Origin of the sequence: Spirosoma oryzae (assembly GCF_003002825.1) — a bacterium.
Classification (GTDB): Bacteria; Bacteroidota; Bacteroidia; order Cytophagales; family Spirosomataceae; genus Spirosoma; species Spirosoma oryzae.
Window position 1 is genome coordinate 1 of sequence record NZ_PVTE01000021.1, and the last position, 57,671, is coordinate 57,671.

The following is a 57,671-nucleotide window of genomic DNA, read 5'->3' on the forward strand; positions in this document are numbered from 1 at the left end:
TGGTATTGCTACCCGCTCGACTTGCATGTATTAGGCCTGCCGCTAGCGTTCATCCTGAGCCAGGATCAAACTCTCCATCGTAAATATTGTGTGATAGAATAAATTCTATCGTTGTCATTAGCCTTAATCGGTGCTAACCTATTGATGTCAACATGTCAAAGAACGGTCTCTCTTTCGAGATGGAGGCCAACCGTTGTCGGCCTTTCTTATATTTGGGAGTGCAAAGGTACAACACTCATTCTTTCTTGTCAAGGAAAAGTTGAAAAATATTTTTGTCAACTTTTAAACTTGTCCCCAGTAACTTATTGATAAAAAGGCAATTGAGTTGCTTTCGTCTGCCTTTCTTTCGATTTGGGAGTGCAAAGGTACTCAGCTATTCTGCTCGATGCAAGCTTTGTTCAGAAAAAACTTAAAAATTATTTCCCCTGCATAAATGGATAGTCGATAGAACGGGGCGATACGTAGGTTTCCTTGATCGTACGCGCTGACACCCAGCGATATAGGTTCAACGCTGATCCAGCTTTATCGTTCGTACCCGATGCACGCGCTCCGCCGAATGGTTGTTGCCCCACCACCGCTCCCGTCGGTTTGTCGTTTATGTAGAAGTTTCCAGCCGACTCACGCAGTCGGTTTGTCACGTGTTCCACAACAGTCCGGTCCTTCGAGAAGATGGAACCAGTCAGTGCATAGGGCGATGTTGAATCAACAAGATCAAGAATAGCGTCGAACTGCTCCGGCTCATAAACATAGACTGACAGTACAGGGCCGAATATCTCTTCGCACATGGTACGGTAAGTAGGATCGTTGACGCGGAGCACGGTTGGCTCAACGAAGTACCCGATCGTATCATCGCAGATCCCCCCCGCCACCACAGTAACGCCAGCTGCCGTCTTAGCCGTTTCGATGTATTCGCTTATCTTCTCAAATGAACGTTTGTCAATGACAGCGTTGACGAAGTTGGTGAAGTCTTCCACACCGCCCATCTTAACTTTACTAAGCGTCGCTTTTAGGCCTTCCTCGACAGCTGGCCACAGTGTGGTTGGAATGTAGGCTCTGGAAGCTGCGGAGCATTTCTGGCCCTGATACTCGAATGCACCCCGAACCAGGCCAGTTACGACTTCATCCACATGGGCTGACTCATGCACGACGACGAAGTCTTTCCCTCCTGTCTCACCGACAATACGGGGGTAAGACCGGTATTTGTGGATGTTTGCTCCTATCGTTGCCCAGATTGTCTGGAAAACTTTGGTGCTGCCTGTAAAGTGAATACCTGCAAAATCACGGTGGTTGAAGATAATATCGCCGGCAACAGGCCCATCTACGAATATCAGGTTGATGACACCATCTGGTAAGCCAGCTTCATTAAAGACATCCATAATCACCTTGGCCGATAGTGCCTGCGTATAGGCAGGTTTCCACACGATGGTGTTGCCCATCAGCGCGGCAGACGCAGGTAGGTTTCCGGCAATGGCGGTAAAGTTGAATGGCGTCAATGCGAAAACAAACCCTTCCAGTGGCCGGTATTCCAGTCGGTTCCAGATGCCCGGTGATGAGTTAGGCTGCTGCCGGTAGATTTCGTCGGCATAATGAACATTGAATCGCAGGAAATCGATCAGTTCACAGGCAGCGTCGATTTCAGCCTGATACGCATTTTTCGATTGCCCCAGCATGGTTGCCGCATTGATCCGTGCCCGGTATGGACCCGCAATCAGATCAGCGGCTTTCAGGAAAATACTGGCCCGGTTTTCCCAGCTAAGCGAAGCCCATTCTGCTTTTGCACTGAGCGCAGCCGAAATTGCCTGGTTTACGTGGTCTCCATTTCCCTCATAGAAGTAGCCCAGTGTATGCTTATGATCGTGGGGAGGGCTTATACGCAGTTTATGATTGGTACGAACAGCCTGTCCATTGATAATCATCGGAACATCGGTTTCGACTGAACGGTAGGCTGCTAACGCTTCTTTGACAGCTGCCTTCTCAGGAGAGCCGGGGGCGTACCCTTTTACTGGCTCATTTACAGGAGCCGGAATAGTGAAATTACCAAATGACATAACGACGTGTGTTTACGGTAGCTGATATGCTGCCGGATCGGATGAAGTGATCAGACCGCAAAAGTATAACGTTACCCGTACAGAATGTTATCCCGACAGGCTGGTATTGTCGGCTGCATTGCTGCGTAGATGCTTAATTTTCCGAACTTTGTCTCAATATCAGCTACTAACACATGCGGTTTTATAGTACAAACAGTCCTACCAGTACCGTTTCGGCGGAGGAGGCTCTCTTCCATAGTATGCCGGCAGATAAGGGGTTATACATGCCCACTCCCCTCCCCAAACCGGGTCGGGCCTTTTTCGATGCATTAGCCGACAAATCTTTAGCCGACATTGGCTTTGCCATCAGTCAATTATTCTTCGGTGACGAAATCAGCGAGCAGGATTTGTATGCGATCAACCAACGCGCTTTTTCATTCGACACCCCTGTTATCAACTTACGTGACGAGCTGGGTATACTGGAGCTTTTTCATGGCCCTTCGTTAGCTTTCAAAGACGTTGGTGCTCGGTACATGGCGGCTATGATGTCGCACTTTTCAAAACGTAACGACAAAGAAGTACACATTTTGGTCGCTACCTCCGGCGATACGGGTGGAGCGGTAGCCATGGGTTTTCATAATGTACCCGGCGTTCGTGTGTCGATTCTGTATCCCACCGGGCGGGTTAGTGATTTGCAGGAAAAGCAGCTGACTACGCTGGGGGGCAACATACAGGCGTTTGAAGTGGCCGGCTCGTTCGATGATTGTCAGGCTATTGTAAAACAGGCCTTTCTCGACAAAGAACTGAATAGTCAGCTAGCGCTATCATCGGCTAATTCTATCAACATCTTCCGGCTTATTCCACAGGGCTTTTATTACGTTCGGGCGTACGGACAGGTTCGGGATGCGGGCAAGCCGGTTGTCTTTTCAACACCCAGCGGCAATTTCGGTAATCTGAGCGCCGGAGTTCTGGTTCAGCAGATGGGTTTACCCGTGCACCACTTTGTGGCAGCTACTAACCTCAATCAGGTTGTCCCGTCCTACATCAAGTCTGGTGTTTATGCGCCGATGACTACGGTTGCAACGATCTCCAATGCGATGGATGTTGGCGCACCCAGCAACTTCGTACGGCTTGCTCACCTACACGGCGATCAGCACGACGCATTCCGAACGAATATATCTGGCTACTACTTCGACGATGAGCAGACCCGGCAGGAGATGAAGCGTTTGCACGATCAATATAATTATGTAGCCTGTCCCCATACGGCAATAGGTGTACTTGGGCTTGAGCAATACCGTAAGGAATCAGGCGAATCGTTTACAGGTGTAGCCCTGGCTACGGCGCATCCGGCGAAGTTTAAACCACTCGTTGAGGAAGTAATCGGTAGGCCGGTCGCCGTACCGGAGCGGCTCGCTGTTATGGCTGATCAGACCAAACGCAGCATTCAGATCGACAACGATTACGAGTCGTTTAAAGAGGCCTTTCTTCAGGCCGTATAATCAGCAAAAAGGGGCCGGATTTTGAATCCGGCCCCTTTTTGTTAATTCACAGTATCGCCCCTTAGCGCCCGGAATCGTTTTCGCGACTCGGCGCCGTGTATACTTCCCGGATATTGGGCCAGTACCTTCTGGTAAGCCTCCATAGCAGCGGACTTGTCTTTAAGTTGTTCTTCGTAAATTTTACCCGTTAGAAACTGCGCATCATCACCCAAGATATCAGTGGCATATTTAGTCGTTACCACCTTCAGGTCGTCCAGTGCTTCCGTTGTTTTACCTTGTCGGAGATAGGTATTTGCGCGTAACCAGAGTATCTCGTCCGCCAGGCTATGGTCACCGTATTTTTTCCACAGCTGGTTGAGTTTATCCACAGCCTCGTCGGTTTTATTCTGGAAAAGTAGCAAATCGACAGCCGCATACTCACGCATCGCAGCTTCCGTGCTATCCATACCCGTGTTGTCCACAATTAGCAGACTCAACTGTTCAGCATCGTTGGCAATTTCGCGGGAGGTGGCCAGCTTGAGCACGTCCAGAATGTCTTTCGATACGGTAAAGTCGCCTTTGTAATAGTGAAGCTTCGCATTTTTCAGCTTGGCTTCATAACCAAGCAGCTCTTCTTTCTCCGACTTTTCCACTTGTGCGTATAACAATGTGGATTCCCAGGGCTCTCCTTTCAACAGAAAGATATCGCCCTTGTCAAGTTTGCACTTATCCACAAAACTACGGTCAGTTTTCCCCAGCCCAATGGCCATATCGAGAACTGTTATCGCTGTGTCTTTGCTGTCAAGGTAATTAGCGTACAAATTAGCCGTGCTTCGGAGGGCTTCCAGCGTCTTACCGTTTAACCCCAATTCCTGAACCATCTTCTGGTAGTCGGCGATCAGCTTCCGAATTTCAACCTTATCAACAGGGTACGTATTTTTCACCTGTTCCTCCCGGGCGTTGATCACCAACCGCCGAGCAAATGGATACAGCTGCCCTTGTGGATAAGTTGTGCATATATAGTCAAATGCATCAGATGCCGTTTTGTATTCTTTGTTGTTAAACGCTAAAGCACCCAGTTCATACACACGGTTGCCTGCCAGCTTAAGACGTTTATCCGTGGCTTTCTCCAGTAATAGTGCCCGGCTGAACTTCTGCTTCTGGGTATAGAACCAGATAAGCATGTCATTGTAAGCTAACTCGCTGGGCTCTTTCTGTATTCGCTCGTACAGCACCTTCTCAATGAGTGGCTCGTCCTTCGTATTGATATAACTCTGGAGATTAGCAAACGCAGCTTCTTTCTTATCCGATTGCTTGGCCGTATTAATGCTTTCATCGATAGCCTTTACTGTTTGGCCCGTGGCTTTGTATAAAGCCATCAGCTCGTCGCTAAACGCCATCGGCGACTGACTCACCTCCCGACCTGTCTCAAAGCTTACAATCGCCCATTTCGATTCACCGACGTCCCGGAAGGCGCTCGCCAGTTGTTCGAGCTTCACTGTCGATACCCGCGCCGATTTAACAGCCGCCATAAATTCTTTACTGGCTAGCGTGGTATCTCCTTTTTGCTGGGCCAGCTGCCCTAGTAGTAATTCACAAAATGGTTTACTGGCTTCGTTACCGCGCACCTGCTGCCGCAGAAACTTTTCGGCCTGCTCCGTTCGACTACTCCGCTGTAAGCTTTGTACGTACTGATTGAGCCGAGGCCACGTCGGTTCCGTCTTAACCAACTTTGCGTATTCATCAGCGGCCTTTCCAAATTCACCACTCTTAAAGTACTCATCGGCCAGGGCTCCCCCCGTTCCCGATTGCCCGGCAACCTGACATTCACCAGATAGCCACACCGCGCACAGGCAAAGCGTCAACAACGTTTTTACCAACATTACTTTATTAGTTTATCTTTTTAAAAAAACGTTATTGTAGTTATTAGCTGTGTGGATATGTGCATAAAAAGATTATGCACAGGGTAATCAAGATTATGTGGATAAAACAGGTGCTTATTCACCACTCACATATAAAGTTATCCACTTTTAACAATCTATCTCTCAGCTAATTAACATTTTATCCACAAAGAGGGCCGTTTTTCAGTGTGGATTCGTTGATAAATTTTATCCACGAAAGGCGTTGCGGAAAACTTTTGGATACCGCGTCTACATCTTGTGGATTGTCCACAGAATCGTGGTGGATATCGGTAAATCGGAAAGCTATCCACATTCATCCACATTTCATGTCAGACTTTCTAACATGCTATCCACAGAATTTGGCAGTTATTCACATGATTATCCACAGAAAAACTGGCTTTTTTTTAGTTAGAATAGACCTGTCTATCGGAACGGGAAAAGCAGGAGCTACTATAGCCAGCTAAGGGAAGAGTGCTGTGTATTACGCTTTCTGGAAGATATAGATCAGGCTGGACCAGTCGCCTGTTCGCCTGGCTTGCCTGTTTGATGCTAAGCCTGTCAGAAAACTTTTCACGTAATCAGTACGACCGATCTGATAACGCGTACTGAGCATACTGATATAAAAAGCGTCGAATGGCATCGGCTTCTGAGCCATCAGCGTGAACCCGTTCTTCGCAAACAGCGGCTTGATGGTAGTTGGCGTGAAATGATGCAAGTGACGGGGAACGTCGTAAGCGGCCCAATATTGGCCAAAGACCTTTGCATCGTAAGAATCGGAATTCGGAACGGCGATTAACAAAGAACCTGAATCGCTCAGTAACTGATGAAATCGAGTTATCGTCGACTCCAGATCAGCAATATGTTCCAACACATGCCACAAGGTGATGACATCGTACTTGTTGGCTGATACATCGGTCAGCCGTTCTGCAATGGGCGTTTTTAATTTTTCGCTCGCAATACGACGGGCGTCGTCATCAGGTTCCATTCCGGATATGGTCCAGCCAGTTGCCTGACATGTTTCCAGGAATGAGCCGGTACCGCAGCCGACGTCCAACAAGTTGCCCGGCCGCTTGGCCAGCGAATTTATCAAGGCAAGTTTTGAGCGCAGTGTATACGAACGGACTCCTTTGTAAACCGTATCGATTATCCCTCCCCCACTATCGTTGTGAGAAATGTACGCGTCGGACTTGTAATACTGTCCGATTGATGCTGCATCAGGACGCGGATTCGTCATCCGAAAACCGCACTGATCACAGGATTGAATCGCGAAGGTTTTGTCGCTCACTAAGTAATCCTTGCAGGATAGAAATGGGGAAAAGCTTGTCCCGGCGCAAACGGGACAAGCGATAATCGTTTCAAGCGAAGCCATTACACTATGTTTAGAAAATGCAGAAATCGTACAGGCACGGGTTTGTTTACCGACCCATGTAGACGAGCAATATAGAAATATCAGATGGACTGACGCCACTGATTCTGGAAGCCTGACCGATGGTCGATGGGCGCAAACGCTTCAACTTATCGCGTCCTTCAAACGAAAGTGCCTTCAACTTATCGTAATCAAAATCGATGTGAATAGCCAGACTTTCCCAACGATCTATTTTAGCTGCGTTCTGCTTTTCGCGCAGCAAGTAGTCCTCGTATTTCAGTTCGACAACTGTCTGCTCGATCACCTCATCATTGTAGACATCGGCGTTGGGCAACGTCAAATTCAGTAGTTGAGAGACATTCTCAGCCGTAGTCTCGGGACGTTTGATAATGGTTTGTAGGCTCGACGTTTCGCGCAGCGGAGCGCTATTTTTGTCGACAAGCCAGGCATTCACCTCGTCAGGTTTGACCTTTTTGGTTTGAATTGCTTTCGTCAGTTCCGCAATCTTTGCCTGCTTTTCGACTAGTGCGTTGTACCGTTGCGACGAGGCAAGACCCAATTGATAACCCTTCTCGGTGAGCCGGATGTCGGCGTTATCTTGTCTGAGAAGGGTGCGGTATTCGGCCCGCGACGTAAACATGCGATACGGTTCCTCGGTGCCTTTCGTAATCAAATCGTCGATCAATACGCCAATGTACCCTTCCGATCGTTTGACGGTGAATGGTTCTTTTTCATGAACAGATTGATGCGCATTGATCCCCGCAATCAGGCCCTGACACGCAGCTTCTTCATAACCGGTCGTACCATTTATCTGTCCGGCAAAAAACAGATTAGCGACCTGATGGGTCTCTAGCGTATGCTTCAACTGGGTTGGCGGAAAGAAATCGTACTCTACCGCATAGCCTGGCCGAAACATTTTAGCCTGTTCAAAACCCGGTATTTTTTGCAAGGCTCTTAACTGTACGTCTTCCGGCAACGACGTCGAAAAGCCGTTGACGTATATTTCGACGGTATCACGACCCTCGGGTTCTACGAAAATCTGGTGACGATCTTTATCGGCAAATCGGTTGATTTTGTCTTCCACCGATGGGCAGTAGCGCGGTCCCAATCCTTTGATGCGGCCGGTAAACATGGGTGATTTCTCGAAGCCCGTCTTCAATTCATCGTGCACCGCCTGATTGGTATACGTGATCCAGCAGCTTTTTTGCTCCGTCAGCGCCGGAGTATCTGTGTACGAGAATTTACCGGGTATGGCGTCGCCGAGCTGTTCTTCCATGGCAGCATAGTTCAAACTACGGCCATCAACCCTGGGTGGCGTTCCGGTTTTCATACGGCCACTTTCGAAGCCAAGCTCGATCAGTTGTTCGGTTAAGCCGCTCGATGCTGCTTCTCCCGTACGGCCCCCGCCAAATGTTTTCTCGCCGATAAACATGCGTCCATTCAGGAATGTACCGTTGGTAAGTACAACGCTTTTGCTGTAAAAGAGCATACCCATTGTGGTTTTTACCCCGCAGACGGTACCGTCTTTCACAAGTAGTTCGCGCACGGAATCCTGCCAGAAGCTTACGTTAAGATTACTTTCCAACGTTTTACGCCATTCCCAGGCAAAGGCATGGCGGTCGCTCTGGCAGCGTGGACTCCACATTGCTGGACCTTTCGACCGATTCAGCATCCGGAACTGAATCATTGTCTTGTCGGAAATTATGCCGGACATACCACCGAGTGCATCGACCTCGCGGACGATTTGGCCTTTGGCCACACCACCCATGGCCGGATTGCAGGACATCTGGGCGATTGTCTGCATGTTCATGGTGATGAGCAATACTTGCGAACCCATGGTCGCAGCCGCGTGCGCTGCTTCACAACCGGCGTGTCCACCACCCACCACGATCACATCATAGCTTGACGTCATTTCAACAGTTTTTGTAAAATGTTTCACGTGGAAACTTTTCACGTGATTACACTATTTATGAAGCGACAACAAAAAACCGCTCGCCTTTGTGCCAGACGAACGGTTGTAAAAATTGAGTGTAACGGCTTATTTACTAAGCTTCTGTAAATACTGGTTTGCCTGATTCTTGTAAAAGATATTGTAGTTAGGCGTCACGGATCTGAGTACTTCCGTCTGCTTGGTGAACTGCCTGTTCGTTAGCGAATCGAAGAAAGCCGGGGTCTTGGCTCTTTGCGAACGGGCTGCTTCGGCTTGCCGCTTCGGATCTTCCTCCTGCTGTTTAAGCGCCTTTTCTGATTCCAGCAAGCGGGTTAGAATCTGATTCTGCCGATCAATCGTGTTTTGGTTGATGCGTTTATTGACCAGATCAGTTTCACTCTGATCCATCTTGTCCATCAAATCTTTCACCTGATCGCCCTGCTGTTTGCCCGCTTCAGTGCCCTTTGCACCCTCTTCCAATTTCTTGAGCATCTCCCGAATCATCGCCTGTTGCGACGCTAACCGCGATAATTCTTCTGATAACCCCTGCCCCGATTTCCCACTCTTCTGAAGCTGTTTCATCTCAGCATTCAGCTTCTCCTGCATTTCTCCCAGACCCGGGCTTTGCCCTTTCTTTCCTGGCTTACCTTTCCCCGGCATAGCCATGGCGTTCATCTGCTGCTGCATGTTTTTCAGCACGTCACTAAGCATCAGGGACAGATTGTTAATGGAAGTCATCGCAAATTGCTGTTTCGACGAAGCCATACTAAGGCGTCGATCTTTAAGCTGCTGTACGCTCTCGTCCATGTAAAACTTCATGTTCGTAAGTTCACGCGTAACAAACGGCTGAATCTGGGCGACCCGACTTGCCAGTGCGTTGAGGCTATCCTCAATAATTTTAGCATCGTCCTGGAGCTTTAACTGTTCCTGCGACAGCTTGGTCACGCGAGGATCTTGCAGGCTCATACCACGAAACTCTTTCATGATTTTTTCCTGCCCAAATGACAAAGTAATGAGATTGTCCAGAATGCTGCGCAGGTCATCCATGTTCTCCTGCATCTCACTCATCTGGCTGGATTGCATCGATTCACGCATTGACTTACTCATCGAGCGCATTGCTTTGGATGCCTTGCTTTGGGAGCCTGAAGCTTGCTTGTTTTTCTTTTGCTTGAGCTGCTTCATGGCCTGATCCATCTGCTGCTCGATGTCTCTTTGCTGCTCGTCGGTGGATTCAGGCTTGGTCAATTCATCTTTTTCAGCCTGCTTCTCTAACTCCTCGATCATCTTTTTCAAGGCGTCAAACTCTTCTTTAGACAGCTGTTGCTTTTGTTCCTGCTGTTCCTGCGAGCCCGCGTTATTTTCATTTTCCTCTGCCTGCTTGTCTAATTTATCCGCTTGCTTCTCCAACTGATCAGCCACATTATTGACCTTCTGTTCGAGCTGCATCTGTTTAAAAAGTTTAAGCGCTCGGTCCAGATCGCGCTCCATATTACGCTCTTTACGCGATAAGCGATCCAACATATCCGACGCTTTCTCATCCTGTCGCTTCTCCAGCAACTGCTTGAGTTGTTCGTAGAGTTGCTTGGATTCAGGATCAAGTAGCTCGTTAAAGAGCTTCTGTAGCTGCTTCAATTTTTCCTGAACCGCGTTATCTTTCTCCGCAAAACGTTGTTGCAAGTCGTTAGTCTTCTGGAACTGCTCCTGGAGTTTCTGTACTTCCCGCATCAATTCCTCTCGCTTCTGAAGAATATCCTGTAGCTGTTTTTTATCCTGAAAATCCGACGACTTTTTGGTGCGCATGCGCTCTTCAAGCTGACTCAGTTCTTTCTTGATAGCCTGTGTCTTGCTTAGCGCCTTGTCTATATCTTCCTGCGTCTTGTCTGCTGATTGATCGACTTGCTTCTGCACATCAGCGTTGGATGGAATGGCGAAAACGAACGGCGTGGACTTGGCTGATTTTGGTCCGTGGACGCCATCATTATCCCATACCGTTACGGTGTATTCCAGCTTATCCCGTTGCCCAAGACGTAAACTATCCAGCGACCAATTGTAGACGAAGTTCTGAGAAGTGGTCGTGCGATTGAACGCAATGTCTTTCGTGTACACAGGCGATTTCTTCCCCTCCCGCTCGATAGTATACGACAGTCGAAGTTTTGAGAATCCGTAATCATCGTTAATCAGACCAGACAAAGCGACATAGTTGTAGGTCGTTGAGTCCTCAATACGGTTGACCGAAATCTGCGGGTAGCGATCAGGAATAACCTGAATGTTATAGCTGACCAACGATGGTTTGTTGACATTCGCGTTGGCGAGTGAGATGCCGTATTGCGTATTCTGTACCAGTCGCTTCGACGCTACGAACTTATCCCCATCGGCTAATTGCGCTTTGATCTGGGAACGGTCGGCGTCGAATTTAAGCACGAGCGAATCCGTATGATCGGCTGCAAACGACCAGTTCGCTACGGTACCTTCGGGAATCAGTAGGTTGCCCGCATTGGCCAGTTGCTCAGCGGGTTTGTTCAGATAAGCCGGAAATGTTAGCCGAACATCGAAGGCCAAAATTGAGGGCCTATCGATCAGCGACACCGTGTACGTTTTCGATTTGAATCCTGCTGCTTCGAGATGAAAGTCCAAATCGCGCTGTATGTTGTCGAACGTATACTTGTACTCCGATCCCGACGGCGATAGCTTCAGCCTGGTTCCATCAGTTACGAGATAGACCGATTCGGGAATAGTGTTACCCGTCAGGCTTACTGTCAACGGAAAATCTTCGTTGCGAAAGCCCTTCATCGATTTATTCCGTACGACAAACTGGAAGGGTGCTTCTTCAACAAACTCCTCGTTGTAGTTGACAAGCCGCGTCGATGACTGCGTCAGAAAATCAGGCTTGATTAATAGCAATAACAGAATGAGCGCTAACGGTGGAATAGCGTATTTTAGAAACTGACGATTGCCACTAAGTTCTATCGCATTGGCAAATCGGTTGATAAGTAATTGCTGTGACCGCTGGTCGAGACTGGCTCGAAGCAGATCACTTTGCTCCGAACTGATGCGTTGCAGCTGAAGTGTATTCAGCAGCTTGTCCGAAATGTCGGGAAAGTACGTGCCGATCTGCCGGGCCGCTTCATCCGTCGATAGTGGTTTGCTCAACCCGTAAAGACCCAGCAAAGGTCGAATGATGAACTGGTAAAGACCAATCACTACGGCGACCAGAAAGCCAAAGAAAAGCACGGCGCGTCCGCCTGAGCTAAAGCGGCCAATAAATTCAGCCGTGTTAATCAACAGATAGGCCGTACCCAGCAGGGCCACGAAAAACAGACTTCCTTTAACGAGTTGATTTTGGAAGTAGCGCCGTTTGTATTCGTCGATGCGCTCGAGTAGCGTTGAGTAAGCTGCGGATGATTGCATAAGGGTCGGAAAGGAAATCAGGCGGCAAACACAGATTGGAAATAAGTAATAACGTGGCTTTTCAGCAGCGTTTCCTGAGCCAGCAAATCGCCGTGTGGCAATGGTTTGATCAGTGTCCAGTGCGGCCAGCCATCTTTGTCAGGACCCGCAAAATCGTAGTAGCTGGACTCGCTCAACACGCGGCAAACGCCAATGTGCATCAAGTCCTGTTTCTGTTCTTTCGAGAATCGGATGGGCCCCCTACCCAATTCCTGAACGCCGATTAAAAAGAGGACGGCATTTAGATCAGCGGGTCGTTTACCAAGCAGCTGCTGTAACTGATCGAGCAAGTTTTCCCAAGCTGATTCGGTATGTGATTTTTCGGAATCTGTCACGTCAAAAAAGTATATACTCCCTAAATTACAATTAATTACGCATAAGTAACGATGCGTCTTCCGGTTTCGGTTTATGAAAAGTCTACTAACTGACCTGATTAATCTGCTGTTCCCGACATTGTGCGTGGGCTGTGATCAAACCCTGCATCAAGCCGATCAGTTTCTGTGCACGGCATGTCGGCTGGCGTTGCCGGAAACAAACGACCATCAGTCGCCTGACCACAATGAATCACACAACAAGTTTGCCGGGAAGGTACCCATACGGTATGTAACCTCGTACGCTCGCTTCGTAAAAGGCGGTGTTATGCAACGAGCCATCCATCGGATAAAGTACGAGGGAAACAAAGATGCTGCCACGGGATTCGGCCGATGGTACGGAGCGATTCTGAACGAGCATAGTTCGTTGGCTGACGATATCGATTTGCTGGTGGGCGTGCCGCTTCACAAACAGCGGCTCAGACAACGAGGCTACAACCAGGCCGATCAGCTGGCGATAGGATTGAGTGAAACAATGCAGCTTCCAGCACGTACGGACGTACTAGTCCGAACGGAATTCAAGTCGTCGCAAACGAAAAAGAATCGGCTGGAACGATGGGCGAATGTTGAAACCGTATTTGGCGTAGCTGATGCGTTAGCTGTGAAAGATAAGCATATCGCCATTGTCGACGATGTATTGACTACAGGCGCTACAATTGAAGCCTGCGCGGCTGAATTACTCCGGGCGGGCTGTAGGGAGGTCAGCGTCATCACGTTGGCTGTGACGCAATAAAAAAGGCGCTCCCCGTAGGAAGCGCCTTTCATTGTAAAAGCTTGTGCTTACTTATTACGACCTACACCAATCATAGCGCAGCGGAAACCAATCATGGCCGTTGCCGAATCCTGATCGAGGAAACGACGGGTACCCGGTGATAACCAATACGCTACGTCGTTCCAGGAGCCACCTTTGTAGACGCGCAGCTTGTCGTTGATAAGCGACTGATTGTTCTTCGCATCATAGTTCTTCGCGTCATCCATGTAACCGTTCCGACGAATCGGGTTGAGGTCGCTCACATCTTGGTACGACAGCGGACGGTATACGTCATATACCCATTCGTTTACGTTACCAGCCATGTTGTACAGGCCAAAGTCGTTGGCAGGATACGCGTAGATTTCAGCGGTGATGATCGCGCCGTCATTCGAGCGGCCAGCGATACCAGCGTAGTCACCACGGCCGCGTTTGAAGTTAGCCAGCATCTGCCCCTGTTTCCGACCCTTCTTCGGATTCCGTACAGAAGAACCGTCCCACGGATAAATCCGTTGGTTGATCTGGTTTTCGTCCATGTACTGTGTCCCGATAAGGGCTTTCGCTGCGTATTCCCATTCGGCTTCCGTTGGTAGCCGGTAGTCAGGCAGGATTGTACCGCTTTCCAGACTTGGTTTACCGGCTGGTGCTGCCGATGCCTCAGCCAGAGCCGGGTCTTCCGCCTGCTTCGACTTACGCTTCAACGAGAAGCCTCCTTTCTTCTTTGGACCACCCCCTTTTGCCAGTTCGCTATTTACTGCGTCTGACCGCCAGCGGGCATAGTCACTAGCCTGCACCCACGATACACCGACGACCGGGTAATATCGGAAAGCCGGGTAGCGAAGGTACTGGGTAACGTATGAGTCGTTGAACGACAGTGGGTTAGACCATACTGTCGTATCGGGAAGGGCAGCTCTGACGACCTCTTCCGATGAGTCACGCGTGATGGCGTTCAGGTATTCGAGATAGTGGACGTTTGCCATTTCGGTTTCGTCCATATAGAATGACTGAATCGAAACGGTGCGTTCGCGGTTGTCGCGGCTGTTCATTACGTCCTCTTCCAGCGCGCCCATCGTAAACCGACCGCCTTCAATAAAGACGAGGTTTGGGCCCGCTTTCTGACCGGCGAATTTCTTTACCTGGAAACCATCTTTCTGGTTGTAAGCAATACCGGTCGCCGTGCTTTTCTTGCCCGGCTGTACGCTCGTTGGGTGCTTTGACTTACAGGCCGAAAGAGCCGCCGTTGCCAGCAGCACATAGGCAGCTTGTTTCAGGTGATACTTTTGAATCATTGCTGTATTTTGTGTAAGATACGCTGGTGCTAAATTAGTGCTTAACTCGTCATTTCGGCCAGAACGTTATTCAACTGCTCCACCGAATCGATACCCGAATGCGTGAAAATCGGTCTTCCTTTCGACTCTTTGAGTGAGCATTTCGACGGGTTCCGCTTGATGTACTCAATTACTTTGCCAAATTGGTCGGACGTGAAGAACGCGTCATTCCCGTTAGAAACGAAGTAGCCTTTCAGAATAGTATTCTTAAGCGTCAGTTTTTCAAGGTATAAGCGTTCGGCTTTCCAGCGCACGTTGACCATGTCAATCAGGTTGATAACCTCTTCAGGGATCGGTCCGAACCGGTCCAGAATTTCCTGACGGAAGGCTTCCAGTTCCGTCGAATTTTCGATGCTGTCCAGGCGGGTATATAGTGCCAGACGTTCCGAAATATTGTGTACGTACCGCTCCGGAATAACAACCGGAAGGTCCGTTTCAATAACTGTGTCGGGCAGCTTCAGTTTCAAATCACCGGGTTTCGTCTCGAACAGGTCTTTGAACTCATTTTCCCGCAACTCCTGTACGGCTTCATCCAGGACCTTGTGGTACATCTCGAAGCCCAGGTCGTTGACGAAGCCACTTTGTTCCGCACCCAACAGGTTCCCCGCGCCCCGAATGTCGAGGTCGCGCATGGCAATCTTGAATCCTTCGCCCAGATCCGAGAAATCTTCCAGCGTCTGTAGCCGTTTGCGGGCATCCGCCGTCAGTACCGATGGCGGTGGCGTGAGCAGGTAACAGAACGCCTTGCGGTTCGATCGGCCAACCCGGCCCCGCATCTGATGCAGGTCCGATAAGCCGAAATAGTGCGCGTTGTTGATCAAAATTGTATTGGCATTCGGAATGTCCAGCCCCGATTCGATGATGTTGGTCGAGATCAGCACATCGTACTCACCATCGATAAAGCGGGTCATCATCCGTTCCAGCCGCTCCCCTTCCATCTGCCCGTGGGCAACACCGACCCGCGCTTCAGGAACTAACCGCATAATCATGTTGCCAATGGATTCGATATCGCCGATTCGGTTATGCACAAAGAAAGCCTGACCACCTCGTTTGATTTCTGTACTGATGGCGTCGCGGATAACGGTCTCGCTAAACGCGTGAACTTCCGTCGTAACCGGTTGCCGGTTGGGCGGTGGCGTAGCGATGACCGACAGGTCACGGGCACCCATCAGCGAGAAGTGCAGCGTACGGGGAATGGGTGTAGCGGTGAGCGTCAGGACATCGACTTCCACACGCAGTTCTTTAAGCCGATCTTTCGTTTTAACGCCGAATTTCTGCTCTTCGTCGATAATCAGCAAACCAAGGTCTTTGAACTTGATGTCCTTGTTGACAATGCGATGCGTACCGATCAGGATGTTGATTTCACCCGACGCAACGCCTTTCAAGATCTCCTTGATTTGTGCAGCCGTACGAAACCGATTGATGTATTCGACCTTGACCGGAAAGTCAGCCATACGGTCGGAAAACGTCTTGAAATGCTGCATCGCCAGGATCGTCGTCGGGACTAGCACGGCGACTTGTTTGTTGTCGCTGACGGCCTTGAACGCGGCCCGAATCGCGATTTCGGTCTTACCGAAACCGACGTCTCCGCAAACCAGCCGGTCCATGGGGTTGGGCCGCTCCATGTCGTCTTTAACGTCGTTGGTGGCCTTTGCCTGATCGGGGGTGTCTTCGTACAGAAACGACGATTCAAGTTCGGTTTGTAGGAACGTGTCGCGGCTGAACGCGTAACCCGGCGCGTTTCGGCGCTTGGCGTAGAGCGCAATCAGTTCGCGGGCAATGTCTTTGACCTGTTTGCGAATGCGCGATTTCTTCTGCTCCCACTCCTGCGAGCCTAGCTTGCTCATCGGCGGAGGACTCCCCTCCCGGCCCGTGTACTTGGCAATCTTGTGCAGACTGTGGATGCTGACGAGCAGAATGTCGTTGTCGCGGTAGATCAGCCGAATGGCTTCCTGCTGATTACCAGCGTTATCGACCTTTTCTAAACCCGCAAACCGACCAATGCCGTGGTCGATATGGGTGACGTAATCGCCCGGTTGCAGCGTTTTCAGTTCACGCAGTGTCAGCGCCTTCGACTTCGTGAATTTATCCTGAACCTTGAAGCGGTAGTAGCGGTCGAAGAGCTGGTGATCGGTAAAGCAAACGATCTTCAGCGAGTCGTCGATGTAGCCTTCCCGCAGACCGATGTTAAGCGGCTGAAAGGTAAGGTGCGGATCGAGTTCTTCGAAGATGGTACGGAGCCGGTCGAGCTGTTTGAACGACTCGGCTGCGATAACGTTAGTATAGCCCTTCGCCTGATTGTCGCCCAGCGTATCAACAAGGCGTTTGAAATCCTTATTGAACGACGGCTGCGGTTTCGATTGGTACTGCTGTCGACCATCCGTTTTGAAATAGAATTTCCGACCAAACTCGACCGTCCGAAACTCTTTAATCTGATTCAGAAACGTACGCCGGGTTTCGAACAGGTCGCCGGGGTTCGATACGACCTGAATGCCACCACTGCTAGCCAGCACCGTCTCAAAACTCTGCTCGGCTTTTTCGTAGCACTTCTCGATGATCTCCAGCGTGAACTCAACGTCTTTTGCCCAGATCGTCGTGGTAGCCGGTAGGAAGCTGAAAAACGGGTCCCGCGTTTCCTCGATCAGTTTGGTCTGAATGTTCGGGATAACGTTGATAAAGTCAACAGGGTCTGTGGATAACTGTGTTTCCGGGTTGAATTGGCGGATGCTTTCTACTTCATCGCCGAACAGATCAATGCGGAACGGGTACTCGCTGGCGAATGAAAAAACGTCGATGATACCACCCCGAACGGAAAACTGACCGGCTTCGTAGACAAAGTCCGTTTTCTCGAACTCATACGTCAGCAGCAGGTCGGCAACGAAATTTGTGTCGATCTTCTCCCCTACCCGAATCGTCAGCGTGTTGGCCTGTAGCGAGCGCTTGTTGATCACTTTCTCCGACAACGCTTCGGGATACGTAACGACGAGTAAGCCGTCTTTCGGGGCTGGGTTCAACTTGTTGAGTACCTCAGCCCGCATCAGCACGTTGGCGTTTTCTACCTCTTCGTACTGATACGGCTTTTTGTACGACATGGGAAATAGCAGAATTTCCCGTTCCAGCAGATGCTGTAAGTCATTGTAAAAGTAGGCGGCTTCATCGCGATCAGTCATCACAAACAGATGATTGCCACCTACCGATTTGACGATAGCCGACGCAAAGACCGCGTCCAGACTACCCGCCAAACCCTTGATCTGAAGTCGTTGCGGATCGCCGGTATGCTTACGACCAAACGGTTCAGATAGTATCTGGATAAAACTATCGTTGGCGTAAAGGCCAACTAATTCGGCTGGTTTCAAGCAAATTCAGGTTGTGATATACAAACAGGAAAAGCCGCTGGAAGCGTATTCCGGCGGCACGTAGTTGTAACAGCACGCGAAAGCGATTTGTTGCAGGTACGGTGGGCTATAAACTGGCCATTGACTGAAAGTCAATCTGCTCCTTTTCCAGGATCGACTGAATGCGCGGACTATCCTCAAATACAACGACCAGTTCCTTCTTATCCGTGATCTCGTCATCGTCGAGCCACTTCCAATCTTCGGCTGTTGCGTCCAGCATGTTGAATACGCTGGCTAGTTTAGCCGGGTCCCGTTCTTTACTGATTAGATCGGCTGTATTGGTGAAATACAGCACAATACGCTCATCTTCCAGCCATTGCAAATCGTTGAGAGCGTCGTTGAGGGCATCTATGTTGTAGCCAAACGAGTCTGGAAATTCGAGTACGTCGGCCATGGATTCATAAAACGAACGAAGTGTCGTCGCGTCTTTGCCATCGACGTGCGCAATAAACCAATCGGCGAAGTGAGCTTCCAGTTCGCGTTCTGACTGGCAGATAAGTATGTTCGGTGTCATTCGATTTCGGTAAATGAGCGATAGTGATCGCGGGTGTAGTAAGCGTGATCGTCGGAACTGGTAACAAGTCGCTCAGCGCCCCGGTTCTGTCCCTGAATTTTTGGTTTTACGTCCCATTCCTGATAACGCAGTCGCTGACCAGTGCTGTTCTGAATCGGTAGCTGCCGCTCGTAATTGCCGAACGTACGGCCACCAACGTAGCCTTTAGGTGCTCGGTGATTCGTACGAACATACGCCAGTACGGTACGCACGTAGTCAGGGATCGCCAGTGCTGAAGTGGTAGCCTGATTATCAGTACTCTGCTCCGACTGATGACGATGATGGCGTTTGTGGCGGGCCGGCTGCTGCTGAACGTCAGCGGTTGGTTGCTGACTGGTACGCTGTTCGTTTCCACGACAGGCGACGGTGGAAAACAGCAGGCTCAGTAGAAGACTGAATCGAATCAATGTGGAAAACGGGTGGGATTTCATGCGACAAACTTACTGGTAAGAAGGATACCACCATAGCGCACAAAAAAGCCCGCTACGGAGAGCAGGCTTTCTGTTAATTCAGCGAAAAAAGCGGAATGCGTGCCGCAACCATATTGTGAAACATCAGCTCTGTTACGAACGGTGTCATGTATTTGATCAGCGGAAATTCCGATATCGACTCCATGACCTCCAACTCGGAATCAGCTTTGAAAATGCACCACAGCTTCTGCCGGTCTACCGACAAAGAATATGATAGTAATTGGCCTCGCTCCATCAACTCGTCGACTTTAACCCGCTGGGCCGGAATTTGATTGGCAAACTCATCATCCATCACGGTGGGAAGGTCGAATTCGACCATGTACTGGCTCATAAGCAGTGTCGTTTTGCATCGAGCCGGCTTTCATTATGTCAGCTTACCTGACCACCGGCTATCAGCAAATTAACGATCTTTAGCTCATCTTCGTTGATCGTATGCGGGAAATTTGGGTACAAACGCGCCGTAACGGCCGCATTCATGCCACTCAAAATCCGCTCTGTTTCCAGTACGCGCTCTTTCGGTACGTGGCTATCACGGTCGCTGCAACCGAGGAAAATGGGCGTGCCGTCGAAATCACCGGTATAGTCACGATTCGTCCCATCAGGACCAACCAGTCCTCCACTTAAAGCGAATACACCACCATAGCGCATGGCGTTTCTGGCGACATACTCCGACAACAAACAGGCACCCTGCGAAAACCCAAACCAGTATAGCTGCGACGGATTGACGTTGTGGTCGGATTGCAAACGTGCCCGTAAACCTGACAGCACCGCCAGCGCCGACGACAGGTACGGCTCGTTCTCGTCTGTTGGTCGCAGAAACGAATACGGATACCAGGTATTTCCGGTGGCTTCCGGTGCCACAAAGGCGAAATCATCGGCGTCGATGTACTGCGACAGCGACAGTATATCGCGGGCTGAACCGCCCCGGCCATGAACCATAATCATCACCTTACTCGCTTCTTCGAGCGGCTTACCGGCGGTTATGTATGCGTTTGGATCGTGGATCATATCAGTACTGTTTTACCTGAATGGGTGGCAATTCAGCTTCTACTTTAGCCCGACGTGCTTCATACTGCGCGGGTAATTTCAAGGCCGTACCTAACTCAGCGACCGACTCATCGACAGAAAAGCCCGGCGGATTGGTCGCTACTTCAAACAGCACACCACCCGGTTCGCGGAAATAAATACTGTTGAAGTAATTGCGGTCCTGTACGGGCGTAACCTGGTAGCCCGCCGACAGCAGCTGCTCCTGAATAGTCAACTGGGTATCGTCGGAATCGGTTGAAAACGCGACATGGTGTACCGAGCCGCCCCCCTGTAAGGCCCGAACCGCGTCTGGTGACTGTAATACGTCGACAAAATTGCCCGAGCCGCCTTTACCCGCCTGAAACCGATACAAACCGTTTTCTTCGGCTACCAGCGTGTGCTGCATTGAATCGGTCAGTAATCGAATGGTGCGATCTGGATTCTGCTCGTTCAGCGTCACGGTATGAAAACCCCGCACGGCATACTCGGCCGGAACCGATCCGTTTTTCCAGCCTGTGCGGCTATCTTCGTCGGTGAAGACCAGTTCGATACCCATGCCGTCGAAATCTTCGAAGCGCACATACGTCTCGTTAAAGCGTTTGTTTGGCCCCGAATACGGAATGTTGGATTGATGCAGCCGGTCCAGCCAGTACTGCATGCCCGCTACCGGTACCGAAAACGCCGTGTAGGTGAGCTGACCAATCCCTTTCCGACCGCGTGGGATGCCGTCGTACGGAAAGAACGTCATGATCGTGCCCGGCGAGCCGGTTTCGTCGCCGTAATACAGGTGATACACGTCGGGTGCGTCGAAGTTTACCGTCTTCTTGACCAGTCGCAGACCCAGTATGCCGGTGTAGTAATCGACGTTACGTTGCGTATTCCCAGCCAGGGCTGTTACGTGGTGCAAACCATTGATGAGCGTTTCCATAGTATAAGCTTGGTTAGAATCTGAACTGTGCTGCAAATAAAAACAATTGCAATTAATGTATGTACAATTAATGCCTAAAATTTGTTCCACAAAAAAAGCCCGGTCTTCAGACCGGGCTTCATAACGCTGTAAATCAGCTGTCTATTCTTTCAGGAACGGATAGTCCGACTGAACATATACGTCTTTGTACGCTTCTTCGGGTGATGGGTACGGCGACTCTTCGGCAAACTTCACCGATTCATCAACGATGCCTTTGATCTTCTTGTCGATTGCGTTCAGATCGTCTTCCGAAGCCAGGCCTTTTTCCAGAATGCGGGTACGAACCATTTCGATCGGGTCACGCTGCTTGTATTGCTCAACCTCTTCTTTGGTACGGTACTTCTGCGGGTCCGACATTGAGTGACCCCGGTAACGGTACGTCCGGAACTCAAGGAAGGTCGGTCCTTCACCCGAGCGAGCCCGGTCAGCAGCCCGGCTTACGGCTTCGTGAACGGCTTCGACGTCCATCGCGTCGACTGGTTCCGATGGCATATCGTACGATTCGCCGATGGTGTACAGTTCCGTTACGTTCGACGTACGGGCAACCGACGTTCCCATGGCGTAACCATTGTTTTCAACGACGAAGATGACCGGTAGTTTCCAGAGCATCGCCATGTTGAAGGCCTCGTGCAGCGCACCCTGCCGAACAGCACCGTCGCCGAAGAAACAGATGCAAAGGTTTTTGGTTTTGTTGTACTTCTCGGCGAAGGCGATACCCGCTCCCATCGGAATCTGAGCACCAACGATACCGTGGCCACCGACGAAATTGACCGACTTGTCGAAGATGTGCATCGACCCGCCTTTGCCTTTCGATGAGCCAGTTTGTTTGGCAAACAGCTCGGCCATTACGGCCTTCGGATCGGAGCCGAGGGCGAGTGGGATACCGTGGTCACGATAGGCGGTAATCCATTTATCGTCTTTGGTCAGCGCCGTGTACGCGCCCGACGAGCCTGCTTCCTGACCGATATACAGGTGACAGAAGCCACGAATTTTCTGCTGACCGTACAGTTGACCGGCTTTCTCTTCGAATTTCCGTTGCAACTGCATCGACTCGTACCAGTACATGTACTGTTCTTTCGAGAATTCTGTCTTCACAGGTTCAGGGGCTTTGCCGTTCTGCTGGGTACTCTCCGACGAAGATGCCGGTGCTTTTTCTTTGACGCTTGCCATATGAATGAGTTCGCTAAATCGGTCGCGGCTGCGGTCGACGAACGGTAATCGGAGCGATTTCCCCGCTACCCACGAACCGAACAAACCAGCCGTATCTTTGTTGCCAATACCAAATCAGCGCGTGTAAAACGGCACTGGTTTAGGTAACTGACAGCCGCGAAATTACGCATTCTCGCGTTACGAGCCATACGTATGCATCTCGAAAAACTGAGCCTGACCAATTTTAAAAATTACGAGGATGGCCGGTATCTGTTCGGGCAGCAGGTTAACGTACTCGTCGGGCCAAATGGTAGCGGAAAAACGAATCTGCTCGATGCCGTTTACTTCCTGTCGCTCAGCAAAAGTGCGTTCCACAGTCAGGACGCCCTGAGCATTCTGCACGATGCCGATTATTTCATTCTCGACGGTGTTTTTCAGGAAGATACGGGCGACACGCCGACCGAACACCAGATCAGTCACCGGATGGTGCAGATTACGATTAGTCTGCAACGGGGACAGCGGAAAGTGTTGATGGCCGACAAAAAGCCGTACGAGCGTATCAGTGAGCATATCGGTCGGTTTCCGGTAGTGCTGGTAGCCCCCAACGATACGGACCTTGTTCGTGAGCATAGTGAAGACCGGCGGCATTTCTTCGACGGTGTACTGTCGCAGCTCGACCCCGACTACCTGCGCGATTACCTGACGTATCAGCAGGTGCTGAAGCAGCGAAACAGCCTACTCAAGCTGTTTGCTGAGCGAAACCAGGTCGACAATGATATGCTCGATACATATGATGAGCCGCTGCTCATGCTAAGTCAGCGCATTCACGACGCCCGCCAACAGTTTGTGAAAGACTTTCTGCCGGGCTTTCGCGATCATTACGCGTACCTGAGCGACGAGCGCGAGGTTGTCGACATTGTCTATGAATCGGAGGTCAGCAAGCCCGACTTCGCCACCGAGTTTCGGCATTTCCGCCGGCGTGATACGGTGCTACAGCGCACGACGATGGGTATCCACAAAGACGACTACAGCTTTCTGATCGGTGGAGTACCGCTGAAAAAATTTGGGTCGCAGGGGCAGCAGAAGACGTTCGTCATCGCCCTCAAACTGGCTCAGTTCGATCAGATTCAGACCGAAAAAGGTATTCGGCCCATTCTGCTGCTCGACGATATTTTCGACAAGCTCGATGACAAGCGAATCGGTAAGCTCATTCAGCGCATCGATGAACGCGCCTTCGGTCAGGTATTCATTACCGACGCCCGGCCCGAACGGACGCGCGAATTGCTGGCGTCTGTACAAACCGACGTGCGTTTCTTCGAAGTAGGTGGCTGAGTTATCTCACGAAAGTAAGAACGGTTGACGCCTTCCTTTCTGCGGGTAACCAACGCTGTTCCCAATGTTCCCACGCCAGCTACTTGTCTTGCTACTGTTCTCCATCTGTAGTCAGGCTCAGTCAACGCTTCCCAAGCCGTTCGATTTTGCCGGGCCATTACGGGTATCTGATAATCATCGTTATCTGGTGCAGGCCAATGGAAAGCCGTTTTTCTATCTGGGTGATACGGCCTGGGAGTTGTTTCATCGACTAAATCGGGACGAGACGGAGCGCTACCTGAGCAAACGGGCTGAGCAGGGCTTCACGGTTATTCAGGCGGTAGCCTTGGCGGAACTCGACGGGCTGAATACACCGAACGCCAACGGCGACAAGCCATTACTGGACAACGATCCGACCAAACCCAACGAAGCTTATTTTCGGCACATCGACTTTGTCATCGATAAGGCAGCGGAACTGGGCCTAGTCATCGGTTTATTGCCGACCTGGGGGGACAAACTCTTCAAGAATACCTGGGGGACTGGCCCGGAGATTTTCAACCCAACCAACGCCCGAACGTACGGACAGTGGATTGGTAATCGCTACCGAAATCGACCCAATATTATCTGGATTCTGGGTGGCGACCGGCAACCTCGGGACGGAAGCGACGACTTGGCTGTCTGGCGGGCTATGGCAGCCGGCATCGAGCAGGGCGTTGGTGGGCCCGAAAAGGCGCTGATGAGCTATCACGCGCAGCCGCTGCCGACCGACGCGGGTGGTTCAGGGAAATGGTTTCAGAACGACGACTGGTTCGACTTTTCCATGCACCAGACCGGGCACTGCCGCGACGTGGCCGTGTACGACAAAATAACCGTGAGCTACAACCGTCGCCCGACCAAACCAACCCTCGACGCCGAGCCGATCTACGAAGATCATCCGGTTTGTTTCAACGCCAAAGACCTGGGTATATCCAATGCCTACGATGTCCGTCGGTCGGCGTATCTCGATCTGATGGCGGGTGCCCTTGGTCATACGTATGGTTGCCATCCTGTGTGGCAGATGGCTGCGCCGGGCCGTGCGCCGGTCAACGGGCCGCATTACAGCTGGATGGACGCGCTCGATCTGCCCGGTGCGAATCAGATGAAACACGTACGCCGACTGTTCACTGCCCGCCCGATGCTGGATCGTGTGCCGGATCAGACGATTCTGCTCGACGGGGACAAAGAACCCGCTGCCCGCGTGCAGGCCATCCGGGGAATCGATCATGCGTTCGTATATACTACCGCCGGTAGGCCATTTACCGTACAACTCGGTCGTATTTCAGGTAATTCGCTGACAGCTGGCTGGTTCAATCCCCGTACGGGTAACTGGAAGAAGCTGGAGAGTATTGCCAATGCCGGACAGCACCGATTCGTACCGCCAACGTCGGAGTACGGGCAGGATTGGATACTGACCCTGGACGACAGCAGCCGCAATTATCCCAATTTTTGACGCATAGATGCTTTTCAGACGCCGTAGCGCTGTAACCAAACGTTGGGCGATGACGTTAGCATAAACAAGTTTGCACTGCCGCAACCTCTTTTCCGATTTGCCTTATGAATCGTGCCGCTCTGGTATTCATTGCCCCGGCAATTTTTCTGCTCATCGACACCTACGTCTATCAGGCTGTCCGCTACCTAAGCCGGTCAGCCAGCGATAGTACACAACGGACAATTGCCTTCGTTTACTGGGGCTTTACAGTTCTGTCGTTGATTGCGTACGTAGCCATGCAACTGCTGCCCGCCGACTCGCTGAGCCGACAGGTACGCACGTTTATCTGGGCCGGAATCGCCATCCCCTACTTCTCGAAAGTATTTGCCGTCATTTTTATTCTGATCGACGACATTGGTCGCTTCTTCCGCTGGATCGTATCGCTGTTTTACAAACCCGAAGTACGCGAAGCCGTCGTTGATTCGAACAGTGCCGCTATTCCGGCAACGGACGTAATACCCCGTTCCGAGTTTTTGATGAAAACGGCGCTTGTCGTCGGGTCGATACCGTTGGTTGGCTTCTCATGGGGCATTCTGTCGGGAGCGCACGATTACCGCATCCGACGCATCAAACTGCCCCTTAAAAACCTGCCTTCCGGCTTTAACGGAATGACCATCGCGCAGATTTCCGACATCCATACGGGTAGCTTCTTCAACAAAACGGCCGTAAAAGGGGGTGTCGACATGCTGATGGGACAAAAACCGGATCTGGTGTTTTTTACAGGCGACTTAGTCAACAGTACAGCCAGCGAGGTAAATTCGTACATCGACGTGTTCGACAAAGTGAAAGCGCCCATGGGCGTGTACTCGACACTCGGTAACCACGATTACGGCAAATATGTACAATGGCCCAGTGCACAGGCCGAGCGACAGAACGTACTCGACGTCATTGCCGCCCACAAGCAGATGGGCTGGAACATTATGCTCGATGAAAACAAGATACTGGAGCAGAACGGCGACAAAATCGCGCTGATTGGCGTACAGAACCTAGGTTTCGGACCGGCTGCGTTACGGATGGGTAATCTGGCAAAGGCGTATCAGGGTACGCAGGATTATCCGGTCAAACTGTTGCTATCCCACGATCCCACGCACTGGGACGCTGAGGTACGACCCCGCTACTCCGACATCGACGTTACCTTCAGCGGTCATACGCATGGCGCGCAGTTTGGCGTCGATCTGGGCGACGTACGCTGGAGTCCGGCGCAGTACTTCTACCGGCAATGGGCTGGCTTGTATCAGGAGGGCGATCAGCGATTATATGTCAATCGGGGGTACGGGTACATCGGTTATCCCGGCCGGGTCGGCATACTGCCGGAGATTACGATCTTCGAGTTAGTAAAAGCATAACAAAACCAAATCCGGTACCGGCGGGTTAGTGTCGCGTGTAGCTACACAGAATCGACTAAACAAACGGTACCTATGAAAATCACGTTCTTTACGCTGACTGCCTTGGTTCTATCCTTTTTCGCCCCGGAAAAGAAGCAGGAAGACACCAAAATTCCCCTTTGCCACGGCCCTGCCAATGGCATGTCGCTATTGGCCGCTAACCCCGCTTTCGCCAAAGCACACGCTGAACCGTTACCATTTACCTACGTGAGCAAGGCTGGTGACATGGTTAAGTTCAACACGCCCGACGGCAAAACGGCTGAAGGTTTTCTGCTGAAAGCCAAAAAGCCTTCCGATAAGTGGCTGCTGGTGTATCAGGAATGGTGGGGGTTGAACGACTACATCAAGAAAGAAGCAGAAACCTATTACAACGACCTGAGCGACGTAAACGTGCTGGCGCTGGATATGTACGATGGTAAAGTCGCAACCAAACAGGAAGATGCGGCTAAGTACATGCAGGGCGCTGATCAGACTCGGTTGCAAAACATCACGAAGGGTGCCATTGCCTACGCAGGCCCTAAAGCAAAAATTGCGAGCGTGGGCTGGTGCTTTGGTGGTATGCTGTCGCTCCAGTCGGCTATCCTGACCGGCAAACAGGCCGTCGGTTGCGTTATGTATTACGGCTTTCCTATTCAGGACGTCAGCAAGCTAAAAATGCTGGATACGGATGTACTCGCTTTCTTCGGTACGAAAGATGGCTTCATCAAACAGGAATCGGTGAAGGAATTCGAGGAGAACATGAAAAAGGCGAACGAGAAGCTGACCGTGAAAATGTACGACGCCAATCACGCCTTTGCTAACCCCAGCAATCCGAATTATGACAAGGCTGCCACGGAAGACGCCTATAAGCGTTCGCTGACCTATTTGAAGGCGAAACTAAAGGCTTAACCAGCCTGTCCTCAGGCGATTCAGCGAATGCCACGGCACCATACTGCCGTGGCATTCGTTTTTACAGCAGCGTTAAACCTTTTCATTGACTAATTGTCATACTGACAAAGGTTGACGCTTAAACAGTAAACAGACTCGCTTATGAAAACGCTGAAACTAATGCCCCTGCTGATGGCCACACTGATGGTTGTTCTGCTGGCAAGCTGCGGTCCTTCGTATGTTGGTGTAAACAGCCGTCCTGCCTATGGCTATTACGGACGTCCCTATTATGGTGGCTACGGCGGTTATGGCTACTACAACCGGCCTTACGGCTATTACCGTCCACCCGTTATCGTGCAGCGACGGACCTATATCGCACCGGCACCCCGCTACAACCCGCCCCGGAACTATGCACCTAACGGCCGTATAGGCGGTGGTGGTAATTTTAATGGCGGAGGCCGTTCACGCGGTCCGAGATAACACCAGATTGTTCGAAACAAACAGGCCGGCCTTATAAGTCGGCCTGTTTTGTTAGGTACTGTACGTAGTCACCGGAGTCAATTCGGCGCAGTGTGCCAACCGGCCAATTGTAGAGGTAGACCCAACAGTCAACCAACTGACCAGCGCAGGTCACCGGAACGATGCGTCGTACGTACTCGTCGGATTCGCTTTCCGATGGGGTAGCCTGAACGCCTTCATACTCGTCGAGTAGTTGCAGTAGATTCGCCTGACTATCCGGAAACAGCGTATAAACGGACCCGTGAATCAGCGTCGATACCTCGGGAAGATACAGTGCACCCGGATAGCTGCCAACGTCATACAACGGCCCGTTGATGACGCCCTCACCCATGTACCGACTGTGCTGGCGCAGATGTATGGCAGGTGCATTCGAAAAAGCTGCCCGGAGCGTACCGTAGACGAATAAATGAGTTGGCATTGTGATTGCAGGAAAGAATTAATGTCCTTGGGTTGACAAATCTTTGTAAATTAGTGTTGTACCTGAAAATCAACGTCGATTATGAAACGATCCAGTCTCGTGCTTTTGCTTGCTACGACTATGCTAGCAACCGAAATACCCGTCGACGCAAAGGCCGGTACAGATCGTTCGACGGTGTCGGCCAGCTCGATTGGTCGCAAGCGAAAAGGTTACAGACCACGTCGGGGCGGGTTGTTTAACACGGGTTTATTCAAGAAGAAGAACCCTTGCGGTTGTCCAAATCATTAACGGATTGTTAACAAATTGTACTTATAACAGAGATGGGCCTTACTGGGGCCTATTTTTGTCTATACACGTTGTAAAATTCTGTGTTTCAGCGTAAAATTTAGTACCTTTGCGTTTTCAAACGCATCACAAACAATACGTACCGGGGTTGATCAGTGGACTGGTCCTTGCCCGGTAACCATTTTGTCAATACACAGTACACATACTGTATGCAATCGATTCGTAACATCGCCATTATTGCCCACGTTGACCACGGCAAAACCACGCTGGTCGACAAAATCATTCACGCGTCTAAGCTGTTCCGGGAAAATCAGGAATTCGGTGACCTGATCCTCGACAACAACGATCTGGAGCGTGAGCGGGGTATCACCATCGTTTCCAAAAACGTATCGGTTCGGTACAAAGACGTTAAAATCAACATCATCGACACACCGGGCCACAGTGACTTCGGGGGTGAGGTAGAGCGCGTGCTGAAAATGGCCGACGGCGTTTGTCTGCTGGTCGATGCGTTTGAAGGCGCTATGCCGCAGACCCGTTTCGTACTGAGCAAGGCGCTTTCGCTGGGTTTGAAGCCTATCGTTATCGTCAACAAAGTCGACAAAGAGAACTGCCGGCCGGAAGAAGTACACGAAGAGGTTTTTGATCTGATGTTCAACCTCGGCGCTACGGAAGATCAGCTTGACTTCCCGACCGTTTACGGCTCGTCGAAACAAGGCTGGATGGGTCCGGACTGGAAGACGCCAACCGACAACATCACCTACCTGCTCGACACGATCGTGGCAACGATCCCACCGTCGCCTATCAACGAAGGTACACCACAGATGCAGATCACGTCGCTCGATTACTCGGCGTTCGTAGGTCGTATCGCTATCGGTCGTGTACACCGGGGAACGCTGAAAGAAGGCGCTAATATGGCGCTGGTAAAAGCCGATGGTTCGATCAAGAAAGTGCGGATCAAAGAACTGCACACGTTCGAGGGACTTGGCAAGAACAAAGTAACCGAAGTACAGTGCGGTGACATCTGCGCCGTAACGGGTCTGGAAGAGTTCGAGATCGGTGATACGCTCACCGACGTCGAGAATCCGGAAGCCCTGGAGCGGATCGCCGTCGATGAGCCGACGATGAACATGCTGTTCACGATCAATAACTCGCCGTTCTTCGGTAAAGAAGGTAAGTTCGTGACTTCGCGTCACCTGCGCGACCGGCTGTACAAAGAAATCGAAAAGAACCTGGCGCTGCGCGTGGAAACGACCGACAGCGAAGACCGCTTCCTGGTATATGGCCGGGGTATTCTTCACCTGTCCGTATTGATCGAGACGATGCGTCGTGAAGGCTACGAATTGCAGGTTGGTCAGCCACAGGTACTGTATAAGGAAGACGACAACGGTCAGCGGCTTGAGCCGGTAGAAACCCTTGTCGTTGACGTACCGGAGGAGACGGCTGGTAAAGTAATCGAACTGGCTACGCAGCGTAAAGGCGAGCTGTTGATCATGGAACCGAAAGGCGATCTGCAACACCTTGAGTTTGAAATTCCGTCGCGCGGTCTGATCGGCCTCCGTTCGAACGTGCTGACGGCAACCTTCGGTGAAGCGGTAATGTCGCACCGGTTCAAAGAGTACCAGCCTTACAAAGGTCCAATCCCTGAGCGGATCAACGGTTCGCTGATTTCGATGACGAGCGGTGTGGCCACGGCTTACTCAATCGACAAGCTCCAGGATCGGGGTATCTTCTTCGTCGAGCCCGGTGACGAGATTTACACGGGTATGGTTATCGGTGAGCACAACCGGCAGAATGACATCGTGGTGAACGTTATGACGGCCAAGCAATTGACCAACATGCGGGCATCGGGTTCGGATAACAACGTGAAGATTGCGCCGAAAATATCGTTCTCACTGGAAGAATCGATGGAATACATTCAGAAGGATGAATACCTGGAAGTAACGCCGAAATCGATGCGTATCCGGAAGATCTACCTGGATGAAAACGAACGGAAGCGTAACGCCAGCAAATTTGCTATGGCTTAATCGAGTCAATTTGACACAAAAAAGAAAGCCCGCTCAGACACTCTGAGCGGGCTTTCTTTTTTGCTGCTGTGTTTATTGATTCGCTACGACACTGACGGCAAGCGCTGCTTTCGTACCGGTAGTAAGCGTGTTGACAGGCGATGATTGCATGGCCGTTTTCGAGTCTGGAGCGGGCAAATTCGATATATAAACGTTCTGTCGCTTGATGTGAAAATACACGCAGGCGAAGAGTAAAAAGCCTGCAATGAGTGTGAATACTTTTCTCATATCGTTGTAAAAAGTGGCACAATGTGCGTCGTTAAAGTAAGCGTACTCACTTCGTACACGCAAAGCAACAACAATAACAGCACCTGTTTTACAATTGTTGGCACTATCTAGTGAGCGGTACTAAACGTATAGGCTTTATCCGAGGCATAAATAGCTATTTATGAATAAATTACGGAAGATAAAGCGAAAAAAATTTATCGGCTATACGTAAAAAAATTGCCCGGCTGTCTTAATTACGGCCGGGCAATGTTGGTCTTACACAAAAGATAAACAAAGAAATGTCGATAAAAGGCAGCTATATCATCTACCTTTTTTATAGGATAATGTTCCGCTTGATGGACTACCAAAAAATAATTGTAAAGTACCATCAGGCAACTGATTAAAACGGGCCGTACTACCCAGTTTTGTCAGATATGAACGATCAATTTGATAGGTAGTTTGGCCTAAATCAGCTGAGGCTGTCTGGCTTAATTCCTGAATCTGCATTGTCCCGTCGACAGTGGCATACATTCGACCTTTGTACGTATTCTGCAAGCCTTTTCCCTGTACGTAGAATGACACAATATCGTGGGGTGGGTTCGCGGTATCTAACGCGAACGATAACGTTGTAGAAGCCGCCGAATCCGGTTGCATCAGTGTCCAGGTACCGACGAGGGCAGCAACGGTAGGGGGCGGCTCAACAGTACCCTGCTTGCATTGGCAAAGCAAGAGCAAACAACCTATAACCGCATAAATAGTATTCATCAGTTGGCTTGGGTCGGGTCGGCTACCTTACCGGTAAACAGGATTGTCCCGGTTGTTTTTTCGTGAATGACAAAGACAAAAGGACGGTCGCAAAGTGTAGGCATTTGTAGCGATGTCGTGGATATGCCCCCGGTCGTTACGGCGGCTGCTTCGGTACCCTGCTCATCAACGGCCACGAAGGTATTTTGCTTGACAAAGCTGAGCGTCAGGCCACCGGCCGGGTTCATTTTCGTGAACGTAGCCTGATTGGTAAAAGCAACGGGCATACCCATTGCGCTCAGTACGGCGTTTAGCTGAATGTCAAAATTCATGGTAAACTTTGGTAGTCCAATATCCATACTACCTTTCGTCATACTCTGTTGCAGCGCCGACCATTCCGTTTCTGTGTAGGCTTGCAACAGCGAGTCAGCTGAGCGGTCGGCGGCTGGTAGAAGTACCGTCATTGCCAGGCGATCGTTACCGTACGGCAGTTCAAAGGCGGTGTAGCCGTCGCGGAAAGCACGACGCATGGCTACTTTCTGCCGCATCATCTGAACGGTCTTTTGTGTGCCAGACGCTAGCGTAAACGGCATACCGGCCGTCTCTTCGGACCTGAACTGCGTTTGCCAGTTCCCCTTGAAATAGAGCGCGTTCAGCACGAACAGGACATTCTCCGGCTGAATACTATTAATCACGTTCGGAATACGCCCGTTGGTTTGCTGACTGGCCCAGTTGTTAATCTTGGAAACGGTAGCCGGATCGTTGAAATTTTCTGCCGAAACCGTCGCGTCGAAGGTCTGTTTAAGAACGTCCTGGAACGATTGCGCTACCGTGAAGGTATTGCGGTACCAAACCGAATTGGCCAGCGTCAGCGTCACCTTCGGGTCGATTCTGGGCAGGTTTTGTAACAGATTCTGGTACGTCTGATTAGCCTCGGTCAGCGTTTGCGCATCGAGTTTCAGCGTCTTCTGAATCTGCTGAGCTGTTTGTCCGTCAGCGCCGTTCAACAGCATACCCAGCGCCATGTGCAGGCTCAGCGGTGAAATAAAAACGTTTTTATCGACGCCTTCCTGCTGACTGACGCGACTCGTCAGGTCGAAGGCGAACTGCGTAGTCTGCCCGACAAAGGGGGCTGATACACGTAAGCCGCTGGCAGTTGAATCGACAGTCGATGCTGGTGCCGTTGTAGTATTACGACAGCTGACGGCCGATACGACGCCAGCAATTAGGAGCGGTAGCATCTTCATAACGAATACGGTTAGAAGTGATAATCGACACCGAAGCTCATACCGGTTGTTGTCGGCTGCGATCGGATTGGGGAGTCCGATGCTGTCGTACTGCCAATAGCCGGCTGGTACAGGCCAGCCAGTGAAGCAGACCAGTGCTGCGATGGGCGGTACCGGAACCGGGCACCGACCGAAGCGGCCAACGAAAGCGAGCGGTAGATATCGTCAGCGGGCGTCACGACAACCTGATTAGCGATGGTATTTCGTACGAAAATATTGGTTAGAAATCCCCCAATCAGGGCCAGTCCCAGCCGCTTGCGGGGCCGCAGCTGATAGCCAACCTGAACCGGTACCTGAACAAACTGATAAGCGTTGGATACCGCCTGCTGCTCGCTCATACTGTACCGATTCGTCACATACGATTGAGAGGAGCCATGCTGATCCACGGCCGCAGCCGCGTAAGCGTTCGTCTGACTGATGACGCGGTCTCGGACAGCATCGACGAAGAGATTATTGACGACCTGAGCGTCTTTAGCCGTTATCATGGCTGCGCTTGCCAGACTAATCTGCGTCGGACTTTCTACCGTCGATTGGGCACTCAGATACCCAACGCCACTTTCAATCGACCAATGCTCCGTTAGTTGGATACCCGCGCTTACCTGATACGCAATGGACCGGCTGCTACGGCTATCGACAACCGGCGTCGTGGCAACGGCATTTCGATTGACACTGTTGGCGTAGCTGGCTACAGCCATAGGGGTAGCTGCCGATGCCAAGGCTACAGCCGGGTTGTACGCACCCGGCATAACGCTGATCGAGGCCCATTTCTCCCGTTTTTTCGATTTCGCTAACCCGTCTGTAACAGCTACGTCGCTCGTAGCGTCTACACCTGTCCAGGCGGCAGCGACTTTCGACTGGGTGGGCTGGTTCGATGACGTATTCGCTACGGCCAGTTTAGGTGCCGCAGGCGCGTTCGGTTGCCCTGCCGCAGGTGGTACTTCTGCAGCCATTGGTGACGTTGCCATCAGGGGCATAGCCGCAGCCGGCGACGGGTTAGGAGCAGATACGGACTGTATTGTTGTTTGTACAAACCCCGACGTCTGTACAAACTGCGCTGTTCGCTCAGACTGTGCGTTGCCGTATTGCCGATCTATGTCAACGATAAGATTGCTGTTACCTGTCAGTGTAAAAGCCGGCTGACTCTCGTGCTTCGCTGCTGACCGTATGTGATGCGTATAAAATTCTGGGATTGCTTTCGCTGCGCTCGCAACCAGGGTTGTTTTGTGATTCGATTGACTGGTGTTTGGGGTGATGGGGGCGTTTGCTGGTGCTGCTGCGGGTTGGTTTGTACGGACGGCAACCGATTTTGTCGTGCTGAGCTGATTCGTTGCTTGCGTGTACCACCAGCCGGCCAGCAACAACGCTACGGAAGCGGCTGCACCAGCCCCCCAGGTCAACGTACGCAGGCCCGGCAACAGAGCCGCTCCCCACAGCGGTAGCACGCGGGTCTTACTGTCTTCGTCGAGCTGACGTTCGACGGCGTCCCACACGCGCTGCGGGGGCTGCTCGTCGGCTCCGTCGAACGCTTTCCGCCAGAAGTCGTCAGGAAAATGGTCCAATTCGTTCATTAGTTCGTTGTTGTTCGGGGTGGGTTGCTTGTCACTGTTCGTTCGTCGGCTTTAAGCTTCTGCAACAGCAGGCTCCGGGCACGGGCGTATTGGGATTTCGAGGTACCTTCGGCAATGTCGAGCAAATCGGCGATCTCTACGTGGTTGTAGCCTTCAATGGCGTAGAGGTTAAACACCGTTCGGCAACCCGGCGGTAATTCCTGAATCAGCCGCAGCAGATACTGGTAGTTCAAAGACGGCAGACTCTCATCGGCTTGTGGTAGCACGGGGGCCAGATCCTGTATATCACTGGTCTGTTCCCACGGCTTCTGCTTGCGAATATGTTTCAGTGCCGTGTTGATAACCACCCGTTTCAGCCAGGCTTCCAGCGGGCACTCAAACCGGAACGAATCGATATGCCGGAAAATTTTCACGAATGCATCCTGTAAAACGTCTTCAGCCTCGTCAGGATCACGGATGTAGCGTTTACAGACGGCAAAGAGCTTCCCGGCAAACCGCTCATAGAGCTGTCGCTGCACAATTCGGTCCTGCCGACGGCATCCCTCAACTAATTCGTATTCATCCTGCATATAAACGTTGGCATCTGGATAGAGTCGCTTACTGGACAAACGGTTGCAAGAGCAGGAAAATTTTTGCGGCTAGTCCTTTGTGGGTTGTAAGTACGAGTGTGTGCGTTTGTTGGTGGAAAGCCGATCATGTACCAGCTCGTAGGAAAAGACCAGCTTTCTGACTGAAATTTGTCAACTTGTACGATATATTACCGGGTTGTTCGGTTTACTTTCTATTTCGTGTATGCGTACCGTCTTTCGGCCTGTTGCTTTGTTGCCCCTCGTGCTTACGGCAGCCGGGTTGCTCTCATTAACGTTGCCGGCGGGCTCGCCGGGTTCATTACCGAACCGCCTGTCGGGTCCGTTACAGGCAAATCGATTTGCCGACTCAACGGCACTGTACCTGCCTGGCGATCTGGAAGCGACAATCTGGGCCGAATCCGCCATGCTGTTCCGACCGACAAGCATCGACGTCGACGCACGGGGGCGGGTGTGGGTCGCCGAAGCAGCGGGAAATCGACCGGAAGGTGATGGAACGACTGACGGACGTATCACGATTCTAACGGATGGCAATGGCGACGGTCGGGCTGATAACCAAACCATTTTTGCGCAGGACGCTCGGCTGGTACGCCCATTGGGCGTTAGTGTGCTGGGGCGGAATGTGTACGTCTCCAACGCGCCTGATCTGCTGATGTACGTAGATGAAAACGGCGACGACCGGCCCGAGCGGGCGGAAACGGTCTTAACAGGATTTGGTGGTAAGAACCAGCGTAACGGGGTGCATCGAATGGTGGCTGGCCCCGCCGGAAACTACTACGTCAGCGTTGGTGATGCCGTACCCTACACCATCACGGACCGCGACGGCTGGACGGTACAGGCTGGTACAATGACTGACAAGCAACCCGGCAGCGACGGCCGTAACTGGGTGGGGGGACTGTCGCTGCGTATCAAACCCAATGGTTCGGGCCTGAAAGTGATGGCCGATGGTTTTCACAACAGTCAGGCGGTGGTTGTCGATTCATACGGAAATTTGTGGCAGGCCGATACCGACGAGAAAACGCATGTGTCGCATATCAACTGGGTGCTGGAAGGCGGAAAAGCCGGTTTCTACGCGGCAGGGAATCGTTCCGCTAATCCAGTCGCCATGCCGGGTGTGATGCCCACCGGCGAGGCTATCCCGAACAGTTCATCGACCGCGCTGCTGATGAACGAAGATGAAAAACTGGGCCTGCCTTATCGCGGCACGTTGCTCTGTGCTGACGCCCGTCAGCATCGTATCGTTGCCTATAAACCTGAAATTCGCGGTGCTGGCTATCAACTGGTAGCCAATGAGCTGGTCAGCGGAACCGGTTCGAATGGCGATGTAAATGCGGTGTTCGAGCCTGTAGCCATGTCGATTGGGCCGGAGGGGGCTATTTACGTAGCCAGTTGGCATGAGGCCGGAGCCAAATCCGTCGGGCGTATTTACCGCATTGCGCCGAAGGGACGTACGTTGAGAAACCCACAGATTGACTTACGGAACACAGCCGGTCAGTTAGCTGCCTTGACGAACCCGGCTCCCCAGATTCGTATGTTGGGCTTCAACGCGCTCAAACAGCAGGGCGACGAAGTCGTTGAAGCGCTGATGCCAATGGTTAGTTCGCTGAATGCGTACCATCGGTCACGGGCTGTTTTTTTGCTGGCACAGTTAGGGCCGGAGGGGCAGTTTGAAGTCGAACGGTTGCTCAAATCACCCGAAGCGCAGACCCGTATCGTTGCGCTGCGGGCTTTGCGGAGCATCACACCTGAAAATTCGAAGGCTAATCCCGCCCTGACTCCGTCGCAGCAGGTATTGCTGCCGTTGCTGGGTAACCTGTCCGTCGATCAGAGCGTAGCTGTTCGGCGCGAGGTGTGCGTCGCCCTGCGGGATATGCCGTACGCCGATTGCCGGCGAATCCTGGCCAATCTGGTGCAGGGGTATGATGGGCAGGACGCCTACTACCTGACGGCATTGAGCGAAGCCGCCGATGGTAAGGAAGAAGCATTGTTCGCGGATCTCCGGCCTTCGTTTGCCGCCGATCCGGCCGAGTGGGATGCCCGTACGGCTAATCTGGTCTGGGCCTTGCATACAGCCTCGGCGTTATCACTGCTAAGAAAGCGGGCTGAAGCCGATCAGTTGCCTATCGACGCCCGACGACAGGCAGTGAGCGCCATTGTCGCCATGCAGACGCCGGCATCGCAAAAAGTATTGGCTGAGCTGACGCGGGGAAGCGACAAAGTGCTGGCCGCTTCGGCAACGGAAGCAATAAGCACACGTAAAGCCAAGCCACAAGCCGCCACGCCCACTACGCCTGCCACTACCGCTACCCCGCCATCAACGACAGACAAGCCAGACCCGACAGCTATGTCTCCGCGCGATCTGCTGGCCAGTAAATACGGCACCTACGCGGAACGGAGCAAGGCAGTACTGGAACTGGCCCGCACCACAGATGGGGCCCGACAACTGCTCGACCTGATTGCAGAAAATCGGTTGTCAAATGCGATGCTGCGGATAGCTGGCCCTGCCTTACTGAAGCACTCCAGCACCGCCATTCGGCAACAGGCAGCCCCTTATTTCGAACCAAAACCGGCTTCGTCTGCCACCGTTACCGATTCAACGAAAGTCGCGACGCCGAAATCGGCTCAGCGCATGTCTTCCGGTAAACCGGCTGCTGAACCTGAATCGACTGCCGTAGCGGTGCGCAAACCTGTGCTCCCGGCGCCCGACAGTAACAAGACGACTGTAGCAGGCAATTCAGACAGGCGTTTGGTTAAATCCGACATCGCCGATATCGCCGAACTAACGGGAAATGCAGTAACGGGTCAACTGCTGTTTAAAGCCAACTGTAGCCGGTGCCACGTTTACAATCAGAAAGGCGTCGACGTTGGTCCGGAACTGACGAATGTTCAGCGGCAACTGGACAAAGCTGGTTTAATCGAATCAATCGTATATCCGAACGCATCGATCACGCCCGGTTATGAGTCGTGGTTAATATCGACAACAACTGGGCAGACCTACTACGGATTCATTGCCAGCGAAACGGCACAAGCACTCGTCGTAAAAGGGGTAACGGGGCAGAAACACACGATTCCGGTCAGTGCCGTGTCGAACCGACGTCGATTTGCCAACAGCCTGATGCCGAGCGTACAGACCATGAAACTCAGTCAGCAGCAAATCGCCGATATAACGGCATACCTGCTCAAACTGTAGATACTGTAAAACGCATCAGGGGCTGGCGAAGGAATACCTCCTCGCCAGCCCCTGATGCGTTCAGAAAATAGAATTAGTGCGCTTAGATGATCGCGTCGAGCAGCGCCGTAACGATAGAAACGACGAGACTGAACAGTAACGCGGCCAGTATACCGCCTACGACAAAGCCAGGTACCAGCGAAGCCGCCAGATAAACCATCAATATGTTGATGACGATCAGGAATAATCCCAACGTCATAATCGTGATGGGAACCGTCAGGATGGTTAGAATCGGTTTGACGAAGGCGTTAAGCAGACCGAGTACGATTGCGATAACCAGGTATGTACCGACACCTCCGGTGACAGAGATACCGGGGATGATGGCGGCTGCCACATAAACTGCCACCATGCTGATGACAATGCGAATAAGTAGGCCCATTGGGAGTGAAATTGGTAGTGAACTGAATAGATGTCAGCATCACGAACACCAAACCGGTAACCAATGTTTGCCCTTTACTTCGCGTGACGGCTCTGTAGCACAGCAATTATGTCGTCCAGATCCATATTTTTCTGCTCCAGCAAGACCAGAAAATGAAAGAGCAGGTCGGCGGCTTCACCTTTGAACAGATCGTCGTTATCATCTTTCGCTTCGATAACCAGTTCGACGGCCTCCTCCCCTACCTTCTGCGCAATCTTGTTGACCCCTTTACCAAACAGCGACGTTGTGTACGAGGTATCGGTCGGGTTAACACGCCGGTCGTGGATGATGCCCTGCAAATAATTGAGAAACTGGCCCTTACCCCGATTTTGCTCGTTGAAGCAGGTATCTGCTCCTGTATGACAGGTCGGACCCGCCGGCCGGGCCTTAATCAGCAGCGTGTCGTTGTCACAATCAACCAGAATTGAATCGACGTGCAGGAAGTTGTTCGAGGTTTCGCCTTTCGTCCAGAGCCGTTGTTTGCTACGGCTAAAGAACGTGACAACCTGCTCAGCCTGCGTCTTTTCGTAGGCTTCCTGATTCATGTAGCCCAGCATCAGGATCTTCCCGGTTTCGGTGTCCTGAACAACGGCCGGTACCAGCCCTTCGGGCGATTTGTCAAACGCAATCTCGGAATTCATGGCGTAAAGGTAGTCGCTCAGGGGCGAATCGTCTGCACAAAGGACCGAATGCTCTCGGCTGATGTACCGTGGTCCTGCAAATGCCGGATAAACGCACTACCCACAATCGCGCCGTTGGCATACTGCGAAGCCGTGTTGAACGTCTCCTGATCGCTGATACCAAAGCCGATCAAGCGGGGGTTACGCAGATTCATGGCTTCGATACGCTCAAAATACGTCCGCATACCGTCGCTGATTCCTTTCACCGAACCGGTGATACTCGCCGACGAAACCATATAGATAAACCCGTCGGATTCCTGGTCGATAAACCGGATGCGCTCGTCGGTTGTCTGTGGTGTAATCAGATGCACGTTCAGAATGCCGTATTCGCGAAAGACGGGCGCGTATTCCGCCAGAAACAGATCGAGCGGCAGATCGGGCAGGATCACACCGTCGACGCCAACCTGACGGCACATCCGGCAAAAGTTCTCGACCCCGTACTGAAGCACTGGATTAATATAGCCCATCAGTAAGATAGGTACAGTAATCTCCTCCCGGCAACCTGCCAACTGGGCGAACAGCGTCTTGATCGACATGCCGTTGTCCAGCGCCACGCCGTTGCTCTGCTGAATGGTTTCGCCGTCGGCAACGGGATCGGAATACGGCATACCGATTTCGACCAGGTCGACGCCCGCATCCTGCAAGCCACGCAGCACCGTGCGTGTATCGTCGAGGTGGGGAAAGCCTGCCGTGAAATAAACGTTTAGAAGCCGCTCGCTGCGTTGCTCAAACAGAGCGGAGATGCGGTTGGTAGTGAGTGTGTCCATGAGTTTGTAACCCAGACGTCCACGTCTGGAGGCCGTCAGGCCAACTATACAAGGCGGCAGCTTTTTGGCCTAGCGGCCTCCAGACGTGGACGTCTGGGCTACATGACGTGCTCGCCTACAAATGCTTCGAATACGTACTTAAGTCCTTGTCGCCCCGGCCTGACAGGCAGACGACCACAACATCGTCAGCTTTCAGGCTCATTTTATCCAGGGCTGCCAGCGCGTGTGCCGTTTCCAGCGCGGGGATAATGCCTTCGAGTTTACTTAGTTCAAAGCCTGCTGCCAGGGCCTCGTCATCGGTGATGGCGTAAAAGTCACCCCGGCCCGAATCGAACAGGTGTGCGTGCAACGGACCAATGCCGGGATAGTCGAGACCCGCCGAGATCGAATATGGTTCCGTTACCTGCCCGTCGTCGGTTTGCATCAGAATCGTACGGCTACCGTGCAATACGCCCGGTTTTCCCAGTGCCGTCGTCGCGGCCGAATGCCCCGACGATACACCCATGCCAGCAGCCTCAGCGGCTACGAGCCGAACCGAGGGTTCATGCAAGAAGTGGAAGAACGCACCGGCGGCATTGCTACCCCCACCGACGCAGGCAACCATGTAATCAGGATTTTCGCGGCCGGTCTTGGCCAGTAGCTGCTGCCGGACTTCCTGCGAAATAACCGACTGAAACCGCGCGACCATATCGGGATAGGGATGCGGCCCAACGACCGATCCGATGATGTAGTGCGTATCGACCGGGTTGTTTATCCAGTGCCGCATTGCTTCGTTAGTCGCGTCTTTGAGCGTCTGACTACCCGATTTAGCCGGTACTACCGTCGCGCCCAGCATCCGCATCCGATCGACGTTCGGCTTTTGGCGCTCCATGTCGATAGCGCCCATGTAGACGATGCATTCCAGCCCCATCAGCGCGCAGACCGTTGCCGTCGCTACGCCATGCTGACCCGCGCCTGTCTCGGCTACAATCCGCTTCTTGCCAAGCCGTTGCGCGACCAGAATCTGGCCAATCGTGTTGTTGACTTTATGGGCACCGGTATGGCACAAGTCCTCCCGTTTCAAATAGATTGTAGCCCCTTTCTTCGCTGACAGGCGCTTCGCCAGAAACAAAGGCGTCGGCCGACCAACGTAATCTTCCAGCAATTGCCAGAATTCGGCCTGAAATGACGGATCGGCAATAATCGACAGGTAGTTCTGCCGAAGTTCTTCGACGTTCGGGTACAGCATTTCGGGGATAAACGCTCCCCCAAAACGACCGTAAAAACCGGTGTCGCTCACCGCAAAAGACGCTTGCGTATCGATAGTATCTTGCATGATTGTCAATGCTTTATCAGACGTAAACCCAATGTGGGCAAATGATCAAAATCGTTGTCTGTAGTATGAAGCTCCATGTCGAGGTAAAGAGCCGTAGCCGCAATCCATAAATCGTTTTTGCCCATGTTGCGGGCAGATGTTCCAAGTGGGTAGCTCTTTAACCGATTCTGGCTGAATGCGTCGATCTGAGCATAGTAGCTTATCAGCCCCTCTGTCACATCAACGCTCGGATATCGACTGAATAGGTCTTGGACGAACTCCCAGCGTTGAAGGCCCCAATCAGATTTTAAAGCGAAGGCTTCGATCTCACCGATCGTGACTATTGACAATACTGTCTGAGCGGGCGGTAATATTCGCCGTCTTACATGACCGATAATCAGGTTTGTGTCGTAAATCATACACTGCCCTTGTCACCTTCCGCAAGCAAGGCGTCCATTGCTTTGTTTTCTGCTTCTGTAAACTCTGGAAATACACCAAAGAAGGGTTCATCGACCGTGGTAGCTTGCAAGAATCGCGCTACACCCCACCGCCGAATATCTTCGGGGCGATATGAGTTGATCTTGCCCCGTTTCATCGCCGGTATGATATCCGTTATTTCCTGGTCCACTTTCATAATACACGTTGTTTATACGTCAACACAAACCACGTTACCCTCGTTTCTTCCAGGCGTTAAACAGCTTCCTCCTCTTCGATAGGACGCAGATACGACAGGATCTCTTTTACTTTCGCCACATCTTTTACACCCGGTGCCGTTTCGACCTGACTGTTGACATCGACACCGTACAGTTTGAAGCCTTTCAGCAGATTCACCTGATCGACGTTGCCGAGACCGATACCACCACTGATGAAAAAGGGCTTTTCGTTGTCGTAACGACTCAGAATGTTCCAGTCGAACGTAACGCCGTTGCCGCCGGGCTGATCGCCTTTGGCGTCGAATAGGAAGAAGTCGCACTGCGCTTTGAAGTTGTTCAGCATCGAGAAATTAAACGAATCGTCGATTCGGAATGCCTTGATGATGTTGATACCCCGGTTGCGTAGGCTGCGGCAGAATTCCGGCGTTTCTGTACCGTGTAACTGCACGTACTGAAAATCGTACTTCTTCACCATCCGCAGAATGTAGTCCGGTGAGGCATTGACAAACACGCCCACCTTATGGATCGAGCGGGGCAGCGATTTAACTAATGTCTCGTCCAGCGTATCGCCAACGAAGCGGGGCGACTGATCGTAGAAGATAAACCCGATGTAATCAGGGCCCAGTGCAGCAATTTCTTTCAGGTTGTCGGCGTCACGCATGCCGCACACTTTGAGCTTCATATCAATACGAATTAGATGGATAGGTACTACTGTAAGCTTTCACGAAGCTGTCCAGCGCCGTTGCCGGGTTGTCTGTTTTCATAAAAGCCTCGCCAATCAGGAATCCGTCGAAACCGGCATCACGTAGCGTCAGCAAGTCGTTGGGACTGTGCAAACCGCTCTCGGCGATCTTGGCGTAGGTATCAGGAATCAGATTGACGAGCCGCAACGACGTATCCAGTGAGGTAACGAAGGTTTTAAGGTTGCGGTTATTGACGCCGACCAGATCGATCGAGGTGGTCAGGCTTTGTTCCAGTTCGAGTTCGTCGTGTACTTCGAGTAACACCTGCATACCCAGTTCCTGCGCCTGCTGACTGAAATCCCGAACCTGCTCCGGCGACAGACAGGCGGCAATCAGCAGGACGAGATCGGCTCCCCACGCTTTGGCTTCCAGCAACTGATATCCGTCGATGACGAAATCCTTGCGGAGGATCGGTGTTTCGGGATTGGCTAACCGGGCTGCTTTCAGGTCGTCGGGTGTACCACCGAAGAAAGGTTCATCGGTCAATACCGAGAGTACCGACGCTCCGGCCTGTACGTATCCCTGCGTGGTCTGCGTTACGTCGGCGCGGTCGTTGATGATGCCTTTAGAAGGGGATTTTCGCTTGAACTCGGCGATGATACCGGTCGAATACAATCCCTGAACGGCGTCGCGGGCCGACAGACAAACCCGTTTAAAGTCGGGCATTTCCTCCAGCGCCTGGGCCGGTGTTTCGGCCATGCGGGCGGCCACCTCTATACGCTTACGGTCAATGATCTCGTCTAAAATCGTCATACTAGTCGATTAGCTTGGTAAAACAGGCCAGCGCCCGTTTGCTCTCCAGTGATTCACGCGCCATGGCTACCGCGTCTTCCAGCGAACCGGCTAGTCCGGCCGTTTGCAGGGCTACGGCTGCATTGGCAACAACGGCCTGTTTCTGCGCTGGAGTGGCTTCGTCGTTCAGCACATTGAGGAAAATTTTCGCCGATGCCTCCAACGTTTCCCCCCCGGCCAGCTGATCGGCCAGCAGCGTTTGTAGCCCCAACTGTTCCGGCGTCATGATCTGTTCATTACCATTGCTGATCACTTTAAATGGCCCGGTCAGTGAGATTTCATCGTAGCCGTCCAGCGCGTGCAGAATCGCAAACTGCTTGTCGGTTTGCTGATAAAGGTACGCATATAAACGCGCCAATTCAAGGCTGAACACCCCAACAACCTGTTTGCGGGGCCGGGCCGGATTGATCATCGGACCGAGTACGTTGAAAAACGTTTTTACGCCCAACTCCTTGCGAATCGGCGCGACGTTTTTCATAGCGGGGTGAAACAGGGGCGCGTGCAGGAAGCAGATACCCGCCGTTTCCATCTTGCGCTGTAACTCGCCGACGTCGTTGGTGAACCGATAGCCCAGATACTCCATCATCGTCGACGAGCCAACCAGCGATGAAACGCCGTGGTTGCCGTGCTTGGCAACGCGCTGTCCGGCCCCGGCCACGACAAACGACGACAGTGTCGAGATGTTGAACGTGTCTTTGCCATCGCCCCCGGTGCCGCACAGGTCCATTGGGTCATAGGCGCTAAGATCGACGGGCAGGCAGAGTTCAAGCATGGCGTCGCGGAAGCCTTCAAGCTCTTCCACCCGCAGGCTGCGCATCATGTACACCGTCAGGAACGACGCGATCTGCGCGGAGTTATACGCCCCCCGCCCGATACCGAGCAACACCTGCCCGGCCTGCTCCTTCGTCAGCGACTTGTACTCAAACAGATGATTTAAAATCGATTTCATAGTCGAATAGGCTGTTAATTTATAGCGACTTACGTAGAAGCCTTAGCATCTGATAAGCACCCTTCTGAAATTGGTAGTCAACAGGTATTATATCAGCCTGAATGTGATTAAGCTTACAATACTCCAAGACGCTGTTCAAGTGTGGAGATACGTGACCGTCTAACGTAACTAAGGGGAAAATACGAACGTCATTTGCCACCCGGACCAACTCCTTTATTGATGTCAGATGAAATGCTTCTGACAGTTGTTCGCTGTAGAGAAAAAGCAGATGTGAACACAAGACTAGGTCGTAAGAGCTGTCAGGAAAAGGCAGGTCAGGTAGTGATATTGGGATATACCTTTCTTGCTGTAGGCCTTGCTCATAATCCGAAAGGAAGAGACTCATTGCTTCCATACGAGTGTATATGACTGCTTCAGCGTTCTGGAAGTCTGTCCAAACATACTGGTTGACGTTGCACTTAAGTTGCTCCGCGATTGTCTGATGCGTAGCACCGATACGCTCCCTCAATTCACTTGCTGAGAAGGCGTATATTGGGTCAATAGAGGTTACGTTGTGACCTGCCAGTGCCATTTCTGCATTGAAACTTGCCGGCCCATCGCCTACTCCCAAGATTCGTTTGGTAAGATCCGTAGCTGTAAGACCGAACATACGCTCGTACTCACGTCGCGAACGCCCCCATGGAACAACCTCAGCAAGTTTCATCGCTCTAACCAGTTTTTGATCATTTGTACGCCATTCTGGGTCAGGACCGATTCGGGGTGGAATTGTAGACCCCGCACGTCGTGACGCACGTGAGCCAGCCCCATCACGCGGCCCTGCTCATCGATAGCCGTTACACGCAAGTCGTCGGGCATCGATTCCGGCACTACCGTCCAGGAGTGATAGCGACCTACCGACAGTTCGCCGGGAATGCCGGTAAAGATTGGGTCCGATTCGTCAACGACTGTGGCGCGGTGAGCCACACCGTGCAGTACCTCGCCGAGGTTTTCCAGCCGCGCACCGTACACTTCGCCAATGCCCTGATGCCCCAGACAAATGCCCAGAATGCTTTTCTGCGGTCCGTACTCCGCAACCAGATCCTGCATGATGCCGGCTTCCGATGGAATACCCGGTCCTGGCGACAGCAGAATCTTGTCGTATTGGGCGACGGCCTCCAGCGCGATCTTATTGTTGCGGATGACGTCGGGACGCTCACCGAGTTCGCGCAGGATGTACACCAGATTGTAGGTGAACGAGTCGTAATTATCGAGAACGAGAAGTTTCATAGAATTGGAGGAAAGAAGAGCGATGAACGAGAAAAGATGATTTGACTTGGTTTCGTCTTTCTTCTTTTGTCTCTCCTCTTTCGTCTAAAAAAGTTAAATCGTTTGCGCCTGTTCGATGGCGGTGCGAAGGGCCGCCAGCTTGTTATGTACTTCCTGTAATTCGCTCTCTACGACCGACTTCGCTACGACACCGGCCCCCGCCTGATAGTAAAGGGTGTTGTCTTTGCTCATGAACGTACGGATCATAATGGCGTGGTTGAACTCACCATCGAAGCCCATGTAGCCGATGCTGCCCGAGTAAAAGCTACGACTCAGATTCTCGTATCGATCGATCAGTTGCATCGCCATGTGTTTGGGGGCACCGGACAGCGTACCGGCGGGAAAGGTCTCGGCCACGATTTGCAGCGGATCGGCTTCGGGCGTAAGCGTACCGACAACTTTCGAGACGAGGTGAATGACGTGAGAATAATATTGAATCTCCTTGAACGTCTCGACCTTGACTACGTCGCAGTTGCGGCTCAGGTCGTTGCGCGCCAGGTCGACCAGCATGACGTGCTCCGCCGATTCTTTGGGATCGTCATATAGCTTCTGAGCCAGTTCGGCGTCGCGCGCGTCGTCGCCGGTGCGCCGGAACGTACCCGCGATGGGATAGATCGTGGCCTGCCGGTCTTTAACGACAATCTGCGACTCGGGCGACGAGCCGAACAGTTTGAAATTGCCGTAGTCGAAGTAAAACAGATAAGGCGAGGGGTTCAGGGATCGCAGCGCCCGGTAGACGTTGAATTCGTCGCCCACGAACGGGGTCGAGAACCGGCGCGACAGCACAATCTGGAATACGTCGCCCCGCTGGCAGTGATCTTTTCCTTTCTGGATAACGGCCCGGAACTCGTCGTCGGTAAAATTCGACTGCTCATCACCGTTCGGGCTGAACGAGTACGTTGGGTAGTTGCGGCCCGTGATCAGATCACTGATGTCGTCGAGCGTGCTGTCCGGTTGGGTTTCGCCATCCTGCAGGTAGCTGTGTTCGAACAGGTGTAGCTCGTCCTTGAAGTGGTTGATAGCCAGCACATACCGGTACACCATGAACAGCGATGCCGGCATCTCGTTCTCCGTTGGAACCGGCGCATTCAGCTGAATATCCTCGAAACTCTGCACCGACGGATAGCCGAAATACCCGAACAGACCATTGGTGATAAACGAGAACGGCGCTTTCTCATGCTGAAACCGGTCCTTGAACTGTTGCAGGGCAACCGGCATAGCAGGGCGGTCTATGGTCCGAACTGTTGATCCGCTTCCGGGTAGCTGTTCGGTTAGTTGATTGCCCTTGTACGAAAACTGGGCAACCGGGTCGAAGGCGATGTACGAAAAGCTGTTGTCGTTACCGTGGTAGTCGGAGCTTTCCAGCAGGATGCTGTTCAGAAAGCGATCGCGAATACGTAGGTAGATACTGACGGGCGTGATGATGTCGGCCAGCATGCGCTTGTGGCGACTGACAACGCGAAAGGTAGACTTGGAATCGGGCATGGTCGTAAGACTAATTCAGTGTGTGATGGACAAAAAAATAAGGCTCACCGGGATGACGGTGAGCCTTAGTATCTGTAGATAAACAGTCATAGGGGCAACCCTCATCCGGGAAAGGAAGAGTGCCACCACCAAATCATGTTTACCGTGTTGTTCATCTTGTCGAAATTGGCGGTAAGGCCGTTTGTTTCTGTTGTCGGGGTGGCGGGATTCGAAGACGGGCGCGTCCCCGGCCACAACCTCTATGTCCCGAACGTAGCACGCTACGCTCCCCTCTCTTTTCTAGTCGGGGTGGCGGGATTCGAACCCACGACCTCTACGTCCCGAACGTAGCGCGCTACCAGGCTGCGCTACACCCCGAATGGGACACAAAGGTAAAGGCTTTGGCTTATTCGTGGGTCGTCAACCGGCAATTTTTTTCAGAATAAAATTAACCAGCGCATCCGGCATCTCGTAAGTAGGCAGGTGACCAGACCCGTCGAGTAGCTCAAATGTCGCGTTGGGGAGAGTCGGTATCGTCAATTCAGACTGCACGTCGGGCGAAAGAGCATTGTCCTTATTGCCGGCTATGATCGACACCGGAACGGTGACACGGCTCATCCGGTCGGCAATGTCTTCTTTACTGCCCTCCGTCAACCAGGCATCCCAGGCTACTTGGCTGGTGCGCAGATTGTCGGTGACGATTTGCTGGCGATCCGTCTCCGAAACAGGCTTCGCGGTGATGTTCTCGAAAGTTTTGATCGCTGCCTGCTCGGTACCGTGCGTTTTCAGCATCTCCTTCCGGTCTTTATCGGGGATTGGTTCCGGGTGCGGTGGCGAAGGCGAAACCAGTAACACCTGCTGCAAACTGGTCGGCTGGCGTGATGCCAGATTAAGCGCCACTTTGCCACTCATCGAATGACCAACCAGGACAAACGAGCTGATGCCTAATCGATCCAGTACAACTGCTACGTCGTCGGTCATGTCATCGACGCTGTAGCCTGATTCGGGGGCCGGGCTATCACCATGGCCCCGCAAGTCGACAGCAATACACCGATAGTCTACTGCTAGTTGCTCGATCACTGCCCGCCATTCCTTCGCTGAACCGCCGAAGTAGTGCAAAAAAATCAGCGTCAACGGCCCTGTCCCGCGCTCTAGGGTATGTAACTCGACTGTGGTTTCCATGTAACTAGTTTGTGCGGGTATAACCGGTTGTTCGGACAGGGGTTTTGGGCTGGAAAAAATTTTCAACGTTCTTCCAACCTTCCGATGCGCTGATCGCACTCTAGTACACAGCACCAGAAAACCATGTTTCGCTTGGCACCATCGTCCGACATATCCGAACGCGACCTCGTCGAGCGATGTCTGTCAGCCACCGATCAGGCAATCCAGCGGCAGGCGCAGCGGCAACTGTATGAGCGATACAAACGGGCCATGTTTTCCACGGCCTATCGAATTACGAATGACTACGACAATGCAAACGATGCCTTACAGGACGCCTTTGTGGCGGTGTTTCGAAGCCTGAATCTGTTCACGTTTCAATCGACGCTGGGGGCCTGGATTAAGACAATTGTGGTGCGCAACGCGATTCGTAAACAGCAGCTGGAAAGTCGGTTTGTGGGCATCGACGAAGTCACGCACGATCAGCCAATACCATTGCCGGATGGGCTAACGGGTGCCGAACTTGATACGGCAATCCGGACTCTGCCCGACGGTGCCCGAACGATTTTTTTGCTGGCCGAGGTAGAAGGCTATGCGCACAAGGAAATCGCCGATATGCTGAACATTAGCGAAGGCACGTCGAAATCGCAACTGAACTACGCCCGCCGACTTCTAAGACAGCGACTACACAATGACTATCAATAACGCCTTTCCCGATCTACCGGAATACGACCCGCATCCCGACCTCTGGAATCGGATCGACGCTGAACTGACAGCTGCGGAGCGATTCGATGATCTGGTTAGCAGCCTGCCGCAGACTGACCCTAAAGCCGATCTGTGGGATTCGATCGAAGCCGAACTGGACGGACAGGTACTGCCCCACCCCGCCGTTCAGCCGTCGAAGCGCCGAATTGGTCAGGTTATTCGGCCGTTGTGGACTGCGGTAACCGCTGCGGCTGCGGTAGCTGCGATTGTGCTGATTGGTTTCTGGACAAACCGACAGTCGGATGCCCGCGAACGAATGGAATATGCGATCGAAACGGGCGTCGCCAATACCGCTAGCCCGGTTCCGGCTGATACCGACGCGGACCGACGGGCGGAAGCATTCATTGCGCAACAGTGCGCGGCTCAGACGATCGCCTGCCAGCAACCTGAAGTACATGAACTGCGTAATCAACTGGCTGAACTGACCACAGAACAGCAACGGCTGGATCAGGAGCGGCAAACGTTCGGCGACGACCCGATGCTGATTCGGGCGCAGGTAAAAGTCGAAAATCAGCGGGCTGAAGTAACGAAAGAACTGATAACCTTACTCCGCTCATGAAGGCACGATTGAGACTCTGGCGGCTACTGATCTGGTTTAGCCTGTACTTGGCCAGTATGCCCGGACGGGCACAGCCTGCGCTTCAGGTCGTGACGAAAGTGGTGGAGAAAGAACTCCCCTACTCGGCTGGACAACGGCTGCGACTGACGGCGGAAAAAGCTGACGTGACTATTCATGGCTGGACTCGACCGGTGGTATCGATTCGGTTGCGGCTGACGGCCAAGCACCCCGACCGGGCTGTTGCCGAGCGGGAAGTCGGGTACCAACAGTATACCCTGCAAGCCAACGGAAACGAGATTGAGCTGGCAAACCACTATGCCGTGCCGCGTGGTGCCGGAAAAGTGCAGAGTCAACTAAAGGCGATTTACGACATCAGCGTACCGGCTGGCGCGTCGCTGCTGCTCAAGAATTCGTTTGGTGATATTCGACTTGCTGATCTGACTGGCGATACGAACCTGACCTTTGAATTCGGCAAACTGTCGCTTGAGGACATGGGCGGTAAGACGACTATCCGGTCGAGTTATGGCGATATCGACGGACGTGGTGTCGACGGGTCGCTGCTGCTGACAACCGAGAAGGCGGACGTTAGCCTGCGCGACCTGGCTGGTCGGGCTGTTGTCAAGAGTCGCTACGGCAAGCTGACCGTCGTACCGCATCCGTCGCTGACCGGTCTGTCGGTCGAAGCTGCCCGCACGGATGTTCTCCTGGCGGCCCGGCGTATCGGCGACTTCCAGTACGACGTCATCACCACATTCGCCGATATCCGCGTGCCCGAAGCGCAGCAGGCTGAATTGGGAAAACTGGGTAGCAAGCAAACCTTCACCTATCAGCCGCCTGGTCGCAAACCCCTGATTCAGATACAGGACAGCTACGGTAACGTGACCATACAGGCTGATAAACCACTCGTAGACCGATAATCCATAACCAATACGTTCATGAAAACAGGAAACTTAATCGGCATCGTCGGGCTGGCGTGCCTGGGCGTTACGGCCGCTAACGCCCAGCAATGGACATTGGGTCCGAAACTAGAGTTAGGGTTGTCGGCCCGATCAACGTCGGTGAACGAGGTGATGATTGGCGATGTGTCGGTGGAAAGTGGTGCCAATGCCGGTGACGCGATGGGTGCCGGGATCGGCGGGTTCGCCCGATACGACCGCTCGCGCTGGTATGGGCAGGCTGAGTTGCTCACGCAGCGGGCCAACGTAGCTAACTACTACATCAGCGGACCACAGGTAGGCTTCGCCGACTATGTTCGCGTATCCAGACTTGCGGGGCGACTACTGGGAGGCTACAAACCGCTGCCGTGGCTCCGCTTCTCTGTGGGGGTAGCTGCAAACCAGTACCGGCGAAACCAAGAAAACTACTATGCATCCACTATCGCTAACGAATACCGCTTGGCTGAGCAATACCCAACTGACAAAGACAGGTTTCTATCGGTTGCCCGAACGTACGAAGTTGGCCAATCAGTCAGCCAAAGCCTTAAAGCGGTATCGGCGGACATGCTGTTCGGTATTGGCGTTGACGTGGGTGGGCTTACGATCGATATCATAAATAGTAGTTCGCTGACGCCGGTTGTCGATGGCATTACGCATCAGGGGCAGGTGTACGACCTGCGTCAGAAATACAGCAACTGGTCGCTGCAATTGGGTTATCGGCTGTTTCCGGTTAAGGCGCATCTGCTGGCCCCGCGTCGGTCGAACCGGGCGTACGAGCGCATCAAGAAAGACATACCCTTCTACCGTAATGAGGTTCATATCGCCGTCGGGCTGCTCGGTGAAGACATCGGCAGTGCCTTTCTCTACGAAAATCGGTACACGCGTTATCTAACCCGGCGATTTGGCTTGTCGATAGGCGCAAATATTATGCGGCTGTCTGGGAGTTACTATCTGCCTAGTCAGACAACGGAAGTGCAAGTGTTGCCCGCTGTCCGATTTCTGCCGCTTTACAGCCGTAGACATATCATTGGGCTATCTGTTGGGCCACTACTTTGCTATAAGTCAGGCTATACTGTATCCTCTGGCCGGTATGGGGGTAATGGTCCGGCAACAGTCAATCTGCGAAACGATTCAGAAGCCAGCACATTCTCGGCCAGCATACAGGGTACTGTCGATTACCAGTTTGCCATTTCTGATCGATTACTCTTTGGTCCGTGGCTCCGGCTCTCGTCAGATTACGCTTATGCCGGTATTCAGGCTGGCTATCGCTTCTAACCCTTACGTCTACACTAACCATGAGAAAGGCATTGATAAATCGACTGGCTATTATCGTTGGCGTGATACTGGTCAGCGGAGCCGCTGTGGCACAGGTATCACCGTACCGATTTGAAGTAGAAGCCGGTGGCGGGCTGCTACGACTGCCTGACGTGGCCTACAATGGCTGGTCAGCCAAACAGCAACTGACGGCATATATCAAACCACGGCTGGGCGTCTCCGTTGGTATAAACTGGGCTGGTACGACTAACACCGCCCCACTCTCCTACCTGCCTAATCAGTATGGCTTGCCTAATCCGGCACGGCTTAACGAATTTTACGTTCGTACGGATCGTATGCTCGATCTGTCGGCGGTGATATTGCCTATTCTGACCCGTCATCACCAAGTTTCCGTACGAGTTGGTTTATCAGCCTACCGCAGTAAAACGACGCAGGTCGATAGCCTGATCTATCCAAATCCACGTGATCGCTCAAGCTACGAAACGGTGCTGGACCAGCGCACAACGGACCGGGTGTCGCCTTTACTTGGCGTTGGCTACGACTATCGACTATCGAATCGCTGGTCGGTGGGGGCGTATGCGACGGCGTATTTGAACGCACCCGATAAGCAAACCGTATCGACGTTTGGCTTGCGTTCAGCGTATCGATTCAACATCAGTGCCGATTCGCTCGGGCTGTCGGTAATCGACAAAAGCACGATACGAACAGGTATCCGGTTGGCTGGTAATGTGTCGGCATCGAACGAGCGCACCGTTGCCGACGTCTACAGTATTCGGGGAATTGGGGGCGTATGGGCCGAGGTGCCGCTTTCGCTGACCTGGCAATTCCGGACGGAACTTAACTACGCACAACGCAGCGGGCAGACTAACGAAGTACGAACGGGGCGCGTGCGGTTTCTGCCGGGTGTTGACAACCGAAATTATCTGGAAATTCCCTTGCTCTTCCGTAATGAAGTTGCCTACAAGTGGCATCTGTACGTAGGGCCTTACTTCGCCACGTTGCTAAATGGTCGGGCTGAATTGGATGGAAAGCTAGTCGCGGTTGTACCGCACTCCGTTGTTGGGGTAATGCTGGGTGCCGATTATCAGTTGTCCGATCGCTTTTCAGTGGATGCCCGCTATCAGCGTGACCTGGTTCAGTTGTCGAGTCGGCCTTACGGTGGGCTGCACGGTTTTCAGCTAGGCCTGAACTGGGCATTTCAACGCAGCAACCAATAACGTGTTGCTGCGTTGAAATACGACTGATGCTTAGATTTCTACTTTCAGCCGGGCCGGGCGGTCAGATATTTCGAGCATCTCGGCATGTGGCACGATCGTAATCTGACCAAACTCGTCCAGAATTCGCCTATACGCTTCGGCGACGGGCCGGGGCTTACGATCCAGGTCATACAAACCGCATTCGTTGACCCGGTTGTTTTGTTCGGCTAGCTGCGTGTCCCAGTCGATCTGATCGATCAGGCTGTACCAGGTAAAGCCCAGCACAGGCACACCATCATGGCGCATCCGCAGAATGCTGATCCACTGTTTGTTGAGCCAGCTGGGGGCAATATCGGCTTCGAACACGTTGGTTTCCGTGTGCATCACCGGCTTGCGATAGCGGAGGTAATAATCCTTGGTGATTTCGTACCAGCCCAGCACATCCATCGAAATCTGAATCGACCCGTCTGGTAGCCTAATGCGCTCGTTCCGGCCGTAGTAGTCGTTGCCCATGATCTGGTAGCCCGGTGGTTGTCCGGTCATAAACCAGTCGTATTCCTGCCGGGTCATGCCATTATCGAGTAGGTACATGCCAACCGTGGCCGAGGGCGGATTGGCGTACAGCAAATCGAGGGACAGGAAGCGAAGTTCGTTCTCCATCGAAATGTCGGGCGAGGGCGACGCATACAGTTCGTGCGTATACTCGGCACTTTCACTCTGGACGATGATGCAGTCGTTGCGGTGTTTGGCGATTCGTTGCGTACCGATGATACTGGCAGCTACAGCATGTTTCATCGCCGTCACAAAGCCTTTGTCTGACTTCAGTTGTTCGTTCCAGATGCCGTCTTTACCGCTCGCTTTGGCCGTGACGTAAATCTCGTTGACGGGCGTGTAGTAGCGAACCCACGGGTAGCGTTTGGCTACGGCTTCGGCGTATTCCGCGAAGTGCATGGGTAGTTCCGGATTCTGAAAATTATCTACCCAGTCGGGTACGCCAAAGTGCATCAGATCGAGAATCGGCGTGATGCCCAGCCGCTTGATCTCGCCCATCGCTTCGTCGGCGAAACTCCAGTCGAACTTGCCGGGGCCTTTGTGAATGTCGTAATACGGCAAGCCGTAGCGCAATACTTTCAGGCCCAACTCTTTTACCAGACCCAGGTCTTCCTTGTATCGGTCGTAGTGTCCGCATTCCCGCAACTGATCGCGCCGGACTTTGCCCTTTTTGATCGTTGGGTAAGAGCATTCGATACCCGTTGCAAACATGAAGTTGCTGGGCATGTCGGTGGGGAGTCCCCGGCCATCATGTCCCCCGGCTCCGCCGAACTGATCGCCGTCGTAACCGGCCTCCCCTACTTCTTTTTTGATGATGTCTAAAAATCCTTTTTTCTTGGTTGCCATGCTATTGTGTTGGAGAATCAACCCCTGATAACGGATCAGAATGATGTCTTTGTGATTTGGCAAAAAGGGGAAAATAACCGCTGCTGGTGAGAACGTCAGACGTTCAGCCGGTTGCGGTTGGCTAAAAACTGATCGGCGGTCCGCAGCGACAGGGCCATGATTGTCAAGGCCGGGTTGACGGCGAGCGCACTAGGGAACGTCGAATTATCGCTGATGAACAGATTCGGAACGTCGAACGATTGTCCATCGGCATTGACAACATTTGCCCCGCCGTCGTGACCCATCCGGCAGGTACCGATGATGTGCGCGTTTCGCTGGTAGGCCCAGATGTTTTTGGCACCGGCGGCTTCCCAGATCTGCCGCATGATCTTGTCGGCGTGGGCGGTCATACGGTGTTCATTCTCCCCGTTCGTGAAGTGAACGCGTGGCTTGGGTATCCCCCGCCCGTCTTTCTCGTCCGACAATTCCATGTAGTTGAAATCGTAGGGCAGGCAATCGCCCAGGATGTTGATGCCGGCAACGTGGTTGTAGGCTCGCGCTGCCTGCTTGAACGCTTCCCCCCACAGGCCCCGCTGACGGGCCATCTGCTGCAAATACGTTACGGGCATTACGCCGATCGACTGAAGCAGGTACCCACCTGCGAAGTCGGCATCGTCAGGGCGGTGAGTATCTTCCGAAATGACGGAACCTGGAATGCCTTTGTAGGGTCGGATGTCTTCGTCGAATTCGCCCCAAATCTGCAAACCGGTGTGCGCCATGAAGTTACGGCCCACCTGACCGCTGCTGTTGGCCAGCTGATTCAGCATGAGCAGTCGTGGGGTTTCGATAGCACCGGCACAAAGGAAGACGTAGTTGCATTTCTGCCGTTTCTCCTGTCCATTCTGAAGATAAACAACCTCACTGATTCGTCCGCTGCTGTTTTTTACCAGCTGCGTAACATAGCATTCCGACCGTAGCTCGGCACCCTTGCTTAGCGCCAGCGGAATGTAGGTAACGTCCATGCTTGATTTAGCGCCGACGTTGCAACCGGCCTGGCAAAAACCCCGGTTCGCGCAGGCGGCCCGGTGGCCCAGTCCTTCCTGATGACGCCCTGCCGACAAGGCTGCGTTAGCCGCCAGCGACGTTTTAATGCCCACTGCCTCGCAACCGCGCTCCATCAACTGGCCGGCACCGTTTATGGGTAGTGGAGGCATTGGGTACGATCGCTTGCGGGCCGGACCCCAGGGGTATTCCGAGGGGCCGGAAACACCGATAAAGTGTTCAATTTCGTCGTAGTAAGTAGCGATCTCGTCAAAGCTGATCGGCCAGTCGACACCCACGCCGAAGTCAGTTTTTAGTTGCAGGTCGTCGGGCTGAACGCGGGGCGTGTAAGCAGTATAGTGTAAGGTCGAACCCCCTACGCCAATGCCGGAGTTGTTGCTGCCGAACGGAACGGGGTCGGTGCCGGCGCTGAGTCGTTCGTCGTTCCAGAACAGTTTGTCTTGCCCAACCTCGTCGGTTGGAAAATCCTTCTTAGGGTCCCAGTACTGACCAGCCTCCAGCGCGACGACCTTCAGACCGGCCGCTGCCAGACGGGCCAGCAAGGGCGCACCGCCCGCCCCCGTACCGATCACAATCGCGTCGACTGTATCGTTGAGGCTATATTGATTGCTCATAGACTGTTGAGTTGTACATCCGTACCGACAGGTCGATACAGTGATAAACGGTGATTAGTTGATCGGTCGGGGCTCGCGTGCTTCCAGATCGTTTAGTTTAGTACGTTGCCAGGTTGGCACGTCGGCCATGCCGACATAGCCGATTTCTTCCTGACCCAGCGGGTGCGAATAGTACGCACCTACGGTTTCGGCAAACAGCTCTTCGAAAAAACGGTCGGCGGGTACCTGCTGCCAGGTAATACCGGGGGGCGTACCCGCCTGAATCGCGTTCAGTACTTCGTCCTGCTGTTCTGTAGGCAACTCGCAAAAGGGCGCACCGTACAAGGCAACGGCACTCTCGTCGGTTGCTTTCAGGCCCAGCCGGTACGCGTCCCGATCGGCGGGCATGCTGTCGTAACGCCATCCGTCGGATTGATTTCCGGTCAGCCGTTCGTCGATAACGCCTACGATGTCGATACGACCCGCCGGATTGTCCTGCGGTAGGAGCCGGTCGATAATGCAGGTAAGCAGCTCGGCTTCGTCAGGCTGAAAAAACGTGGGCTGTCGGCGGGGCTTTTCCAGTCGCTCCGTCAGCGTCTGCCGGGTAGCCTCGGTAACGTCGTCTGTCTGAAGCAGCGCGCGTACCGTACCGGCGGGATAGTGATAGTCCATGGTATGTTGTTCAATGTTTGTGGTATACTCTTTTTGTCGTCCCGACGTAGGAGGGGTCTTCGGTAGCTTCCAGTGTATAACGTATCGCCCGAAGATCCCTCCTGCGTCGGGATGACAGAAGCGAGAGTAAATCGCTGTGCCTAGACAAACCTTGAACCCGCCAATTAGCCCAGCTTACCACCCGTCACTTCAACGATGCTTCCGGTGATGAAGCTGCCATCCTCCGACGCTAGTAACACGTAGGCTGGAGCTAGTTCTTCCGGCTGACCCGGTCGGGCCAGGGCGACTTCATGGCCGAAGTTCTTGACTTCATCCTCGGGCATCGTTCCGGGAATATTGGGTGTCCAGACCGGGCCGGGTGCCACGCAGTTGACCCGTATGCCTTTTTCGCCCAGTTGTATGGCCAGTGATTTGGTAAAGGCGTGGATGGCTGCCTTCGTCGCCGTGTAATCGACCAGAATCGGATTGCCGACAATGCCGACGATGCTACCCGTGTTGACGATACAATCGCCTTTCTGAAAATGGGGCAGCGCAGCCTGCGCCATAAAGAAATAAGCGATGATATTGGTGTCGAACGCCCGGCGGAGCTGCTCTTCCGAAATGTCTTCCAGCTTTTCCTGCGCCATTTGGTAAGCTGCATTGTTCACCAGAATATTCAGCGAGCCGTAATGATCGACGGTTTGTTTTACCGCGTCCATGCAGTTTGCCTTCTGGCGTACGTCAGCCTGGATGACCAGGCACTGCCCACCCTTCGACTCAACCAGTTTCTTGGTTTCAGCTGCGTCGTCCGAGTTTTCGTTGTAGACGATAGCGACCTTAGCCCCCTCCATTGCAAAGGCGGTCGCCACGGCCCGACCAATG

The 57,671-nt window shown here is 52.6% G+C and carries 51 protein-coding genes, 1 tRNA gene and 1 rRNA gene (1 of these 53 running past the window's edge); 14 read left to right on the top strand and 39 right to left on the bottom strand.

Translation table 11 applies throughout. The annotated features are described in order from the left end of the window. Both CLV58_RS20595 and pruA read right to left on the bottom strand, forming a co-directional pair. Nucleotides 1-81, bottom strand: a 16S ribosomal RNA gene (locus CLV58_RS20595); the annotation flags it as partial. A gap of 335 nt (nucleotides 82-416) precedes the next feature. Further along, nucleotides 417-2,048, bottom strand: coding sequence for an L-glutamate gamma-semialdehyde dehydrogenase (pruA, locus tag CLV58_RS20600; protein WP_106139725.1), 1,632 nt, complete (start codon nucleotides 2,046-2,048; stop codon nucleotides 417-419). Nucleotides 2,049-2,221: 173 nt separating this feature from the next. Here pruA and thrC point away from each other — a divergent pair, with 173 nt between their 5' ends. Further along, nucleotides 2,222-3,526, top strand: a complete 1,305-nt coding sequence (thrC, locus tag CLV58_RS20605; RefSeq protein ID WP_106139726.1) for a threonine synthase — start codon at nucleotides 2,222-2,224, stop codon at nucleotides 3,524-3,526. A gap of 41 nt (nucleotides 3,527-3,567) precedes the next feature. Here thrC and CLV58_RS20610 read toward each other — a convergent pair whose 3' ends face one another. The 5 genes from CLV58_RS20610 to CLV58_RS20630 form a co-directional block, all read right to left on the bottom strand. Further along, nucleotides 3,568-5,388, bottom strand: a complete 1,821-nt coding sequence (locus CLV58_RS20610; RefSeq protein WP_106139727.1) for a tetratricopeptide repeat protein — start codon at nucleotides 5,386-5,388, stop codon at nucleotides 3,568-3,570. A gap of 499 nt (nucleotides 5,389-5,887) precedes the next feature. After that, nucleotides 5,888-6,775: a class I SAM-dependent methyltransferase gene (locus tag CLV58_RS20615; protein WP_106139728.1), complete on the bottom strand. Its 888-nt coding sequence runs from the start codon at nucleotides 6,773-6,775 to the stop codon at nucleotides 5,888-5,890. 46 nt (nucleotides 6,776-6,821) lie between these two features. After that, the gene (mnmG, locus tag CLV58_RS20620; protein ID WP_106139729.1) at nucleotides 6,822-8,684 is read right to left on the bottom strand and encodes a tRNA uridine-5-carboxymethylaminomethyl(34) synthesis enzyme MnmG; all 1,863 of its coding nucleotides are present in this window, start codon (nucleotides 8,682-8,684) and stop codon (nucleotides 6,822-6,824) included. A gap of 126 nt (nucleotides 8,685-8,810) precedes the next feature. Further along, nucleotides 8,811-12,110: a DUF4175 family protein gene (locus tag CLV58_RS20625; RefSeq protein ID WP_106139730.1), complete on the bottom strand. Its 3,300-nt coding sequence runs from the start codon at nucleotides 12,108-12,110 to the stop codon at nucleotides 8,811-8,813. Nucleotides 12,111-12,127: 17 nt separating this feature from the next. Continuing rightward, complete coding sequence (locus tag CLV58_RS20630) at nucleotides 12,128-12,439, bottom strand: hypothetical protein (RefSeq protein ID WP_342748935.1); 312 nt, start codon at nucleotides 12,437-12,439, stop codon at nucleotides 12,128-12,130. 118 nt (nucleotides 12,440-12,557) lie between these two features. Here CLV58_RS20630 and CLV58_RS20635 point away from each other — a divergent pair, with 118 nt between their 5' ends. Further along, complete coding sequence (locus tag CLV58_RS20635) at nucleotides 12,558-13,253, top strand: ComF family protein (protein ID WP_106139732.1); 696 nt, start codon at nucleotides 12,558-12,560, stop codon at nucleotides 13,251-13,253. 47 nt (nucleotides 13,254-13,300) lie between these two features. Here the strand turns inward: CLV58_RS20635 and CLV58_RS20640 are convergent, their stop codons facing one another. The 8 genes from CLV58_RS20640 to pdhA form a co-directional block, all read right to left on the bottom strand. Further along, entirely contained in the window at nucleotides 13,301-14,557 is a 1,257-nt protein-coding gene (locus tag CLV58_RS20640; RefSeq protein ID WP_106139733.1) for an SUMF1/EgtB/PvdO family nonheme iron enzyme, read from the bottom strand. 41 nt (nucleotides 14,558-14,598) lie between these two features. Then, complete coding sequence (gene mfd, locus CLV58_RS20645; RefSeq protein ID WP_106139734.1) at nucleotides 14,599-17,952, bottom strand: transcription-repair coupling factor; 3,354 nt, start codon at nucleotides 17,950-17,952, stop codon at nucleotides 14,599-14,601. Nucleotides 17,953-18,058: 106 nt separating this feature from the next. After that, on the bottom strand, nucleotides 18,059-18,505 hold the full coding sequence (locus tag CLV58_RS20650; protein ID WP_106139735.1) for a barstar family protein: 447 nt from the start codon (nucleotides 18,503-18,505) through the stop codon (nucleotides 18,059-18,061). Further along, nucleotides 18,502-18,951: a guanyl-specific ribonuclease gene (locus CLV58_RS20655; protein ID WP_245882399.1), complete on the bottom strand. Its 450-nt coding sequence runs from the start codon at nucleotides 18,949-18,951 to the stop codon at nucleotides 18,502-18,504. The genes CLV58_RS20650 and CLV58_RS20655 overlap by 4 nt, the downstream gene beginning before the upstream one ends. Before the next feature lie 97 nt (nucleotides 18,952-19,048). Beyond that, entirely contained in the window at nucleotides 19,049-19,345 is a 297-nt protein-coding gene (locus tag CLV58_RS20660; protein ID WP_106139737.1) for a muconolactone Delta-isomerase family protein, read from the bottom strand. 38 nt (nucleotides 19,346-19,383) lie between these two features. After that, the gene (locus CLV58_RS20665) at nucleotides 19,384-20,022 is read right to left on the bottom strand and encodes an alpha/beta hydrolase (protein ID WP_106139738.1); all 639 of its coding nucleotides are present in this window, start codon (nucleotides 20,020-20,022) and stop codon (nucleotides 19,384-19,386) included. 1 nt (nucleotide 20,023) lies between these two features. After that, entirely contained in the window at nucleotides 20,024-20,968 is a 945-nt protein-coding gene (locus CLV58_RS20670) for a ring-cleaving dioxygenase (RefSeq protein ID WP_106139739.1), read from the bottom strand. A 141-nt stretch (nucleotides 20,969-21,109) separates the two neighbouring features. Continuing rightward, nucleotides 21,110-22,177 (bottom strand): pyruvate dehydrogenase (acetyl-transferring) E1 component subunit alpha, encoded by a 1,068-nt coding sequence (pdhA, locus tag CLV58_RS20675; protein WP_106139803.1) that lies wholly within the window; start codon nucleotides 22,175-22,177, stop codon nucleotides 21,110-21,112. 192 nt (nucleotides 22,178-22,369) lie between these two features. Here pdhA and recF point away from each other — a divergent pair, with 192 nt between their 5' ends. The 5 genes from recF to CLV58_RS20700 all read left to right on the top strand — a co-directional run bounded on the left by recF (nucleotide 22,370) and on the right by CLV58_RS20700 (nucleotide 27,727). Next, nucleotides 22,370-23,488 carry a DNA replication/repair protein RecF gene (gene recF, locus CLV58_RS20680; RefSeq protein WP_106139740.1) on the top strand — a complete coding sequence of 373 codons (1,119 nt, stop codon included), beginning with the start codon at nucleotides 22,370-22,372 and terminating at the stop codon, nucleotides 23,486-23,488. Nucleotides 23,489-23,552: 64 nt separating this feature from the next. After that, nucleotides 23,553-24,956 carry a glycoside hydrolase family 140 protein gene (locus tag CLV58_RS20685; protein ID WP_106139741.1) on the top strand — a complete coding sequence of 468 codons (1,404 nt, stop codon included), beginning with the start codon at nucleotides 23,553-23,555 and terminating at the stop codon, nucleotides 24,954-24,956. Between the two features lie 104 nt (nucleotides 24,957-25,060). After that, nucleotides 25,061-26,341 carry a metallophosphoesterase gene (locus CLV58_RS20690; RefSeq protein WP_106139742.1) on the top strand — a complete coding sequence of 427 codons (1,281 nt, stop codon included), beginning with the start codon at nucleotides 25,061-25,063 and terminating at the stop codon, nucleotides 26,339-26,341. 72 nt (nucleotides 26,342-26,413) lie between these two features. After that, a complete protein-coding gene (locus tag CLV58_RS20695) occupies nucleotides 26,414-27,268 on the top strand; it encodes a dienelactone hydrolase family protein (protein WP_106139743.1) in 855 nt (284 codons plus the stop codon). A gap of 141 nt (nucleotides 27,269-27,409) precedes the next feature. Next, a complete protein-coding gene (locus tag CLV58_RS20700) occupies nucleotides 27,410-27,727 on the top strand; it encodes a hypothetical protein (protein WP_106139744.1) in 318 nt (105 codons plus the stop codon). A 31-nt stretch (nucleotides 27,728-27,758) separates the two neighbouring features. Here CLV58_RS20700 and CLV58_RS20705 read toward each other — a convergent pair whose 3' ends face one another. Then, a complete protein-coding gene (locus CLV58_RS20705; protein ID WP_106139745.1) occupies nucleotides 27,759-28,184 on the bottom strand; it encodes a gamma-glutamylcyclotransferase family protein in 426 nt (141 codons plus the stop codon). A 494-nt stretch (nucleotides 28,185-28,678) separates the two neighbouring features. Between CLV58_RS20705 and typA the strand changes: the two genes are divergently transcribed. Next, nucleotides 28,679-30,493: a translational GTPase TypA gene (gene typA / locus CLV58_RS20715; RefSeq protein ID WP_106139747.1), complete on the top strand. Its 1,815-nt coding sequence runs from the start codon at nucleotides 28,679-28,681 to the stop codon at nucleotides 30,491-30,493. Between the two features lie 72 nt (nucleotides 30,494-30,565). On the opposite strand, the gene CLV58_RS28125 is transcribed toward typA, so the two are convergent. The 5 genes from CLV58_RS28125 to CLV58_RS20730 form a co-directional block, all read right to left on the bottom strand. Further along, nucleotides 30,566-30,760, bottom strand: a complete 195-nt coding sequence (locus CLV58_RS28125) for a hypothetical protein (RefSeq protein WP_146141492.1) — start codon at nucleotides 30,758-30,760, stop codon at nucleotides 30,566-30,568. Nucleotides 30,761-31,060: 300 nt separating this feature from the next. After that, the gene (locus CLV58_RS28130; RefSeq protein WP_146141493.1) at nucleotides 31,061-31,504 is read right to left on the bottom strand and encodes a hypothetical protein; all 444 of its coding nucleotides are present in this window, start codon (nucleotides 31,502-31,504) and stop codon (nucleotides 31,061-31,063) included. After that, nucleotides 31,504-32,724, bottom strand: coding sequence for a serpin family protein (locus CLV58_RS20720; protein WP_245882400.1), 1,221 nt, complete (start codon nucleotides 32,722-32,724; stop codon nucleotides 31,504-31,506). Before CLV58_RS20720 ends, CLV58_RS28130 begins: the two co-directional genes overlap by 1 nt. 17 nt (nucleotides 32,725-32,741) lie before the next feature. Continuing rightward, nucleotides 32,742-34,337 carry an outer membrane beta-barrel protein gene (locus CLV58_RS20725; protein ID WP_106139749.1) on the bottom strand — a complete coding sequence of 532 codons (1,596 nt, stop codon included), beginning with the start codon at nucleotides 34,335-34,337 and terminating at the stop codon, nucleotides 32,742-32,744. Next, complete coding sequence (locus tag CLV58_RS20730) at nucleotides 34,337-34,906, bottom strand: RNA polymerase sigma factor (RefSeq protein WP_106139750.1); 570 nt, start codon at nucleotides 34,904-34,906, stop codon at nucleotides 34,337-34,339. Before CLV58_RS20730 ends, CLV58_RS20725 begins: the two co-directional genes overlap by 1 nt. Nucleotides 34,907-35,129: 223 nt before the next feature. Here CLV58_RS20730 and CLV58_RS20735 point away from each other — a divergent pair, with 223 nt between their 5' ends. Beyond that, nucleotides 35,130-38,114: a PVC-type heme-binding CxxCH protein gene (locus tag CLV58_RS20735; RefSeq protein WP_106139751.1), complete on the top strand. Its 2,985-nt coding sequence runs from the start codon at nucleotides 35,130-35,132 to the stop codon at nucleotides 38,112-38,114. Nucleotides 38,115-38,196: 82 nt separating this feature from the next. Here the strand turns inward: CLV58_RS20735 and CLV58_RS20740 are convergent, their stop codons facing one another. The 14 genes from CLV58_RS20740 to CLV58_RS20805 form a co-directional block, all read right to left on the bottom strand. Next, complete coding sequence (locus CLV58_RS20740) at nucleotides 38,197-38,532, bottom strand: phage holin family protein (protein ID WP_106139752.1); 336 nt, start codon at nucleotides 38,530-38,532, stop codon at nucleotides 38,197-38,199. 74 nt (nucleotides 38,533-38,606) lie between these two features. Beyond that, nucleotides 38,607-39,212, bottom strand: a complete 606-nt coding sequence (gene hisIE, locus CLV58_RS20745; RefSeq protein ID WP_106139753.1) for a bifunctional phosphoribosyl-AMP cyclohydrolase/phosphoribosyl-ATP diphosphatase HisIE — start codon at nucleotides 39,210-39,212, stop codon at nucleotides 38,607-38,609. Between the two features lie 17 nt (nucleotides 39,213-39,229). Beyond that, on the bottom strand, nucleotides 39,230-40,018 hold the full coding sequence (gene trpA, locus CLV58_RS20750) for a tryptophan synthase subunit alpha (RefSeq protein ID WP_106139754.1): 789 nt from the start codon (nucleotides 40,016-40,018) through the stop codon (nucleotides 39,230-39,232). Between the two features lie 115 nt (nucleotides 40,019-40,133). Next, a complete protein-coding gene (trpB, locus tag CLV58_RS20755) occupies nucleotides 40,134-41,333 on the bottom strand; it encodes a tryptophan synthase subunit beta (RefSeq protein ID WP_106139755.1) in 1,200 nt (399 codons plus the stop codon). Between the two features lie 5 nt (nucleotides 41,334-41,338). Then, entirely contained in the window at nucleotides 41,339-41,731 is a 393-nt protein-coding gene (locus tag CLV58_RS20760; protein WP_106139756.1) for a type II toxin-antitoxin system VapC family toxin, read from the bottom strand. Next, nucleotides 41,728-41,946, bottom strand: coding sequence for a hypothetical protein (locus CLV58_RS20765; protein WP_106139757.1), 219 nt, complete (start codon nucleotides 41,944-41,946; stop codon nucleotides 41,728-41,730). Before CLV58_RS20765 ends, CLV58_RS20760 begins: the two co-directional genes overlap by 4 nt. Nucleotides 41,947-42,002: 56 nt before the next feature. Further along, nucleotides 42,003-42,647, bottom strand: a complete 645-nt coding sequence (locus CLV58_RS20770) for a phosphoribosylanthranilate isomerase (RefSeq protein WP_106139758.1) — start codon at nucleotides 42,645-42,647, stop codon at nucleotides 42,003-42,005. Between the two features lies 1 nt (nucleotide 42,648). After that, nucleotides 42,649-43,461, bottom strand: coding sequence for an indole-3-glycerol phosphate synthase TrpC (gene trpC / locus CLV58_RS20775; protein ID WP_106139759.1), 813 nt, complete (start codon nucleotides 43,459-43,461; stop codon nucleotides 42,649-42,651). Between the two features lies 1 nt (nucleotide 43,462). Continuing rightward, a complete protein-coding gene (trpD, locus tag CLV58_RS20780) occupies nucleotides 43,463-44,449 on the bottom strand; it encodes an anthranilate phosphoribosyltransferase (RefSeq protein ID WP_106139760.1) in 987 nt (328 codons plus the stop codon). Nucleotides 44,450-44,468: 19 nt separating this feature from the next. Further along, complete coding sequence (locus CLV58_RS20785; protein ID WP_106139761.1) at nucleotides 44,469-45,152, bottom strand: class I SAM-dependent methyltransferase; 684 nt, start codon at nucleotides 45,150-45,152, stop codon at nucleotides 44,469-44,471. Beyond that, on the bottom strand, nucleotides 45,149-45,715 hold the full coding sequence (locus CLV58_RS20790) for an anthranilate synthase component II (RefSeq protein WP_106139762.1): 567 nt from the start codon (nucleotides 45,713-45,715) through the stop codon (nucleotides 45,149-45,151). Before CLV58_RS20790 ends, CLV58_RS20785 begins: the two co-directional genes overlap by 4 nt. A 93-nt stretch (nucleotides 45,716-45,808) precedes the next feature. Then, nucleotides 45,809-47,239: an anthranilate synthase component I family protein gene (locus CLV58_RS20795; protein WP_106139763.1), complete on the bottom strand. Its 1,431-nt coding sequence runs from the start codon at nucleotides 47,237-47,239 to the stop codon at nucleotides 45,809-45,811. 283 nt (nucleotides 47,240-47,522) lie between these two features. Next, nucleotides 47,523-47,596 (bottom strand) — tRNA-Pro (locus CLV58_RS20800). 42 nt (nucleotides 47,597-47,638) lie between these two features. After that, nucleotides 47,639-48,400: an alpha/beta fold hydrolase gene (locus CLV58_RS20805; protein ID WP_106139764.1), complete on the bottom strand. Its 762-nt coding sequence runs from the start codon at nucleotides 48,398-48,400 to the stop codon at nucleotides 47,639-47,641. A 123-nt stretch (nucleotides 48,401-48,523) separates the two neighbouring features. Between CLV58_RS20805 and CLV58_RS20810 the strand changes: the two genes are divergently transcribed. From CLV58_RS20810 to CLV58_RS20830, 5 genes are read left to right on the top strand one after another with little or no spacing between them, the layout of a single operon-like run. After that, nucleotides 48,524-49,081, top strand: coding sequence for an RNA polymerase sigma factor (locus CLV58_RS20810; protein WP_106139765.1), 558 nt, complete (start codon nucleotides 48,524-48,526; stop codon nucleotides 49,079-49,081). Continuing rightward, nucleotides 49,068-49,700, top strand: a complete 633-nt coding sequence (locus CLV58_RS20815; protein ID WP_106139766.1) for a hypothetical protein — start codon at nucleotides 49,068-49,070, stop codon at nucleotides 49,698-49,700. Before CLV58_RS20810 ends, CLV58_RS20815 begins: the two co-directional genes overlap by 14 nt. Continuing rightward, nucleotides 49,697-50,617 (top strand): DUF4097 family beta strand repeat-containing protein, encoded by a 921-nt coding sequence (locus CLV58_RS20820; RefSeq protein ID WP_106139767.1) that lies wholly within the window; start codon nucleotides 49,697-49,699, stop codon nucleotides 50,615-50,617. Before CLV58_RS20815 ends, CLV58_RS20820 begins: the two co-directional genes overlap by 4 nt. An 18-nt stretch (nucleotides 50,618-50,635) precedes the next feature. Next, complete coding sequence (locus CLV58_RS20825) at nucleotides 50,636-51,910, top strand: hypothetical protein (protein ID WP_106139768.1); 1,275 nt, start codon at nucleotides 50,636-50,638, stop codon at nucleotides 51,908-51,910. Between the two features lie 20 nt (nucleotides 51,911-51,930). Continuing rightward, nucleotides 51,931-53,127 (top strand): porin family protein, encoded by a 1,197-nt coding sequence (locus CLV58_RS20830; protein ID WP_106139769.1) that lies wholly within the window; start codon nucleotides 51,931-51,933, stop codon nucleotides 53,125-53,127. Between the two features lie 30 nt (nucleotides 53,128-53,157). Here CLV58_RS20830 and CLV58_RS20835 read toward each other — a convergent pair whose 3' ends face one another. The 4 genes from CLV58_RS20835 to CLV58_RS20850 form a co-directional block, all read right to left on the bottom strand. Continuing rightward, nucleotides 53,158-54,504 carry a family 1 glycosylhydrolase gene (locus tag CLV58_RS20835; protein WP_106139770.1) on the bottom strand — a complete coding sequence of 449 codons (1,347 nt, stop codon included), beginning with the start codon at nucleotides 54,502-54,504 and terminating at the stop codon, nucleotides 53,158-53,160. 95 nt (nucleotides 54,505-54,599) lie between these two features. Then, nucleotides 54,600-56,159, bottom strand: coding sequence for a GMC family oxidoreductase (locus tag CLV58_RS20840; RefSeq protein WP_106139771.1), 1,560 nt, complete (start codon nucleotides 56,157-56,159; stop codon nucleotides 54,600-54,602). Nucleotides 56,160-56,213: 54 nt separating this feature from the next. After that, nucleotides 56,214-56,810 (bottom strand): gluconate 2-dehydrogenase subunit 3 family protein, encoded by a 597-nt coding sequence (locus CLV58_RS20845; protein WP_106139772.1) that lies wholly within the window; start codon nucleotides 56,808-56,810, stop codon nucleotides 56,214-56,216. A gap of 164 nt (nucleotides 56,811-56,974) precedes the next feature. Then, on the bottom strand, nucleotides 56,975-57,671 hold the 3' portion of the coding sequence (locus tag CLV58_RS20850) for a glucose 1-dehydrogenase (RefSeq protein ID WP_106139773.1). The gene runs 170 nt beyond the window's last position; the window shows 697 of its 867 coding nt (coding positions 171-867); the start codon falls outside the window, past its right edge; the stop codon is at nucleotides 56,975-56,977.

What these genes read in the sequence shown, in the direction of transcription:
- CLV58_RS20720 (WP_245882400.1), bottom strand. Translation starts at nt 32,724, where the DNA reads ATGCTACCGCTCCTAATTGCTGGCGTCGTATCGGCCGTCAGCTGTCGT.
- CLV58_RS20610 (WP_106139727.1), bottom strand. Translation starts at nt 5,388, where the DNA reads ATGTTGGTAAAAACGTTGTTGACGCTTTGCCTGTGCGCGGTGTGGCTA.
- CLV58_RS20685 (WP_106139741.1), top strand. Translation starts at nt 23,553, where the DNA reads ATGTTCCCACGCCAGCTACTTGTCTTGCTACTGTTCTCCATCTGTAGT.
- CLV58_RS20825 (WP_106139768.1), top strand. Translation starts at nt 50,636, where the DNA reads ATGAAAACAGGAAACTTAATCGGCATCGTCGGGCTGGCGTGCCTGGGC.
- CLV58_RS20670 (WP_106139739.1), bottom strand. Translation starts at nt 20,968, where the DNA reads ATGGAAACGCTCATCAATGGTTTGCACCACGTAACAGCCCTGGCTGGG.
- recF (WP_106139740.1), top strand. Translation starts at nt 22,370, where the DNA reads ATGCATCTCGAAAAACTGAGCCTGACCAATTTTAAAAATTACGAGGAT.
- CLV58_RS20785 (WP_106139761.1), bottom strand. Translation starts at nt 45,152, where the DNA reads ATGAAACTTGCTGAGGTTGTTCCATGGGGGCGTTCGCGACGTGAGTAC.
- mnmG (WP_106139729.1), bottom strand. Translation starts at nt 8,684, where the DNA reads ATGACGTCAAGCTATGATGTGATCGTGGTGGGTGGTGGACACGCCGGT.
- CLV58_RS20740 (WP_106139752.1), bottom strand. Translation starts at nt 38,532, where the DNA reads ATGGGCCTACTTATTCGCATTGTCATCAGCATGGTGGCAGTTTATGTG.
- CLV58_RS20790 (WP_106139762.1), bottom strand. Translation starts at nt 45,715, where the DNA reads ATGAAACTTCTCGTTCTCGATAATTACGACTCGTTCACCTACAATCTG.
- CLV58_RS20760 (WP_106139756.1), bottom strand. Translation starts at nt 41,731, where the DNA reads ATGATTTACGACACAAACCTGATTATCGGTCATGTAAGACGGCGAATA.
- CLV58_RS20690 (WP_106139742.1), top strand. Translation starts at nt 25,061, where the DNA reads ATGAATCGTGCCGCTCTGGTATTCATTGCCCCGGCAATTTTTCTGCTC.
- CLV58_RS20660 (WP_106139737.1), bottom strand. Translation starts at nt 19,345, where the DNA reads ATGAGCCAGTACATGGTCGAATTCGACCTTCCCACCGTGATGGATGAT.
- CLV58_RS20625 (WP_106139730.1), bottom strand. Translation starts at nt 12,110, where the DNA reads ATGCAATCATCCGCAGCTTACTCAACGCTACTCGAGCGCATCGACGAA.
- pruA (WP_106139725.1), bottom strand. Translation starts at nt 2,048, where the DNA reads ATGTCATTTGGTAATTTCACTATTCCGGCTCCTGTAAATGAGCCAGTA.
- typA (WP_106139747.1), top strand. Translation starts at nt 28,679, where the DNA reads ATGCAATCGATTCGTAACATCGCCATTATTGCCCACGTTGACCACGGC.
- CLV58_RS20845 (WP_106139772.1), bottom strand. Translation starts at nt 56,810, where the DNA reads ATGGACTATCACTATCCCGCCGGTACGGTACGCGCGCTGCTTCAGACA.
- trpA (WP_106139754.1), bottom strand. Translation starts at nt 40,018, where the DNA reads ATGGACACACTCACTACCAACCGCATCTCCGCTCTGTTTGAGCAACGC.
- CLV58_RS20735 (WP_106139751.1), top strand. Translation starts at nt 35,130, where the DNA reads ATGCGTACCGTCTTTCGGCCTGTTGCTTTGTTGCCCCTCGTGCTTACG.
- CLV58_RS20765 (WP_106139757.1), bottom strand. Translation starts at nt 41,946, where the DNA reads ATGAAAGTGGACCAGGAAATAACGGATATCATACCGGCGATGAAACGG.
- CLV58_RS20795 (WP_106139763.1), bottom strand. Translation starts at nt 47,239, where the DNA reads ATGCCCGATTCCAAGTCTACCTTTCGCGTTGTCAGTCGCCACAAGCGC.
- CLV58_RS20705 (WP_106139745.1), bottom strand. Translation starts at nt 28,184, where the DNA reads ATGCCAACTCATTTATTCGTCTACGGTACGCTCCGGGCAGCTTTTTCG.
- CLV58_RS20835 (WP_106139770.1), bottom strand. Translation starts at nt 54,504, where the DNA reads ATGGCAACCAAGAAAAAAGGATTTTTAGACATCATCAAAAAAGAAGTA.
- CLV58_RS20650 (WP_106139735.1), bottom strand. Translation starts at nt 18,505, where the DNA reads ATGACACCGAACATACTTATCTGCCAGTCAGAACGCGAACTGGAAGCT.
- CLV58_RS20615 (WP_106139728.1), bottom strand. Translation starts at nt 6,775, where the DNA reads ATGGCTTCGCTTGAAACGATTATCGCTTGTCCCGTTTGCGCCGGGACA.
- CLV58_RS20635 (WP_106139732.1), top strand. Translation starts at nt 12,558, where the DNA reads ATGAAAAGTCTACTAACTGACCTGATTAATCTGCTGTTCCCGACATTG.
- CLV58_RS28130 (WP_146141493.1), bottom strand. Translation starts at nt 31,504, where the DNA reads ATGAATACTATTTATGCGGTTATAGGTTGTTTGCTCTTGCTTTGCCAA.
- CLV58_RS20730 (WP_106139750.1), bottom strand. Translation starts at nt 34,906, where the DNA reads ATGCAGGATGAATACGAATTAGTTGAGGGATGCCGTCGGCAGGACCGA.
- CLV58_RS20815 (WP_106139766.1), top strand. Translation starts at nt 49,068, where the DNA reads ATGACTATCAATAACGCCTTTCCCGATCTACCGGAATACGACCCGCAT.
- CLV58_RS20810 (WP_106139765.1), top strand. Translation starts at nt 48,524, where the DNA reads ATGTTTCGCTTGGCACCATCGTCCGACATATCCGAACGCGACCTCGTC.
- CLV58_RS28125 (WP_146141492.1), bottom strand. Translation starts at nt 30,760, where the DNA reads ATGAGAAAAGTATTCACACTCATTGCAGGCTTTTTACTCTTCGCCTGC.
- CLV58_RS20820 (WP_106139767.1), top strand. Translation starts at nt 49,697, where the DNA reads ATGAAGGCACGATTGAGACTCTGGCGGCTACTGATCTGGTTTAGCCTG.
- thrC (WP_106139726.1), top strand. Translation starts at nt 2,222, where the DNA reads ATGCGGTTTTATAGTACAAACAGTCCTACCAGTACCGTTTCGGCGGAG.
- pdhA (WP_106139803.1), bottom strand. Translation starts at nt 22,177, where the DNA reads ATGGCAAGCGTCAAAGAAAAAGCACCGGCATCTTCGTCGGAGAGTACC.
- trpB (WP_106139755.1), bottom strand. Translation starts at nt 41,333, where the DNA reads ATGCAAGATACTATCGATACGCAAGCGTCTTTTGCGGTGAGCGACACC.
- CLV58_RS20830 (WP_106139769.1), top strand. Translation starts at nt 51,931, where the DNA reads ATGAGAAAGGCATTGATAAATCGACTGGCTATTATCGTTGGCGTGATA.
- CLV58_RS20805 (WP_106139764.1), bottom strand. Translation starts at nt 48,400, where the DNA reads ATGGAAACCACAGTCGAGTTACATACCCTAGAGCGCGGGACAGGGCCG.
- CLV58_RS20665 (WP_106139738.1), bottom strand. Translation starts at nt 20,022, where the DNA reads ATGATCCACGATCCAAACGCATACATAACCGCCGGTAAGCCGCTCGAA.
- trpD (WP_106139760.1), bottom strand. Translation starts at nt 44,449, where the DNA reads ATGAAATCGATTTTAAATCATCTGTTTGAGTACAAGTCGCTGACGAAG.
- CLV58_RS20725 (WP_106139749.1), bottom strand. Translation starts at nt 34,337, where the DNA reads ATGAACGAATTGGACCATTTTCCTGACGACTTCTGGCGGAAAGCGTTC.
- CLV58_RS20695 (WP_106139743.1), top strand. Translation starts at nt 26,414, where the DNA reads ATGAAAATCACGTTCTTTACGCTGACTGCCTTGGTTCTATCCTTTTTC.
- CLV58_RS20840 (WP_106139771.1), bottom strand. Translation starts at nt 56,159, where the DNA reads ATGAGCAATCAATATAGCCTCAACGATACAGTCGACGCGATTGTGATC.
- CLV58_RS20700 (WP_106139744.1), top strand. Translation starts at nt 27,410, where the DNA reads ATGAAAACGCTGAAACTAATGCCCCTGCTGATGGCCACACTGATGGTT.
- CLV58_RS20770 (WP_106139758.1), bottom strand. Translation starts at nt 42,647, where the DNA reads ATGAAGCTCAAAGTGTGCGGCATGCGTGACGCCGACAACCTGAAAGAA.
- hisIE (WP_106139753.1), bottom strand. Translation starts at nt 39,212, where the DNA reads ATGAATTCCGAGATTGCGTTTGACAAATCGCCCGAAGGGCTGGTACCG.
- trpC (WP_106139759.1), bottom strand. Translation starts at nt 43,461, where the DNA reads ATGACGATTTTAGACGAGATCATTGACCGTAAGCGTATAGAGGTGGCC.
- CLV58_RS20640 (WP_106139733.1), bottom strand. Translation starts at nt 14,557, where the DNA reads ATGATTCAAAAGTATCACCTGAAACAAGCTGCCTATGTGCTGCTGGCA.